At 56.6% G+C, this 57,671-nt stretch carries 38 protein-coding genes and 1 pseudogene (1 of these 39 running past the window's edge); 29 read left to right on the forward strand and 10 right to left on the reverse strand.

The window, feature by feature from the left end:
* Nucleotides 1-160: 160 nt before the first annotated feature.
* From OHL23_RS11070 to OHL23_RS11085, 4 genes and pseudogenes are all read left to right on the forward strand, one after another.
* Nucleotides 161-439 (forward strand): annotated as a pseudogene (locus OHL23_RS11070) (integrase core domain-containing protein); the annotation flags it as partial.
* 144 nt (nt 440-583) lie between these two features.
* Entirely contained in the window at nt 584-1,654 is a 1,071-nt protein-coding gene (locus OHL23_RS11075) for a type III polyketide synthase (RefSeq protein WP_263351945.1), read from the forward strand.
* Nucleotides 1,644-2,390: a methyltransferase domain-containing protein gene (locus OHL23_RS11080; protein WP_263351946.1), complete on the forward strand. Its 747-nt coding sequence runs from the start codon at nt 1,644-1,646 to the stop codon at nt 2,388-2,390. The genes OHL23_RS11075 and OHL23_RS11080 overlap by 11 nt, the downstream gene beginning before the upstream one ends.
* The gene (locus tag OHL23_RS11085; RefSeq protein ID WP_263351947.1) at nt 2,387-3,541 is read left to right on the forward strand and encodes an NAD(P)/FAD-dependent oxidoreductase; all 1,155 of its coding nucleotides are present in this window, start codon (nt 2,387-2,389) and stop codon (nt 3,539-3,541) included. Before OHL23_RS11080 ends, OHL23_RS11085 begins: the two co-directional genes overlap by 4 nt.
* A gap of 180 nt (nt 3,542-3,721) precedes the next feature.
* Here the strand turns inward: OHL23_RS11085 and OHL23_RS11090 are convergent, their stop codons facing one another.
* Nucleotides 3,722-5,503 (reverse strand): DUF4231 domain-containing protein, encoded by a 1,782-nt coding sequence (locus tag OHL23_RS11090; protein WP_263351948.1) that lies wholly within the window; start codon nt 5,501-5,503, stop codon nt 3,722-3,724.
* Nucleotides 5,504-5,611: 108 nt separating this feature from the next.
* On the opposite strand from OHL23_RS11090, the gene OHL23_RS11095 reads away from it, so the two are divergent.
* The 5 genes from OHL23_RS11095 to OHL23_RS11115 all read left to right on the forward strand — a co-directional run bounded on the left by OHL23_RS11095 (nt 5,612) and on the right by OHL23_RS11115 (nt 14,608).
* Entirely contained in the window at nt 5,612-6,148 is a 537-nt protein-coding gene (locus OHL23_RS11095; protein ID WP_263351949.1) for a hypothetical protein, read from the forward strand.
* A 239-nt stretch (nt 6,149-6,387) separates the two neighbouring features.
* Nucleotides 6,388-9,771, forward strand: a complete 3,384-nt coding sequence (locus OHL23_RS11100; protein WP_263351950.1) for a carboxypeptidase regulatory-like domain-containing protein — start codon at nt 6,388-6,390, stop codon at nt 9,769-9,771.
* Nucleotides 9,772-9,887: 116 nt separating this feature from the next.
* The gene (locus tag OHL23_RS11105) at nt 9,888-11,774 is read left to right on the forward strand and encodes an alpha-amylase family glycosyl hydrolase (protein ID WP_263351951.1); all 1,887 of its coding nucleotides are present in this window, start codon (nt 9,888-9,890) and stop codon (nt 11,772-11,774) included.
* Nucleotides 11,775-12,129: 355 nt separating this feature from the next.
* On the forward strand, nt 12,130-13,560 hold the full coding sequence (locus tag OHL23_RS11110; protein WP_263351952.1) for a glutamine synthetase family protein: 1,431 nt from the start codon (nt 12,130-12,132) through the stop codon (nt 13,558-13,560).
* A gap of 184 nt (nt 13,561-13,744) precedes the next feature.
* A complete protein-coding gene (locus OHL23_RS11115; RefSeq protein WP_263351953.1) occupies nt 13,745-14,608 on the forward strand; it encodes an inositol oxygenase in 864 nt (287 codons plus the stop codon).
* A 21-nt stretch (nt 14,609-14,629) separates the two neighbouring features.
* On the opposite strand, the gene OHL23_RS11120 is transcribed toward OHL23_RS11115, so the two are convergent.
* Nucleotides 14,630-14,824, reverse strand: coding sequence for a multicopper oxidase domain-containing protein (locus OHL23_RS11120; protein WP_263351954.1), 195 nt, complete (start codon nt 14,822-14,824; stop codon nt 14,630-14,632).
* Nucleotides 14,825-15,209: 385 nt separating this feature from the next.
* On the opposite strand from OHL23_RS11120, the gene OHL23_RS11125 reads away from it, so the two are divergent.
* The 9 genes from OHL23_RS11125 (at nt 15,210) to OHL23_RS11165 (ending at nt 27,815) form a co-directional block, all read left to right on the forward strand.
* Nucleotides 15,210-17,597 (forward strand): glycoside hydrolase family 31 protein, encoded by a 2,388-nt coding sequence (locus OHL23_RS11125; RefSeq protein WP_263351955.1) that lies wholly within the window; start codon nt 15,210-15,212, stop codon nt 17,595-17,597.
* Between the two features lie 257 nt (nt 17,598-17,854).
* On the forward strand, nt 17,855-18,748 hold the full coding sequence (locus OHL23_RS11130) for a ThuA domain-containing protein (RefSeq protein ID WP_263351956.1): 894 nt from the start codon (nt 17,855-17,857) through the stop codon (nt 18,746-18,748).
* Between the two features lie 54 nt (nt 18,749-18,802).
* Nucleotides 18,803-19,960 carry a Gfo/Idh/MocA family protein gene (locus tag OHL23_RS11135; RefSeq protein ID WP_263351957.1) on the forward strand — a complete coding sequence of 386 codons (1,158 nt, stop codon included), beginning with the start codon at nt 18,803-18,805 and terminating at the stop codon, nt 19,958-19,960.
* Nucleotides 19,961-20,022: 62 nt separating this feature from the next.
* Nucleotides 20,023-20,982, forward strand: coding sequence for a sugar phosphate isomerase/epimerase family protein (locus tag OHL23_RS11140; RefSeq protein WP_263351958.1), 960 nt, complete (start codon nt 20,023-20,025; stop codon nt 20,980-20,982).
* A gap of 69 nt (nt 20,983-21,051) precedes the next feature.
* Nucleotides 21,052-22,473 (forward strand): multicopper oxidase family protein, encoded by a 1,422-nt coding sequence (locus OHL23_RS11145; protein WP_263351959.1) that lies wholly within the window; start codon nt 21,052-21,054, stop codon nt 22,471-22,473.
* 70 nt (nt 22,474-22,543) lie between these two features.
* Nucleotides 22,544-23,665: a c-type cytochrome gene (locus OHL23_RS11150; RefSeq protein WP_263351960.1), complete on the forward strand. Its 1,122-nt coding sequence runs from the start codon at nt 22,544-22,546 to the stop codon at nt 23,663-23,665.
* A 47-nt stretch (nt 23,666-23,712) separates the two neighbouring features.
* Nucleotides 23,713-25,302: an acido-empty-quinoprotein group A gene (locus OHL23_RS11155; RefSeq protein ID WP_263351961.1), complete on the forward strand. Its 1,590-nt coding sequence runs from the start codon at nt 23,713-23,715 to the stop codon at nt 25,300-25,302.
* A 6-nt stretch (nt 25,303-25,308) separates the two neighbouring features.
* Nucleotides 25,309-26,901, forward strand: coding sequence for an acido-empty-quinoprotein group A (locus OHL23_RS11160; RefSeq protein ID WP_263351962.1), 1,593 nt, complete (start codon nt 25,309-25,311; stop codon nt 26,899-26,901).
* A gap of 368 nt (nt 26,902-27,269) precedes the next feature.
* Nucleotides 27,270-27,815, forward strand: coding sequence for an acyloxyacyl hydrolase (locus tag OHL23_RS11165; protein ID WP_263351963.1), 546 nt, complete (start codon nt 27,270-27,272; stop codon nt 27,813-27,815).
* 14 nt (nt 27,816-27,829) lie between these two features.
* Here the strand turns inward: OHL23_RS11165 and OHL23_RS11170 are convergent, their stop codons facing one another.
* The 6 genes from OHL23_RS11170 to OHL23_RS11195 form a co-directional block, all read right to left on the reverse strand.
* The gene (locus tag OHL23_RS11170; RefSeq protein WP_263351964.1) at nt 27,830-28,597 is read right to left on the reverse strand and encodes a sulfite exporter TauE/SafE family protein; all 768 of its coding nucleotides are present in this window, start codon (nt 28,595-28,597) and stop codon (nt 27,830-27,832) included.
* 27 nt (nt 28,598-28,624) lie between these two features.
* Nucleotides 28,625-29,323: a phosphoadenylyl-sulfate reductase gene (locus tag OHL23_RS11175; protein ID WP_263351965.1), complete on the reverse strand. Its 699-nt coding sequence runs from the start codon at nt 29,321-29,323 to the stop codon at nt 28,625-28,627.
* A complete protein-coding gene (cysN, locus tag OHL23_RS11180; RefSeq protein ID WP_263351966.1) occupies nt 29,320-31,047 on the reverse strand; it encodes a sulfate adenylyltransferase subunit CysN in 1,728 nt (575 codons plus the stop codon). Before cysN ends, OHL23_RS11175 begins: the two co-directional genes overlap by 4 nt.
* The gene (cysD, locus tag OHL23_RS11185; protein WP_263351967.1) at nt 31,048-32,004 is read right to left on the reverse strand and encodes a sulfate adenylyltransferase subunit CysD; all 957 of its coding nucleotides are present in this window, start codon (nt 32,002-32,004) and stop codon (nt 31,048-31,050) included.
* 267 nt (nt 32,005-32,271) lie between these two features.
* On the reverse strand, nt 32,272-35,457 hold the full coding sequence (locus OHL23_RS11190; protein ID WP_263351968.1) for a TonB-dependent receptor: 3,186 nt from the start codon (nt 35,455-35,457) through the stop codon (nt 32,272-32,274).
* Nucleotides 35,458-35,971: 514 nt separating this feature from the next.
* Entirely contained in the window at nt 35,972-37,210 is a 1,239-nt protein-coding gene (locus tag OHL23_RS11195; protein ID WP_263351969.1) for a pyridoxal phosphate-dependent aminotransferase, read from the reverse strand.
* Nucleotides 37,211-37,345: 135 nt separating this feature from the next.
* Here OHL23_RS11195 and OHL23_RS11200 point away from each other — a divergent pair, with 135 nt between their 5' ends.
* Entirely contained in the window at nt 37,346-38,002 is a 657-nt protein-coding gene (locus OHL23_RS11200; protein ID WP_263351970.1) for an HAD family hydrolase, read from the forward strand.
* On the opposite strand, the gene OHL23_RS11205 is transcribed toward OHL23_RS11200, so the two are convergent.
* Entirely contained in the window at nt 37,923-39,563 is a 1,641-nt protein-coding gene (locus tag OHL23_RS11205; RefSeq protein ID WP_263353223.1) for a sensor histidine kinase, read from the reverse strand. The genes OHL23_RS11200 and OHL23_RS11205 overlap by 80 nt on opposite strands.
* 223 nt (nt 39,564-39,786) lie before the next feature.
* Here OHL23_RS11205 and OHL23_RS11210 point away from each other — a divergent pair, with 223 nt between their 5' ends.
* Nucleotides 39,787-40,494: a response regulator transcription factor gene (locus tag OHL23_RS11210; protein WP_263351971.1), complete on the forward strand. Its 708-nt coding sequence runs from the start codon at nt 39,787-39,789 to the stop codon at nt 40,492-40,494.
* A 384-nt stretch (nt 40,495-40,878) separates the two neighbouring features.
* Here the strand turns inward: OHL23_RS11210 and OHL23_RS11215 are convergent, their stop codons facing one another.
* Complete coding sequence (locus OHL23_RS11215) at nt 40,879-45,642, reverse strand: Ig-like domain repeat protein (protein ID WP_263351972.1); 4,764 nt, start codon at nt 45,640-45,642, stop codon at nt 40,879-40,881.
* A gap of 753 nt (nt 45,643-46,395) precedes the next feature.
* On the opposite strand from OHL23_RS11215, the gene OHL23_RS11220 reads away from it, so the two are divergent.
* The 9 genes from OHL23_RS11220 to OHL23_RS11260 all read left to right on the forward strand — a co-directional run.
* Nucleotides 46,396-47,013: an RNA polymerase sigma factor gene (locus OHL23_RS11220; RefSeq protein ID WP_263351973.1), complete on the forward strand. Its 618-nt coding sequence runs from the start codon at nt 46,396-46,398 to the stop codon at nt 47,011-47,013.
* On the forward strand, nt 47,010-47,942 hold the full coding sequence (locus OHL23_RS11225; protein ID WP_263351974.1) for a hypothetical protein: 933 nt from the start codon (nt 47,010-47,012) through the stop codon (nt 47,940-47,942). Before OHL23_RS11220 ends, OHL23_RS11225 begins: the two co-directional genes overlap by 4 nt.
* 50 nt (nt 47,943-47,992) lie before the next feature.
* Nucleotides 47,993-50,707 (forward strand): CHAT domain-containing tetratricopeptide repeat protein, encoded by a 2,715-nt coding sequence (locus OHL23_RS11230; RefSeq protein WP_263351975.1) that lies wholly within the window; start codon nt 47,993-47,995, stop codon nt 50,705-50,707.
* 177 nt (nt 50,708-50,884) lie between these two features.
* Nucleotides 50,885-51,457, forward strand: a complete 573-nt coding sequence (locus OHL23_RS11235) for an RNA polymerase sigma factor (protein WP_263351976.1) — start codon at nt 50,885-50,887, stop codon at nt 51,455-51,457.
* Nucleotides 51,454-54,087 (forward strand): FecR domain-containing protein, encoded by a 2,634-nt coding sequence (locus OHL23_RS11240; RefSeq protein ID WP_263351977.1) that lies wholly within the window; start codon nt 51,454-51,456, stop codon nt 54,085-54,087. Before OHL23_RS11235 ends, OHL23_RS11240 begins: the two co-directional genes overlap by 4 nt.
* A gap of 1 nt (nt 54,088) precedes the next feature.
* Nucleotides 54,089-55,030, forward strand: coding sequence for an ABC transporter ATP-binding protein (locus tag OHL23_RS11245; protein ID WP_263351978.1), 942 nt, complete (start codon nt 54,089-54,091; stop codon nt 55,028-55,030).
* Complete coding sequence (locus OHL23_RS11250; RefSeq protein WP_263351979.1) at nt 55,017-55,892, forward strand: hypothetical protein; 876 nt, start codon at nt 55,017-55,019, stop codon at nt 55,890-55,892. The genes OHL23_RS11245 and OHL23_RS11250 overlap by 14 nt, the downstream gene beginning before the upstream one ends.
* Complete coding sequence (locus OHL23_RS11255; RefSeq protein ID WP_263351980.1) at nt 55,889-56,848, forward strand: ABC transporter ATP-binding protein; 960 nt, start codon at nt 55,889-55,891, stop codon at nt 56,846-56,848. Before OHL23_RS11250 ends, OHL23_RS11255 begins: the two co-directional genes overlap by 4 nt.
* Nucleotides 56,848-57,671: the 5' portion of an ABC transporter permease family protein gene (locus OHL23_RS11260; RefSeq protein ID WP_263351981.1), read on the forward strand. It continues 40 nt past the right edge of the window; only the first 824 of its 864 coding nucleotides appear in the window; the start codon lies at nt 56,848-56,850; the stop codon falls past the right edge of the window. The genes OHL23_RS11255 and OHL23_RS11260 overlap by 1 nt, the downstream gene beginning before the upstream one ends.

Below are 57,671 nucleotides of genomic sequence, written 5' to 3' on the forward strand. Positions count from 1 at the left end.
GCGAGGCAAAAGTTGGACCGACCGCCTGCGGCCAATAAGGCAAAGAACCGCGGAGTTCCTCTGAAATTCTATGCGAGCTGAGTCAGCAGGTCCGAGGCAAATTATAGCTCGAATTATGTTCCGAGTCAGTAAACGCCCCACGTGGCAAGGAGGAGTTCTGCCGACCCAGAACGCACACGTAGAAAGCTTCCATGGACGGCCCAGAGAAGAGTGCCTGCGTATAAGTTGGTTCAGAAACCTGTTCGACGCACGCATCAAGATTGCCGCTTGGAAAAGAGAGTACAACGAAGAGCGGCCACACAGCAGCCTCGGCTACAGAACGCCAGCCGAGTTTGTTGAAGCAATCCGCAGCCAGAGCTATGGAAAAGACGCAGGCTTCGCCCGCTTGGAAAACGCCTCCGGCGTTTCCCACTTTGCCATAGCTCCGACGACGGGTTAAATTCATATCAACCAACGTGCGGAGTTTGGGGGCAGGTCAACGGGGCTGGCAATCAGACCTGCCACGATGACAAGACGATGACAACCGGACGTTGCGAATCGTAGACAATTGCATGAGGTAACTTTGCAGGGAAAGTGGCAGAAAATGACAACCGCACACATTAATCGCATCGCAACAGCAGTCCCTCAGCACAATGTCCATCGGGCATTCATTGATTTTGCGGCTAACTTGCTCTCAGAGGGTACGACCAGAAATCTGTTTCGCCGTATGGCGCGCTTGTCGGCAATCGAAGATCGCTACTCATTCGTGAATCCGATCCACGCTGAAGGCGGCTCGTGGGGCGATGCTGAGCAGATCTATGTGCCAGGAGACTTTCCCGGAACAGCGCGTCGCATGGAGTTGTTCGAACGCTTTGCCCCACAGTTGGCACGCAGCGCATTGGACAAGCTTTCACTTACTGAAGCGGAGCGGCGAAGCATAACGCACGTGATCGTGACGTCGTGCACCGGACTCTACGCTCCGGGCCTGGACTTCGAAGTCGTCAACCATCTCGGGCTTTCCCCGTCGGTCGAACGAACGATGATCGGCTTCATGGGATGCTACGCCGCCGTTAACGCAATGAAGCTGGCCCATCACACTGTGCGTTCCGAGCCGGATGCAGCAGTCCTGGTATTGAATCTTGAGCTCTGCACGTTACACTTTCAGGAAACCCATCAGTTGGAACAGATACTGTCCTTTCTGGTCTTTGCGGATGGTTGCGCTGCCTCTCTGATAACCGCGCAGCATAAAGGGCTGGCCATCGACAGCTTTCTCGCCGTTTCTATTCCCCAGACAATCGACCTGATTACCTGGCGAATTGGTGAACTCGGATTCGACATGCATCTTTCCGGCGAGGTGCCCGGGGAAATCTGCCGAGCGTTGAAGCAATCAGGACCTGAAATAACGCGTGGGCAAGATCCGTTGTGCGTCGACTGGTGGGCGGTGCATCCAGGCGGCCGCTCAATTCTCGACTCGGTAGAGAAAGGCCTTTCCCTGGGCGCAGATGCTCTCGCATGTTCACGCGACATTCTGGCGCGATATGGCAACATGTCCTCTGCAAGCGTTATGTTCGTGTTACAGCAGATTATGGAGCGAGCAAAGGCGGGGCAACAAGGCTGTGCCATGTCCTTTGGACCTGGACTCACGGCGGAGACCATGCTCTTCCATGCCGCTTAGCATTCCGGATTTCCGCCATCGCTTGCAGCTTGATGAACTGATGGACGAGCCATGCAGCCGCGAAGAGATTCGCGCCTGCCTTCGGGACATCTCAAGGACAAATCGCTGGACGTTGGCCTACCGGCCCCTGCTGCACTGGCTTGATACTTTCACGAAAGATGTACCGATGCTTGGGGAACCCCTGCGCATCCTTGACATTGGCTGCGGCGATGGAGATGGGCTGCGCAGGATCGACCAATGGGCAAGGCAGCGAGATATCGACGTGGAGTTGACGGGCCTCGACTTGAATCCGGACACGATAGAGATTGCAGCGGAGGCCAGTCCTGCCGCGAGCAGAATTCAATGGATCAATGCCGATGTACTTGCTTACGCGCCACAGGAACCGGTTCACCTGGTCGTCAGTTCCCTCTTTACCCATCATCTTGTCGAAGACGATATTGTTCGATTCATTCAATGGATGGAGCAGCACGCCGGACTCGGATGGTTTATCAACGACCTCTCCCGCGCACCGATTCCGTACCATCTCTTCCGTATCTTCTCAAAGTTGGCGAGACTCCATCCCTTTGTACAACATGACGGACCCGTCTCCATTGCACGGTCTTTCGTGCCGAATGACTGGCAAAGAATGTGCACTGCCGCCGGTCTGCGAAATCATGACTTCGCTGTACAGAGCTTCACGCCGGCGCGTCTTTGTGTCGCAAGACGAAAGCCGCGGCCAGTGAGAAAGTCCAAATGAGCGTTTCCAGCGTCATGGTTGACAACCTTGTCATTGGAGGAGGCCTTGCGGGCACAATGGTGGCGATCCGCCTGGCGGCTGCAGGACGCCAGGTTACTCTCGTTGAGAAAGAGAGTTCCGCGCATCATAAGGTCTGTGGTGAATTTTTGAGCCACGAAGCCATCGAGTATCTGCACCTGGTGGGGGTTAGCCCGTCAGGTCTTGGCGCGGCCACGATCCGTACGCTGCGTCTTTCCTCAAGACGGGAGGTAATAGAAACAGCCCTGCCCTTCCGAGCGCTATCGCTCTCACGGTACGCCCTGGACGCGGCGATGCTCACTTGCGCCGAAAGGCGAGGGTGCACGGTAATGCGTGGGTTATTCGTGGATCAGCTGACAACCGACGACAACCTGTGGTTCGCGAAATTCCGCAACGGTGAATCGTTGTGCGCTCACACGGTGTTTCTGGCGAATGGCAAACACGATCTTCGCGGATGGGATCGTTCACCCACCGGGCAGTCCGACCTCGTCGCCTTCAAATTGCACTGGCAACTGGAGCGTAGCCAGACCGAGGCATTGAGAGAGGCGATTGAGATATTTCTCTTCTCGGGCGGATATGGAGGGCTCTCTCTGGTCGAAAAAGATGTGGCCAATCTGTGCCTGATTGTTCGGCGTGCGGAGTTGCGCAAGATCGGCGGATGGACTGAGCTATTCAAATCTATTCTCGGTGATAACCGGAACTTGCAGGAACGCATGCGAGGCGCAAAAGCCATGTGGGATCGGCCATTGGCCGTCTCCTCGATTCCGTACGGTTATCTTGCCGACCGTCCCTTCGGCCTCTGGTGTGTAGGCGACCAAGCAGCGGTCATCCCATCGTTTACCGGGGATGGCATGTCGATTGCCTTGCACAGTGCAGCTCTTGCCGCGGAGATGTACCTGGCTGGCGACAGCGCCGACCAATACTATCGCAGGCTGCGTGCTCAACTAGGCCGAGGCATGTCGTTCGCAGCGTTGCTCTCGCGATTGATGGTGACAGGTGTGGGTCGCAACCTGGCACCTTTGGGCTTTTCCCTCTTCCCGAATGCGATGCGAAGGATCGCCCTGTCGACCAGGATTCCAAAGCAAGCTTTCCTTGGCGACTCCACTCTTCTCTCCCAGAATGAGTCAAGTTAGTAATGAGCCGGAGTTGAGCAACCGTCTTGGGAGAGCGACAGTGCTGTCTCCAAGTGCAAAACGGCATTGCATGAAATTATGCTGCTCTCAATGCGCTTCAATCTGCCACCGGCAGGCTAAGGACGCAGACGAGAGTATCAGGTGTCCTGAGAACCGATTGTGGGACAGCTAACCGAAAGCTCAGCTACCGCCGTTTCCGCCCGGCTCCTGATCGGGGCTCTGCTCGAGTTTTTGATCGGCGTTTGGATTGGGGTTCTGGCTTGGTTTCTGATCGGATGTCTGGCCGGACTTCTGGTTAGAGTTCTGATCAGACTTCTGATCGGGCTCTTGATCGGATTTCTGGCTGGTGCTCGATTCCTTCTCCGTGAGCTTCTCAAGCGTGGACTGCATCTTCTGGACCCACCCGGCTGTTTCGTGCTCGAGGGTGGTTTCGGTTTGATCCACCAGGAGGTCGATGTTCTTTTGTCTCGTTCTCTCCCAGGGTGAGAGACCTTTCCACCACGATTCGATATTGCGCAGACTCATGAGGGCTGCGTTGTATTGAACAAGTGAAGTCTCGACCTGATCGAGTTCCAGTTTCGATGCGAAGGCCGTCGCGAGGGCGGTGGTGAATGCGACCCAAAGATCCAATTTGATGGCGGCAAGGAATGTGCCTGCGCCGCCGGCGGAGAGTATACAGATCTGGAGGATCATCAATTGGCGATAAAGCCGCCGGGTCGTTTTCACAAAATAGGCGATCTGATCGTCAACCCGGGTGCGAAGATATTCTTCCGCGGTGAGGAAGGTGGTTCGCTGAGGGTCTCCAATCGGTTGCGGTGCGAGATTGGTACGATTGACCTCACTCTGCCCGAGATTTGAGGTGATGTCCCGGATGTTGGAAGCAAGCTGTGTGGACGCTGACTGTGTTTTGCATTGATCTTCGCTGTAAGCGCCCGACCTGGTGCGATATCGGAAGATATGCTGTTTCACCGATTCTGAGGCGGCGCGTAGCAGTATCCACTTGTTTCCATCGCGGAACCGGGCGTTGAACCCAACCAGCAGCGAGATGCTGATCGGGATGACGATCATGACGATGTGCAGCGTTCCTTCGGCGGACTGCGCCCAAGAGTATTTGTGAGGATCGAGGCCATGGATCACAGAGAACAAAATGGCCATCAAGGTTGCGAGCACCGTCAGAAGGAGGATTGCAATCTGGGTCGTCCGAAACCAGGTCTGCTTTTTGACCGCGCCTTTATCGAGTTCGTCATAGCGAGACCATGCGTCAGCAAGAATTTCCCCTGGCTTTTGAATTGGGCCAAGCAGCAGCCGTTTTAAGGTGTCCGTATCGGCGGAGAAATCGATTGCTCGCATCATGCCGCTGTCGACGATCTCACGCACATCCGGATCGGCTATTTCTGCGAGTTTGCCACCAGCATCCACGGAATCCTTGGCAGTGAGCAGCGCATCTCCAAGCACCCCTGTATTCCGCATGACCAACAGCGGCCAGCAATTGCGCGCGCAGCGCAACGCGATTGCCTTGTCGGAATCGCTGCCGCCGATGAGGAGGGCGATAGTTAGCTTCCTGGCTGAAGGCGGCTTTCCCGCCAGGCCTGCCGCGATCAAGAACCGAGCCTTGCCGGGGTTTGCACACTGCGCGGGTAGCCGCATCAGCGCCGCGTGATTCGCGGCTGGCGCGGTAGTTCCCGGCGACAGAATGCCGAGCGTGGCAGGCGCCAGGTCTACCTGATCGATAGCGTCGCCAAGCAGCCCGGCAAGTCCATTGGCCGCGCCATCGTCGACGAAGAGCGCGTTCGAGAGGATCGCGATGGGAATGAGTGCCCGCGCAAAAGCACTTCGCACTTCTGCGGATCTGGTGTCGTCCGCTCTGCCGAAGAGAAGGATGATTACTTCTGCATTATGCTTGAATTTCCCCGCAGTATCGTCCGGGGAGTCGGATGGAGGAATCTCGATCGGATCTGGCATAGATTGGTTCTCAATGGGCGCAAGCGTAGCATGAAACAGATGGAAGTTGAAGAATTTATTGGCGCGATGAGTCAGGATCAGATATCTCAAAACGAGTTGGAGAACGGAATGATACTTGGATTGGCTGGACGTCGGATTGATGCGCGGGAAACATCCGATCCGGTATTTCCTTTCGGAAACGCAGGGAAGGTCGGGGAGCGCCTGGAACGCCTGCTTTCGGAGCAGGGTGTGCGCGTCCTGGTTTGTTCAGCGGCCTGCGGCGCCGACCTCATCGCTCTGCAAGTCGCCGAGACACTGGACATCCGGAGCCGGATCATTCTTCCGTTTGAACCGGGCCAATTCCGCCAGACCTCCGTGATTGACCGGCCGGGAGATTGGGGACCCATCTTCGACCGGATCATCGCAGCGGCCGAGCACCGGAAGGATCTTATCGATTTACAACTTAGCCAGGGCGATGAGGCATATGTTAGAGCGAACCACGCCATTCTCGACGAAATTGTGCGCGTGGCGGAGGCTTCCGGCGATCAAGCCGCAGTTTCCCTGGTTTGGGATCAGAGGTCAAAGGGAAAGGACGACTATACCGAATACCTGGGGGAAGCTGCGAGAGAACTCGGACTCACCGTATTCGAAGTGAGCACGCTGTAAGCCTTACTCATTTACATTCTCACATCGCCTACTGCCACCTACATTCATTGAAGCTCGTCGTGCGGAGACCTCCGCAAGATTCATGAACCCATACCGGAAAAATCAGCATCAAAGGGAGGGATATTCGCGCTAAGTTAAAGCATTATTTGAGTAAACATTAGTAGCGTTGTGGGGTGTGTCCTAGCGAAATTCAGGAATCAATTCAGCGTAAGCCGCAGTCAAAGACGCTGGAGGTTGTTATGAGATTCAGGAATCCCCCGGACACACGAGCGCACATTCTCCCCATAGTCGCCGCCCTTTTCTACCTAGTCTCCGTAATCGCATCCGCACAGACGGATAGCGGCCGTGTCACAGGAACAGTGTCCGATGCCACCGGCGCAATCATTCCTGGAGCCACTATCACGCTGACCGATGTCGATACCGGCGCTATCAGCAAGATGACTTCGAAGGATGATGGAACATTCACCTTTGCTGCCGTGCCCCGTGGCCAGTACAAGGTAGATATCTCAATGGACGGCTTCACGTCGATCAGCCAATCATTTACGCTCGAGGTTTCGCAAGTTCAGGAGATTAATGCGCACCTTCAGCCCGGTGGCGCCACGACTGTTGTGCAGGTGACGGATGCAGCGCCGCTGGTTGATACCTCGACCTCTTCGGTCGGCGAAGATATCCAGGGGAGGCAGGTTACGGAACTGCCGTTGAACGGCCGCAATTTCACTCAGCTTGCGCTGCTCACTCCGGGTGTGACTCGCGGAAACTATGGCAATTCCGCGTCGGGTGTTAACGGAGACGTGGAGACCTTCCGGAACTCAGAATCGGGCGGTGGCTCGCTTTCGACCAATGGATTGCGGCCTCAGGCGAACAACTTCATCCTGGACGGGATCGACAATAACGAGTCGCTGGTCAACACGCTTGATTTCTTCCCGAACATTGAAGGAACAGAAGAGTTCAAAGTGAATACGAGCACCGCACCTGCGGAGTTCGGACGAGCTGGAGGCGCGATCGTCCAGTCGTCCATTAAGTCTGGAGGCAGCCAGTTCCACGGATCGGCCTTTGAATTCGGGCGTTCAAGTCTTTTTGATTCGAACCCGAACCACGGGTTCATTGGTGTTGCTCCAACACCTGTTCTGCCCTTCAAACGCAATACTTTTGGCGGCTCTGTTGGCGGACCGGTGTGGAAGAACCATGTCTTCCTGTTTGGCGACTACCAGGGTGTTCGCGAGAACCAACCTCTCAATGCGGAGTCGGATACGGTACCTACCATGCTGATGCGGCAGGGCAACTTCTCTGAGCTGCTAGGAACTACCGGGATTACGGCCGCACCTCTTTACATCTTCTGTCCCAATCTTTACCCGAATGGCCCGAACGGTACGGCGGTGTACACGAGCGGAGCTATTTACGATCCTCTGACTTGCAACCCCTTTCCTGGGAACATCATTCCGAGCACCCAGCTGAACCCGGCTGCCCTCAACTATCTCAACGCCTATCCGCTGCCTAACACTTCGGGCACGACAAACGGAACGGAGAATAACTACACGACCTCGCGCGTCAACGTTACGCACAACAACACCTTCGACGTGCGTGCGGATGGGAATCTCACAAAGAGTGATCGTGCCTTTGCGCGGTTTGTGTATGACAACAGCAACTTCAGCCGCACTTCCTCGCTGCCGAACCTGCCTGCGGGCTTCGCCTCCGGCGAGAATTATGTGCATGGCCGTGGTTATGCCGTCGGGGAAACACACATCTTTTCGCCGACTGTGATTAACGAGTTTCGTATCGGCTACAACCGTTATACGTTCGCAAACGTACCGGTATTCTCCGGCGTGCCGATCTCGGCTGATCTGGGGATTGTGAACGCCAATCGCAATGCCAATCTCGGCGGCGGGGCGCTGATTGGAGGCAATGGAAACGAGATCGATTACACGGGTGACTACGGGACCTACGCGGTACCGGAAAACACCTATGAGATCAATGACGCTGTAACCATTGCGAGGACAAAGCATACCTTCAAATTTGGCGCGGCTGCGATTCGGCGCGAGGTGGCTTACTTCCGTCCGATCTCCGGCAAGGGATACTTCAATTTCGCTTCGGGCGACTCAACTGGATACGTAGTCTCAGAGATGCTCGCCGGTTTCACTGACTACTACAGCATCGGCGCACAAAGCGGTTTCTATGGAACCCGCAATTATGAGTTTGGTATCTTTGGTGAGGATGACTGGCATGCGACGCAGCGGTTGATGCTCAATCTCGGCTTGCGCTACGACATCATCACGTGGCCGACCGAGGAGTACAACCGCCAGGCAGCGCTCGATCCGGCAACCGGCACGATAGAGCTGGCCGGGGTCAATGGTGTGCCGCGCACCATCATCAACAACAACTACGGCAACTTCGCTCCTCGCATCGGATTTGCATACGACGTATTTGGCACAGGCAAGACGGTGCTGCGCGGAGGCTATGGAATTTACTATTTCCTCGATCGTGGCGGCATCGATAACCAGCTTGGTCAGCAGGTGCCCTTTGGCGGCAGCGTCAACTACACAGCGCAGCAAGGCTACCGCTATACGTTCACGGGCGCGGCAACTCCGAATCAAAACAGCAATGCGAACGCAACGGGACCGCTGCCGTTGCCAGGATTCCCTAACTTCAATCCGAATGATCCACCTGCCGGCATTAACGTGTTTGCTGTAGAGCGGACGGAGAAGCTTCCCAATGTGCAACAGTACGACCTGCAGCTACAGCAGCAGTTTGGAACGAAGACAATTATTACGCTGGGCTACGTGGGCAACAAGACCACGCATCTCGCGACCGGCTACCTTGACAATACCAATCCGCTTGGAACGCCGAGCACGACTCCGAATCCGTATCCGAATATCGGCGAGGTGGTGCTGAACAAGACCGATGGCGTGTCGCACTACAACAGCTTGCAGGCTCAACTCAACTACAAGGCGACTAACACCCTGATCTTCACCAGTTCGTATACGTGGGCGCACAACATCGACGACACGGACGGCTATCTGGACTTCTACGCAGTTAGCCCGATCTACGTCTACAACCACGCGCTGAACAAGGGTAACTCAACCCTCGACCAGCGGAACGTCTTCGTTGCGAGTGCTTTGTATACACTGCCATTCGGGCGTGGCCAGATGTTTGCGAATCACGTGGGCCGCGGGTTGGATATGGTTATAGGAGGGTGGCAACTCAATACGATTGTCTCTGCCGAAACCGGTTCGCCGTTCAGCGTTATCGGCGTCGAGAACTTCGGGTCGTCCTACAGTTTGCGCGCCAATGAGAAGGGTGGAGACCCTGTGACACACAGTGTCCTCAGCCAGCCTTATCTGGTAAAGTCTGACTTCTCAGCGCCAGCGCCCGGTACGGAAGGCAACACGGGCCGCAACGAATATTTTGGCCCTGGGCTCGCGGAGGGCGATATCTCTCTGTTCAAGACGCTGCACTTTACTGAACGCTTTGCAACGGAGCTTCGCGCGGAGGTCTACAACGTGACAAACACGCCGCAGTTTACCAATCCGGATGCAAACATCATCGATGGAACATTCGGTCAGATCACGGGTACACGTGAGTATTCGGAACGGCAGATGCAAATGGCAGTGCGCTTTCTCTTCTAAGCGAACCGCTTTCAACTCCAGGGGCCGTGCGCGAACCAGCGGCGGCGCCTTGGAGATTCACTGAATGGCGGTACATCCTGCCGCGTCACCAACTCTCTGCTTAAAGGATGCTTGTAATGAGTTTTGCGAAGTACGTCAACTCTTTCGCCGTGGCCTTTCTTGCATTCCTGCCTTCAACTCTGTTTGCAAACGATAGTTCTGCTCCCGCGATCGCGAAAATAGACCCGCCGAATTGGTGGGCCGCCATGCCAAAGCCAATGCTTCTTGTTCAGGGAGAGCATCTTTCCGCGGCACACTTCACGCTCAGTGACAGTCACCTGCACATCGATCAGGCGAAGATCTCTGCAAATGGGCACTGGGCGGAGTTGTGGCTCAATGCTTCGCCAGCGAAGGCTGAGACCCTCACTATCGATGCGCGTACGCCGGGCGGAGATACCAGCCGGGAGTATCGCTTTGAGGAGCGGCGGTCTGCGGCGGATGGATTCGCGGGCTTCTCGTCGCGGGACGCGATGTATTTGATCATGACCGATCGTTTCGCTGACGGCGACCTCACCAATGACGGTGGCGAAGGCACACAGCCTGAGAGCAGCGCCGAAGCCGCAACTGAGCGTAGCAGGGTTCGCGGCTGGCATGGAGGGGATCTTCGCGGCATAACGCAACACCTTGACTACATTCAACAACTCGGCTTTACCACGGTTTGGATGACGCCGGTTTATGCCAATCGACATGAGCCCGATAGCTATCACGGTTACGGCGCAACGGATATGTATGCGGTCGATCCTCACTATGGCACGCTCGCGGATTTACAGGCACTGGCCGCTGAACTACATCGGCGCCAGATGAAACTGGTGCTCGACACCGTACCGAACCATGTCGGTCCAAAGAATGTGTGGGTCGACGATGAGCCCGACCCCGATTGGTTGCATGGAACCAAGGCCGATCACCACGAAGCGGTAGGGGAATTCCGTCCGCTTGTTGACCCGCACGCGCCCTGGCGCGATCAGCAATACGTCCTGCAAGGCTGGTTTGCGAACACTCTTCCCGACCTGAATCAGGAGAACCCGGCGACGTCGCAATACCTCATCCAAAACGCGATGTGGTGGATTGAGCAGACCGGCGCGGATGGTCTGCGCATCGATACTTTTCCTTACGTTGGCCGCGCGTTCTGGCATGACTTTCACGCACAAATCCATGGAATCTATCCGAAGCTGACCACCGTCGGCGAGGTTTACAACTGCGACGCAACCATCACCTCCTCCTTTGCCGGAGGTGTCACCCGCAACGGCGTTGATACCGGACTGGATACACCGTTTGACTTTCCAAGCTTTTGCGCGCTTCGGGATGTCTTTTTCAAAGATGAGCCGATGTCTCACCTGACAGATGTATGGCGGCTCGATGCGCTCTTTCCGCACCCCGAGCGGCTGATTCCATTTCTTGGGAACCACGACAATTCACGATTTCTGTCGAACAAGGGCGCGACACCGGAAAATATGCGGCTTGCTTTTACCATCCTGTTGACGATGCGCGGAATGCCGCAGATCTACTCCGGGGACGAGATCGCAATGCAGGGCGGAGACGACCCTGATAACCGGCGCGATTTTCCCGGCGGGTGGCCTGAAGCCACGCAGAGCGCTTTCACGGGCCGAACGCCGGAGCAGGCTGTAATGCATGATTGGGTGCAGAACCTGTTGACGATGCGGGCAAAGTACGCCGCGCTGCAGACTGGCGAGATGCAGGTGCTCGCCGCTGACAAGGACGTGCTGGCCTACACGCGAGTACTCGCGAGAAATGCTGGCGAGAAGAGTGCTCCGGGAGGCAAAGTTCTCGTTGTCGTGAACCGCGCGGCGACGGACTCGACGGTGAACCTCAAACTTGGCGGCACGCTGCTCGAAGGGGCATCGCAATCCCACACGGTCCTTGGAGACGCCAAAGCTCAGTGGGATGGTGAAAACCTGCGTGTGGAAATGGCAGGAACGAGTGCATGGATCGCAGTAATTGACTGAGGACGTATTTTAGTCAGCACAAAGCTCGCTTTATACGAGGTATAGATTTTTCTTCTCCGAAGACCGCAACCTTGATTGTCGGTTCACGAAGACTAGGAGCGGCTTGAGGGGGCGTGTCTCGATCCTGGTGCAGGATCTGGGACCGAACCATGCGAGACCCGGGTCTTTCGCGTAAAATATGCGATTATGGCGGATCGACCCTCGTTTCAATCTTGCTTTCGTCTCGCGTATCTATTCGCCCGCATCGTTGAGTGATCGATTCCCCACCGTAGCGACTTAAAACTTTCCGGGTTCTTGATGCCTGAGGTCCTGGTTTGTGCTGTATCAATTCCCTTTTTCGCAAGGAAGGAGATTCATGTCTACCGAGTATCGTAATTTTCTTGCCCTCTCCTACGAGGAGTTGGAAGAACTCAACCTCAAGGCCAAGAGCGACCGTCTGAACCGGGTTTCCGCAGACGAGATCCGCGAAGCGCGCTTGAAGTACCTGACGGACGAGAAACGCATCAAGGCAGTAACAGTGCTGTTTTCCGATCTTGAGGGCCGGCTGCACCTTTTGGATTACGACAAGAAGTTTCTGGTTGCCAGCTACGACAACCTGACCTTCGATGGCTCCTCGATTCGCGGCTTTACCGCGCAGAAGGAGAGCGATTTGCGTCTGGGAATCGATTGGAGCGCCTTCTATTGGGTTCCGGCCGACGTTTTCGGCAATGGCAAAGTGCTGGTATTCGGGACAGTGATCGACAAGAGCGGCGCGCCGTACGCGGGTGATCTACGCGGAGTTCTCAAGAACTACTCGGACCGGCTGTACAAGGAGAAGGGCTACACCCTCAACGCGGCCAATGAGATCGAGGGCTTCCTCTTCGCCGGGCGCGATGCCGAAAAGAAATACCACCAGACCGGCAAATTCGAATACGTAAACACCGGCGGCTACTATCACTCGCTCCCATTAGACCCGCTGCGTCAGTTCATTGATACCTGCGCGGAAGTGCAACGCGCCATGGGCTTCCAGAATGAGAAGGATCATCCGGAAGTGGCTCCAAGCCAATTCGAGATCAACTATTCCTATGGCGAAGTCGTAGCTGCCGCCGATCAGATCCAGCTTTACAAGCTGCTCACGCGTCAGGTTGCCACGAATATGGGTTACACGGCGAGTTTTCTGCCCAAGCCCGTGGTGGGCGTGAACGGCAGCGGCATGCACACCAATATGTCGATTACCCGGGACAAGACCAACCTGTTCTGGGATCCAGCCGGCCAGGAACAGCTCTCGTCGTTTGGCTGGGAGTACATCGATCGTATTCTGTCGCACGCGCTGGACATCTGTCTGATTCTCAACCCCAGCGTGAACTCCTACCGCCGGCTCGATCCGCACTTTGAAGCTCCCAATCAGATCAAGGCTTCGGCTACGGATCGCGGTTCGATGATTCGAGTGCCGATCGGGAACTCCAAGTCCATGCGAGTTGAAGTGCGCTCGGTCGCTCCGGACGCCAACCCCTACCTGGTGCTCTATTCGTTGTTCAAGACCGGCATCGACGGACAGGTGGCCTCGATCGACAACCTGCGTCAGGCGCACCGCTACCTGCCGGACAACATCTACTCCGCCATCGAAGACTTCTCAAGTGCAACCTGGATTGCGGAGATTCTTGGGGCCGATGTGCAAAACCGCTTTACGGAGCTCAAGAGGGCAGCGGCAGATCGCTCCCCGCGTCAGTTGGGCACCTTCGTCAAGGGGTCCGAGGTCCAATACCATCACGAGGTCTATAACCAGGCGCTGTGGAACGAATTCTGAGAGGCCGCAATTCGCTGCTCTGAGTATCCAAAGCGTTACAAAGAAAAGGGCCCGCTTACGCGAGCCCTTTTTGCTGCCTATTCCTAACGTCAACCCCCTCGCGGTTTTGCTCGGTTCCTGATAAGCTCAGGAGCGTTAGCGTTACCGGAAGTTGGCCGAATCCATTTCCCAAAGGGGTGCATCCATGGCGATTGAATCTTCGACATCGGCGCAGAATGCCTTATTGATTGAGGACAGTTGGGGCGATTTCGTTGCTGGACGCTATCGCGAGGGCAAGAGCGAAGCGGAGTTCCGCAACTATGACGCAAATGTCATCCCCACGGTCGCGGAGTTTTACCGGGAGAACCACAAGTATCAGACCCTGGACTTTGCCGTGGCCAAGGAACGGGAGTATTTTGCTCTCGACAAGGGAAAAAAGAGCATCTGGGAAGCTGCCGAATTCCTCAACACATTGGTGGATGAGAGCGACCCGGACACTGACCTGACCCAGATTGAGCACCTGCTCCAAACATCCGAGGCCATTCGTAAGGATGGTCATCCGCGCTGGATGGTTCTAACCGGCTTTATTCACGATCTGGGCAAGGTGTTGTGTCTCTATGGCGAGCCCCAATGGGCAGTTGTGGGCGATACATTTCCGGTTGGCTGCGCCTACTCCGAGAAGGTTGTGTTCCCCGAATATTTCTCCGCGAATCCGGACTTCTCGGTGCCCGAATATCAAACCAAATTCGGAATTTATGAGCCAAATTGCGGGCTGAGCAATGTCCACATGTCGTGGGGTCACGACGCTTACATCGGCCATGTCGTAAAGGACTATCTGCCGGAAGAGGCGCTGTACATGCTCCGCTATCATTCCTTCTACGCGTGGCATCAGCAGGGGGCTTACGGGCATCTTCTGTCCAAGCATGATGAAGAGATGCTGCCCTGGGTGCTGAAGTTCAATCCCTACGACCTCTATTCGAAGGGCGCGGCTAAGCCGAATCTCAAGGAATTGAAACCTTATTACGATGACTTGATCGCAGAGTTTTTCCCGGACAAGATCGACTGGTAGGCCTCTGGCAGGGGTTGCCTACTATTGCGAACCGCTGGCTGCAGCCCCTCCGGCCACGGTAGAAGTCTCAGCGGGAAGCACCTGAATCGAACCCATCATTCCTTTGTCTTCGTGGTCGAGGATATGGTAGTGATAGACGAAGGTTCCGACGATGTTGGGATGGCGGAAGTCCATCCGTAATCGCAATGGACGAAGATAGTTCGACTTAGAATACAAGATAGATGCCAACTCACAAGTACTGGTGTGTGACCCGTCCTTAGAAAAGCCAGGTGATACCCGGTCGCATTAAGAAAATGGAGATGCGTACTTCGCATTGTCATTGAGGGATAGACGCGCGACAAAAATTCTCATGGCAGGTAATTCCTGCCGCTTGGATCACTCTTGCGAATTTACGAGTGTTTTCTGAATCGACAACCGTGCGGCACACATTCCGGAGTGAAGATCCAACCTTAAAAGTTCAGTGTTAGACGGCCGCCTCTGGGCGGCAGCCTTCGTGCCAAGAGTTCGTCTCGGGGCGTACACTTCAGATGCAAACGATTTCAATTCTGGGAAGAATTTTAAAATGATGAAAAAGTCTTGTAGGGCGGCTGGAATAGCGTCGATGTGGATCTCTGCATTGATTCTTATCCCAAACGCATCGGCACAACAACAGAGAGTTGTGATCCCCCGTGGCGAAAGCACGATCGTTCTCGAGCCATATGCTCCGAACGTGATTCGCGTAACGTTGAGTTTGGACAAAGACCAGGCCACGGCGGCGCCAGGTTACGGGATTCAAGCCACTCCGGACGCGAAAGAGTGGACCGTCGACGATTCCGACCTGGCCAGAGTCTATCGTTCCTCGCGGATGGTAGTGAGCCTACCGACCGAAGCGAAGACCCGTATCCCTGCGCCAGCGTCAGGTGGCCCCGAAGCGGAGACTAACGTCCAGAAGACAGCAGCGTCCATCGGGAAGTATTTCAATGGCTCCGCGCCGGGAGCCAACATTCGGTTTTCAACACCGGATGGAAAATTGCTTCTGGAGTTGAAGGGCTGGCAGATGTCCGTTCCGAATTACAAGGACGGCAACGCAGATATCCTCCATGATCGCCGGCCTTCGGATGAACCGTTCTTTCAGGTAGGTGCGACCTTTGCTTCGCCGGATGACGAACACTATTATGGCCTGGGTCAGAATCAAGAGGGCTATCTCGATCACCGGGGCCATACCGTGGAGTGTTGGAATAACTACACCGCAACAGGCGGACCAACCTGGTGTATTCCTTTCGTAGTTACAAACAAAGGATATGGTTTACTCTGGGACAATCCCTCGCAGACAACAATCGAGCCGGGCTTCAACGAGCAAACTAAGTGGACCTCGCAGGTTGGTAACCGAGTCTCTTTCTTTGTAATCGCGGGGAAGAACACAGACGAGATCTACTCAGGCTATCGCCTTTTGACTGGTGCCACACCACTGCTACCTAAGGCTGCCTACGGTTACATCCAATGCAAGCAACGCTATATTACACAGGACGAATTGTTGAACGTCGCAAAGGGTTACCGCGACAGACATCTGCCTGCCGACGTGCTCGTCGTGGATTGGTTCTATTACACCAAGATGGGCCAAATGGACCTTGACCCGAAGAACTGGCCTGATCCCAAGGCCATGAATGACGAACTGCACAAGATGGGCTTTCAGACCATGATCAGTGTGTGGCCGCGCTTTGTGCCCGATGATCGTTTCTATGACGTGATCAAGAAGAATGGCTGGTTCGAACACCTGGCAGATGGCACGCCAACGAATGGCCTGCCGTACGACCGCGCCGGTTCGGATATTGACACGACCAATCCTGAGGCTGCGCGATGGTACTGGGATACGATTCGCGACAACATTCTAAGCAAAGGCTTCGATTCCCTATGGGCCGACGAGACGGAGCCCGATCTGCCTCCCAATGGAAGTTACTATCACATAGGGCCGGGTACAAGGTATTACAACGTCTATCCGCTCTTCCACACTGGGGCTTTATACGACGGTTTCCGCCGTGATACGAATCACCGCGCGTTGATTCTTTCGCGCGACGCTTATCTTGGCGTCCAGAGCAAGGGCACCATCGTCTGGTCGTCGGATATCTATGGCACATGGGACACTCTAAAGCGGCAGATACCGACAGGCCTCGACGCTGCGGCCTCCGGACTTGCTTACTGGAGCAACGACACGGGCGGCTGGCAATATCTGCCGCGCGAACATCATCCGGCGCACCCGCCGCTGCTTGATCCTTCGGATGCTCGTGACAATGTTGGCGGTTACGACGATTATCCGGAACTCTACACGCGCTGGTTTGAGTACGCGACCTTTCTGCCAATCATGCGGACCCACGGCAGCCGAAACTTCAACGAGGTATGGAGCTACGGGAAACAAGCGGAGCCGATCCTCGAAAAATATCTCAAGCTTCGCTACGAGCTGATGCCCTATATTTACTCTCTCGGCTACGACACGTATAAGTCCGGCGCGCCTTATATGCGGGCTTTGTTCATGGATTTTCCGAACGACGCGAAAGCTGCAAATCTGACGGACGAATACATGTTCGGGCCGGCGTTCCTTGTGGCTCCGGTAACCGATCAAGGCGAAACCAGCCGCGAAGTCTACTTGCCCGCCGGCACAGACTGGTACAACTACTGGACTAATGAGCGATTCCACGGTGGCCAAACCATTTCTGTCAACGCTCCAATCGATTCCCTGCCCCTGTTTGTAAAGGCTGGCTCAATTCTTCCGTTAGGCGTGCCCGTGCTGAGTACCAATGAGCCACAGGCGCTGGCCAAAATCCGCGTTTACCCGGGCGCAGATGGCAGCTTCTCGCTGTATCAGGATGATGGCAAAACCTACGCCTACGAAAAGGGCGAGAACAAGATCACTCGCTTGCACTGGGACGATGCATCCGGCAAGCTCGCTCACGAGGGAGCACCGGCATGGTCGGGACCGGATGCCTCGCTTCTGGAGGTGATCGGTCAAAAGTAAGGGAAATTGAAGCGTACAAGGCTGCCCTAACGGACGCAGTTTCATGAACCAGTTAGCCGGTGTTGCGCGTTTGGCGGGCAGCCGAGTACACTTCTCAGCGAGCAATATTCCAGTTGAAAATGAGAATGGAAAGCTTTCCATTCTCGCTAATGTAGCTCGTTAGAACCGCCGGACGATTAAGAGCGCGGCTAGAGTCTGACCGCGAGGCAAACCGCTTCCCGGAAAAATTGATGCTTTTGAGCCTGTAAGGAGATCACTTGCGTACTCCTCGGAACTGTTTTTGTCTCTCACTTGCTTTGGTTGGATTTGCGAGCCTGGCACTAGTCTTCCTCAGCAATTCCGCGCAAGGTCAGGCTGCCGGAAATGAATCGTTGCCAGCGGCCCCACACGCCAAACCGACCCATCTCAAGCATGTGCTGGTCGTCGGCCAGACCAAGGGCTTTGAGCATGACTCCATCTCTGCAGCTATGGCTGCGATCTACAACATGGGTCAGCAAAGCGGCCTATGGGATACTGAGATGCGTACGGACACCGAGTTGCTCACCAAGAAGGATCTAGGCAGGAACGCAAAGAACCTGAACTACTTTGACCTGCTGATCTTTGCCAGCACCACGGGCGAACTCGATATGGACGCAACGCAGAAGCAGGACATGCTGTCGTTCATTCATGACGACGGCAAGGGTTTTGTGGGGATTCACGCGGCGCTGGACACCAACTATACCTGGCCGGAATATGGCGAGATGATTGGCGGCTGGTTCGACCAGCATCCGTGGATGACTTTCCAGGCGCCAATTATCAACGAAGATCCAGACTTCCCTGCAGTACGGCACTTTCCCAAGGCTTTTGTGAAGTTTGACGAGATCTACCAGCCGAAAGCGTGGTCTCGTGACAAGGTCAACGTGCTGCTCAGTCTTGATCCAAGCAAACTGGACTATTCGAACAATCCCCGGATCCACCGCATGGATCATGACTTTCCAGTCGCGTGGAGCAAGATGTACGGCAAGGGCAGGGTATTCTATTCCACGCTCGGACATACGGAAGAGTCCTGGGAGGATCCGGATATTCGCAAGATGTACTTTGAAGCGATCCGTTGGGCTTTGGGAATGACAGAAGGCAGCACGGAATCTCATGCTCGGCCAGCGGTTAAGTAGATTCAAGCGAGTTTCTCAGGAAGGTATACACAAAGCTCTATGAAGAGAATTGGCATGGGCTTGATCGGCCCCGGGTTTGTTGCAGCGCACCACGTTGACGCCGTACGGCGACTGGGTGATGTGGATGTGGTCGCTATTGCCGGCTCGTCCCAGCAATCCGCTGACAGGAAGGCGCGCGAATACAAGGTCGAGCGCGCCTACGGCGACTATCATGCGCTGATCGCCGATCCGGATGTCCAGGTGATCCACAACACGACGCCCAATTATCTGCATCTTCCGGTAACTCTCGCTGCTCTTGCCGCCGGCAAGCACGTGATCTCCGACAAGCCGTTGGCCGTGAATCCCGCAGAGGGCCGCACCTTGCGCGATGCGGCCATGGCGGCAAAGGTCGCTCATGTTGTCACCTTCAACTATCGTGGCAATCCGCTAGTACAACAGGCGCGGGGCATGATTGCGCGGGGTGAAAGCGGCGCAGTTAGCTTTGTGCATGGGCATTACCTGCAGGATTGGATGTCCGACCCCAATGTGTACTCGTGGCGATCTGACCCATCTAAAGGCGGTACCAGTTCGGCGCTTGGAGATATCGGCTCTCACTGGTGCGACCTGGCGGAGCATGTCTCTGGACTGAAGATCACCTCCGTTCTGGCAGATATCACGACGGTAATCCCGGTCCGTTACTCGGCTGGAGGTTCCGCGGAGGCGTTCTCGACCAAGACCACGGGAGAGCGGGAGCCTGTGACTGTGGAGGCTGAAGACCTGGCCAGCGTCCTGTTGCGCTTCGAGAACGGCTCAAAGGGCTGCTTTTCCGTAGGTCAGGTACTACCCGGTCACAAGAACGACCTAGTGCTCGAGGTGAACGGGTTGACCACTTCTCTGAAATGGAAGCAGGAACAGCAGAATGAACTATGGATTGGGCACAGTAAACAGCCGAACGCTGTGATGGCGAAGGACCCGTCTCTTGTTTCGCCGGATGCATTGCGCTATGTGCATCTACCTGGCGGGCACCAGGAGTCCTGGGCGGATGCCTTCTGCAATCTGATTCGTGATGCGTATGCGTGGATTGCCGAAGGCGGAGCACCGGAGGTCAAGCCGACAATGTTGCCTACATTCAACGATGGGTATCGCTCCACATGTCTGGTGGACGCTATGTTGCGAAGCCACGCCGCTGGCGGTGTCTGGCAGCAGGTGGAGTTTGCAGCGGCAGGCGAATAAGGTACATGGTAGCGCGAAATGCCGTTGTTCGCGCCTGAACGGTAACAAGGAGAAGCTGGGAAATGAGATTGGGAGTGTTTACGCCCCTGCTGTCGAAGCTGCCTCTCGGAGACGTGCTGGCGAAGCTGAAGGCAGTTGACATCACGACGGTGGAACTTGGGACAGGCAATTATCCCGGTGGCGCACACTGCGATCTTGCGATGCTGGAGGATGATGGCGCGCTTGAAAAATTCAAGGAAGCGCTTGCAGTACATGGAACGAGCATCAGCGCGCTGAGTTGCCACGGAAATCCCTTGCATCCGGACCCTGCACAGGCGTTTCAATTTCAGGAAGTCAATCGTAAGACAATTCTGCTGGCGGAGAAGCTGGGCGTAAAGACCGTCGTCGATTTCTCCGGATGCCCCGGAGATTCTCCAGATGCAAAGGCGCCCAACTGGGTGACTTGCCCGTGGCCACCCGAGTATCTCGATGTGCTGGCCTGGCAATGGGACAAGGTTGTGGAGCCATATTGGGTTGAGCGCGCAAAATTCGCCGCCGATCACGGTGTTCGAATCGCGATTGAGATGCATCCCGGATTCGTTGTGTATAGTCCGGAAACGCTGCTCCGTCTGCGCGCGATTGCAGGCCGGTCTATTGGCTGCAACTACGATCCGAGCCATATGTTCTGGCAGAACATTGATCCGATTGCCGCGATTCGAGTGCTGGGTGATGCGATCTTTCATGTTCACGCCAAGGATACGCAGTTCTATCCGACGAACCTGCCGCGTACTGGCGTGCTCGACACCAAACCGTACACCGACGAACGGAATCGTGGATGGATATTCAGGACCTGCGGGTACGGGCACGGCGCTGAGTGGTGGAAGGAGTTTGTATCTACGCTCCGCATGTTTGGCTACGACGACGTTCTCTCGATTGAACATGAAGACAGCCTGCTCTCTTCGGAAGAGGGACTGTCGAAAGCAGCAAAATTTCTGAATGAAATCATCTTGAAGGAAACACCTGGCGCTGCGTGGTGGGTCTAAGTCACGAATGGGCTCAGCCGATTGGAATGAGCGTAAAACTCAGAAGCGGAGCATTTATAGAATGGCGGAATGGCAAAGATGAATCGTAGAAGCTTTCTCGCGTCGGCGAGTGCGTTGCTCGCAAGTCAATCCCTTCGCGGACTGTCTCCAATGCAGGCGAACCAGACTGGCGCGAAGCCGGTGGGCAAGGCCGACCACTCTCTGCGCATCGAACCGTGCACGCTAGAGATTGGCAAGGGCGTGACGATCAAGACAACTTCCTACAACGGTCAGGTACCGGGCCCGTTGTTGCGCTTGCGTCAGGGCGTCCCTGTAACGATTGATGTGACGAACTCCAGTTCCCTTCCTGAGATCGCGCACTGGCACGGGCTCACCACTGACCCGATCAACGACGGCGCGATGGAAGAGGGTTCGCCGATGATTCCGGTCGGCGGGACGCTTCGTTACACCCTTACTCCGAATCCCGCCGGGACTCGCTGGTATCACACGCACGCTGGAGCCTTTGACAATCTGGCGGCGGGCACTTACTCCGGACAGTTTGGCTTTCTGCTGGTCGATGGCAAGGAGCAGCCGGCGCACTACGACCAGGAGGTCAATCTCGCCATTCATCATTGGGAGCCCTCGTTCGTCCCCATGGTCGAGACGATGCGCAGCGAATCCGCAAATATGCCGCTTACGTCCGGGTCGGACGTAGGCTATCGGTACGCGACAATGAACGCGCACATGCTGGGCCACGGAGAGCCGCTGCGAGTGAAGCAGGGCCAGCGCGTGTTGCTGCGCCTGCTCAACGCAAGCGCGACTGAAAACGTTCTATTGGCGCTGCCAGGCCATCAGTTCAAGGTAATTGCTATGGATGGCAATCCAGTTCCTAATCCCAAAAGCGTCGAAGTGCTGTCGCTTGCCGTCGCGGAGCGAGTAGACGCAGTCGTCGAGATGAATGCGCCAGGGATCTGGGTGCTCGGTTCTACTCTCGAAAAGTCGCGCCAGATGGGATTAGGCATAGTGGTCGAATACGCAGGGAAAACTGGCGCCCCGATATGGAAAGACCCGACCCCTGTGGAATGGGACTACTCGCAGTTTGCCGGCGGAGAGTCTGCGCAGCCAGCTCCAGCGCCTGAGGATACATTTACGCTCACCTTTCGCGATATTGGCGCCAAGAAGGGTTCCAACTTCGATGTGTGGACGATCAACAACAAGTCGTGGCCGGAGATTGAGCCGCTCTCAGTGCAGGCGGGCAAGCGCTATCGGATGATTCTTCGCAATGGCAGCGGCGATCAGCATCCTATCCACATGCATCGGCATAGTTTCGAAGTGGTTCGTATCGGGGACAAGTCGATGAGCGGGCTGATGAAAGACGTCATCAACATCATGCCGCTGGATACGGTTGCGGTGGACTTTGTTGCGAACAATCCTGGTGACACGCTGATGCATTGCCATCAGCAGTTGCACATGGATTACGGATTTATGTGGTTGCTTAAATACTCGAGTTAGTGCACTCGGGACGATTCTTTATCGTGCGCAACAGTGGAGCGGGTTCCCTCGAATGAGAGTGTTATTACGCATGAAGAGTTTCAGATATCTTGCAATCTTGGCGACTGCCACGGGACTGGTCGCGTTTCAGGCAGCCAAGTCACCTGTCCATGCTGCATTCAGTGCTTCTCCGGGCCGCATGAATGCGAGCAGCCAGGTGGCCCAGCCTGCTGCGGCGAATCCGACCGCTGATAACATCGGTGCGGCTTCATACGCAAAGCACTGTGCGATTTGTCACGGAGATCACCGCGAAGGCATTCTGCCCGCGTTTCCACCGCTGGTGGGCATCAAACACCAGATGACAGACCAGCAGATTACGACTCTGATTCACTCCGGCAAAGGCCGTATGCCCGGACTGCCGGGGGTGCAGAACGAAGAGTTGGCCGCATTGCTGCAGTATCTGGCGAGCAGTACAGAGATCACCCCTGCCGTGACTGCCGGAGCAGGAGCAAATCGCAAAGGCATCCAACTTACCGGCGAGGCTGCGGCAGGCGGTGCGCTTTTCCTGCAGAACTGCGCCTTCTGTCACGGACGCGATGCGATGGGCGGCGAGACTGGGCCAGATCTCACCCAGTCAAAGCTGGTCTTGGAGGACAAAGACGGCTCCCAGATATCGGGGGTTGTGCGAGAGGGACGGATTGAAAAGAAAATGCCGGCCTTCCAGTTCTCCAGTCCGGAACTTGTAAGCCTTGTGGCTTTCATTCGGGCGCGAGTCACTGCCGCAGCATCAATGAAAGGCGGCCGGCGCGGCGTGGCTGTCTCCGACCTGCAAACCGGCAACGTTGAAGCGGGCAAGAAATACTTCAACGGGGCTGGAGGCTGCGCAAAATGCCACTCGCCGACCGGCGATCTGGCTGGCGTGGCAAGGCGCCACGAGGGGCTTCAGCTTGAAGAACGAATGCTGTATCCAAGAGACGCGAAGAGCACAGTGGTCGTGACACTCCCTTCGGGAGAAAAGATCGCCGGTACTCTCGCCTATCAAGATGAGTTCACCGTCGGTCTTCGCGATAAGGACGGAAGTTATCGATCATGGCCGACTGAACGCGTCAAATACAAGGTCGATTCGCCGGTAGATGCGCACGTGGAGCAATTTCCCAAGTACACTGACGACGATATTCACAACCTGATGGCGTACCTGCAGACTCTTCGATGATACGTCCGATTCTGCACACCAAATCAGGTGGATTGGCTCACTGGAATATGAAATTGGTCCACTCGCCGGGTCTTGCAGCCATTGCGGTTCTCGCACTGCTGGCGGGATCATGTCCGCTGGTGGCGCAGTATCTAGAACCGGCGCAGTTGCTGCATCCTTCGCCGGAGAGCTGGCCGCTCTATCATGGTGACTATTCCGGCATGAGGCACAGTCATCTCACCCAGATCACGCCGCAAAATGTTGGCAGACTCGGCATGGCGTGGGCCTTCCAGACCAATCAGTCTGCGGAGATCAAGTCCTCTCCACTGCTGGTCGACGGAATCTTGTACTTCACGGTGCCCGACAACATCTGGGCCGTGGATGCGCGATCTGGACATGTGATCTGGCACTACAATCACCCAACTACTGAGGGCCTGCACATCGGGCATCGCGGTGTCGCGATATACAAAGGCTGGCTCTACTTTGTTACGCCAGATGCTCACCTGATTTCGCTGAACGCGAAGGACGGCAGTGTGCGCTGGACGAAAGAGATTGCGGACGTGACCAAGGGCTACTGGACGACACTGGCCCCGTTGATCGTCAAGAATCATGTGATCGTTGGCGTCTCCGGCGACTTCGATAACCTGACCGGCTATCTTCGCTCTTACGATCCTGAGACTGGCGAAACGCAATGGCAGTGGAACAGCACTCCGCCCGTGGGAACTCCGAACAGCACGACCGGGGGCATGACCTGGATGACCGGTACCTATGACCCCGAGTTGAATCTGATCTTCTGGGGTACGGGAAATCCAACGCCGGTGTTGAGTGGGGCGACACGGCCAGGGGACGATCATTGGACTTGCAGCATCGTTGCGCTCAACCCGGATAGCGGACAACTGGCGTGGGGTTATCAGGTTTCGCCGCATGACACGCACGACTGGGACGCGGTGGAAACTCCCGTGCTTGTTGATGCAGATTTTCATGGACAGCCACGCAAGATGCTGATGCAGACCTCGCGCAACGGCTACTTCTTTGTGCTGGATCGCACGAACGGCAAGAGTCTGTTGACGACTCCGTACGGTCCGACAAATTGGGCTCTCGGAATCGATAAAGATGGAAAGCCGATTCCAAATCCCGACAAGGAACCCAAACCAGATGGACGTCTGATTGCTCCGGACGAGGGCGGACTGACCAACTATCGGTCTCCCAGTTTCGACTCGAAGACCGGGTTGTTCATTGTGGACGCCCATCCGAGTTGGAGCATCTATTTTGCCAAGCCTGCGGACGGAGAGTACGGTTGGGCTGGTGCGGACTATGGAGTCTGGGGCAAAGGCGTCATTGATGCCATCGACTATCAGACGGGCAAGATTCGCTGGAGTCATGAGGTTGGACGAGGCGGATCTGGAGCGGGCGTATTGACCACCGATTCCGGACTCACTATCACTGGGGATGCGGAAGGCAATGTTCTGATATTGGCGACCAGCGACGGCAAAACGCTGTGGCACGCCGGCACTGGTGCCTCGATTCAGAGTTCCCCGATTGCCTACGAACTGGATGGCCGCGAGTATCTGATGACCAGCAGCGGAGGGGTGTTGTTCGCATGGGCACTACCACAAGGACCGTCTGTCGCCGATCGCTCTGAAATTCACACTCACTAGGATCTTATGAAGTCGCTGAAACTTACATCGAATCTCGCCACACTCGCGATCCTTGCACTCGTCTCCTTTTCGCGCCCCTCTCTGTCGCAGAATCTGGAGTCCTCTCAAATCGCGCATCCATCTCCTGATAGCTGGCCGCTGTATCACGGAGATTACTCCGGAAAGCGACACAGCAGCCTGACTCAGGTCACGCGCGAAAACGTCGGCGATCTCACTCTGGCGTGGGCGTTTCAAACCAACCAGGGTGCGCAGATCAAGTCTTCGCCGCTGCTCGTGGATGGAATTCTGTACTTTACAGTTCCCGACAACATATGGGCGGTCGACGCCCGGTCGGGGCACATGCTCTGGCATTTCAACCACCCGACCACAGAAGGCGATCACATCGGCCATCGCGGCGTGGCGATGTATAAGGGCTGGCTCTACTTCGCCACTCCCGATGCTCATTTGATTTCGCTGAATGCAAAAGACGGGACGGTACGTTGGGACAAGATCATCGCGGACGTCAAAAAGGGCTACTGGTCCACAACGGCTCCGCTGGTGGTACGAAACCACGTGATTGCCGGGGTTGGCGGCGATCTGGACAATCTGCCGGGATATCTGCGTTCCTTCGATCCCGATACTGGGGAGGTGCAATGGGATTGGTACGCGACGACTCCAACTGGAACTCCGCAGGGCACAACCGGCGGCACGACCTGGATGACTGGCACCTATGATCCCGAACTGAACCTGGTCTACTGGGGCACGGGAAATCCCACACCTGTATTGAACGGCAAAACTCGGCCAGGGGATGACACCTGGACATGCAGCATCGTTGCATTGGACCCTGAGACCGGCAAGCTGGTGTGGGGCTTCTCCGCCTCGCCACATGACACACATGACTGGGACGCAGTCGAAACACCAGTGCTGGTAGATGCAGACTTTCATGGGCAGCCGCGAAAGATGTTGATGCAAAGCTCTCGCAACGGCTACTTTTTTGTACTGGACCGCACCAATGGCAAGAGCCTGCTAACCGCTCCCTTCGGACCAACGAATTGGGCACTTGGGATCGACAAGGAGGGACGTCCGATTCCGAATCCGGACAAGGAGCCCAAGCCGGATGGCCGTCTGATCGCACCAGACGAAGGGGGCATGACGAACTATCGCTCCCCCAGCTTCGATCCCAAGACCGGTCTGTTTATCGTTGACGCGCATCCCAGCTGGAGTATCTATTTTGCTAAGCCTGCCGATGGAGATTATGGCTGGGCGGGTGCTGATTACGGCGTTTGGGGCAAGGGTGTTATCGAGGCCATCGACTATCAAACCGGCAAAATCCGCTGGAGCCATGAGGTAGGCAAGGGCGGCTCAGGCGCGGGCGTGTTGACCACGGACTCGGGACTCGCCTTTACGGGAGATTCGACAGGAAATATTCTGGCGCTGAGCACTGCCGACGGCAAGACCCTGTGGCACGCGGGCACCGGCGCGCCAATGCAAACCTCTCCCATTACTTACGAATTGGATGGACGCCAGTATCTCGTAACTGGGAGCGGCAGCGTAATGTTTGCCTGGGCTTTGCCACAAAGCCTTGTCAAGGCCGAACGTGCTGAAGTTCGGGCGCGCTAAGACTCACAGCCCGCCGATGTTTTCGGCGGGCGAAAATCCGGGTTTTCTAAAACATCGACATCCCATTAAAATGGTTACAAACCATTGTTGGAAATGAGCTTCCCGCTATATCGTTTGCGTATGGTTTTCGGAACCTTTCGATCAACTTCCAGCTGCCGGGAGACCATTTGCCAAACCACCGATTTCCTGTCTTCGCGACGAGCTTTATTCAAAGTCATCGTTACTTCGCCACAAAATTCAGCCGCTTTTGCTCTGTCCTCATGATCGGGCTTTGCCTGTATTTCTCAGTCGCGGGCCGCTCGCAGGAAACGAGAACGCCTTCAGAATCGACTCTGCCGGTCAATGCTACGGGACAGGAGAGGCAGCCAGTGGAGAGTGAACTCATTTTCGAAGGTCTGGCTTCCTATGGCAACTACAGGATCTTTGCCGCCGGAACGGGCAGTAAACTCTATACGGGCGGCGTGGAGTACGACCGCCACTCCTGGGGTTCCTTCCTTGGCGCACGGGTGGACTACGTTGCGGAGATTCTGCCCCTGGTGCTTCTGGATACACCGACAAAATCCTATCCCTGGGGCTATCCCGAAACCACCGCCCGCCACATCGTGCCCGGACTTGGAATTTCACCAATAGGTTTCCGCATGATGTGGCGTCCACAAAAAGCCATACGGCCATACATTACTGCCAAAGGCGGAATGATTGGATTCACTGAAAAAGTTCTCGCGACAAATGCTTCATACGAAAGCTTCAGCCTGCAATCCGGTTTCGGTGTGCAGGTCATGATGAAGAAGCGAATCGGACTGCGCCTGGGCCTCTGGGGCGACTATCATTTTTCGAATGCTTTTGTGGTGCCTGTAAATCCCGGAATCGACGTCATGAACGCAAATCTTGGACTGAGCTACCATTTCGGAGGCTAGACTTCGAAAGTCCGTCAGCGAGCCGCGGCCCAGACCTGATAGCTGTTAAAGAGGAACTGCCCTCCAAGAACAAGCAACCAAATCCAGAGTGCGAAGCGCAGAGGCCGGCGCGGAATTCTGTTCGTCAGCATAGTACCGGTAACCGCTCCGAATACGCCGCCAGCGATGAGATGCAGGAGAAGTTCCGGGTTTGACGCCTGCGAAAACCAATGCGCCCCGCTGCCGACCAGCGAAACGACGAAACCGAACGCAATATCCGTACCGACGACCTCTGCCGGAGCCAACGGAGTAAGGCTGAGCAGCGCAGCGCTGCCCAGTGCACCGGCGCCTGCCGATGAAAATCCAACTTCAGCACCGACCGGAAGCATCAGCCATGGCAACAAGCGGCTGCGATCCTTCGCACTCGAATTCTGCTGCATGGGCCTGAAAGAATAAACAAGCTGCCAGCTTGCGGTGCTCACAAGGATTGCACCGAGTAGCGCATTCAGCAGGTTCTGCGAGCCGGCGTTGACAAGATGTTTGAGGAACAGTGAACCGATGAGAACTCCTGGTGCTCCGCCCAGAAGCATGAAGCCGAGAGTGCGCCAGGAAACGTTACGGCGAACGATCTGCGCGGGAACCAGAATCAGTTTGACAGCCGTCGAAAACATCAGTCCGATTCCGACCGCAACTGGCGCGGGTACTCCCAGAAACAGCACGAGGACAGGCACGGTGACAGTACCGGCACCGACTCCCGTCAGCGCGATGAAGAGTGCTATAACGAATCCGATGAAGTACTGCATACGGTTGCCTCAATCCCGGGTGCTTCGTTAGTTGGCTGGCGCCGCTTCAATGTGGATGCCGCATTCAACTTTTTGACCGGCCCAGCGTCCGGAACGCGGATCGTTGGGATCGAGCGGAATCGTAGTACATGGCTCACAGCCGATTGACGAATAGCCGCGTTCATAGAGCGAGAGCAACGGGATACTCAGTTGCTCGCAGGCGTACCAGACATCGCGCGTCGTCCATTCTGCGAGGGGCGCAAGCTTTCGCACCTGCTTGCCGCCCGGCAAGGTGAACATCGCAGATTCTTCCAGCGCGGCGCGGCTTCTAGCCTGCTCGCGGCGCAAACCAGTCAGCCATACGTTGTATTCGGCGACTGCTTTGAAGAGCGGCTCGACCTTGCGCAATTTGCAGCATTGGTCCGGGGCTGAGCGATAGAGCAGACCATGCTCCAGTTCCTGCTCGGCGACGGTTTTCTCAGGCAGCAGATTGATGAGATTCAGACCCCAATCTGCTGCGATTTTGTCTCGGTACGAATAGGTTTCTGCGAAATGATAGCCGGTATCGAGGAAGAGGATTGGAATCTGCGGATCGAATTCGATAGCCAACTTCGTGAGCAACACATCTTCTGCCTGGAAGCTGCATGTCAGGCAGACATCTTGAGCACCCGTAATTGCTTGTGCGAGAGTTGCGCGTACTTTATCAACCTTGGCGCTTGCCAGCGCTTGTATCTCCGAGGTGCTCATTGGATGATTGCCCTTTCAGAACGAGGAAGAATGCCGACCCGCGAAAGCAGTTGATGGACGGCGGAAACCACGGAAGCTGTATCGCTCGCGACGACGGTTAGCTGTTCGCCATCAGCGCGTGCGGTAAGCGTGCCGGTTTCAGTGGAAGTGACGACGAGTGCAATCAAACCAGACTGAACGCTGGACTGCAGGACGAGTTCCAGCAGCTCGGGATGGTTTTCAATCGCTGGATTAGCTCTTTCGATGCGGAAGGTGATCTTGCCCGTTGCGAAGAGAGAGCGTTCAATCGCATCGATCAACTCGATGGGTCCATCCAACTCAACGACTCCACCGTAGTGGCCCCAGCGAGCGGCTCTTTCCTGCGCAGAGACGCGACCCGATAGTCGGGCAGCGGCCGTTGCGGCGCTCACATCTTCGGCGGATGCAACAGTGACCATGCCGGCCGCAACTGTGCTGTTCGTTTCCGGATCAATCAGGATGAAGGCGCCCGTTGAACGATTCTCACCGTACGGGTCGAGCGCTATGGGCCGCAGCAATTGAATCGAGACAACACCGATTGCATTCATCTCCAGCGTCTCGGAGGATTCCTGTGAGAGCGAAGTGATGTTGGTTCGGTGTTCAACCGACGACACAACGGCCGGGACTGTTTGGCTGGTGTGCTTGAGCAGATAGCGGCGACCTCGCTCAAGCGGCCGTTGATCCATCCACACAAGCGCCCCCTTCAGAGACTTGACTACCGTCGCGGGAGACTCGGCAGAGACAATCAGATCGCCGCGGCTGATGTCGAGTTCGTGGTTGAGCACGAGTGTTACGGAGAGCGGCGCATGCGCCTCGGTCAGGTCGCCATCCCAGGTGACAATACGCTCGACTTCCGCGCTGCGGCCCGAGGGAAGCACGGTGATCTTGTCGCCGGGACGAACGGTCCCCGACGCAATCTGACCGGCGAAGCCGCGAAAAGTGTGGTCCGGGCGAAGCACGCGCTGCACTGGTAAACGGAAGGGAGCACTTTGAGTGCCGAGTGACGATGGAAGTGACTCCAACAGCTCCAGCAGCGACGGCCCATCGTACCAGCTCATGGCATCGGAACGATGAACGATGTTATCTCCCGCCAGCGCACTCACTGGAACGAAGACCGGCTCGACGGGATTGCCCGTATCTGCTGCGATCTGGTCCAGCAGAATACTGAAATCGCGTTCAATTGCCCGGAAGGCACCCTCGTCATAGCCGATAAGATCCATCTTGTTGACTGCAACAAGTATGTGGCGCACACGCAACAGGGATGCGATGTAAGCATGCCTACGTGACTGCACCAGCACGCCTTTGCTTGCGTCGATGAGAACAACGGCAGCATCAGCAGTTGATGCACCGGTCGCCATGTTGCGCGTGTACTGCTCATGGCCTGGCGTGTCCGCAATGATGAACTTGCGCCGCGCCGTCGAGAAGTAACGATAGGCAACATCGATGGTGATTCCCTGCTCGCGCTCGGCGCGCAAGCCGTCCGTGAGTAACGCGAAATCGATCTGTCCTGGTGCAGTGGTTCCCTTGCCCTGAATCGACCGGACCTGATCGTCGTAGACCGACTGGGTGTCATACAGAAGCCGTCCGATCAGCGTGGACTTTCCATCGTCGACGCTGCCTGCGGTCGAGAAGCGGAAGAGGTCCTTCGTGCGTTCTTCGGCGAGAAATTCGTCTACAGAAAAAGCTGAAGCCGCGAGAGCAGTCATTTAGAAATAACCCTCCCGCTTCTTGATTTCCATCGACCCTTCCTGATCGTGATCGATGGCTCGGTTCGCACGTTCCGAGGAGCGAAACGAGAGCAGTTCGGCGATGATGGCAGGAATCGTATCTGCATCCGAACGAATCGCGCCGGTGCATGGACTGCACCCAAGCGAACGCAGGCGCGACTTGACCATACGCGGCTGCTCGCCGGGCCACGCGACAAACTCCTGCTCGATCGGCAGCAGCGCATCGCCGCGTACATACATCGGCCGCTCCTTGGCGAAGTAGAGATCGACGACGGGAATCTTTTCCTCATGGATGTACTGCCACACATCCATCTCGGTCCAATTGGAGAGCGGAAAGACACGGATGCTTTCGCCGGGATGAATGCGCGCGTTGTAGAGATTCCAAAGCTCTGGCCGCTGATTTTTCGGGTCCCACTGCCCTGCGCTATCTCGGAAGGAATAAATCCGCTCCTTGGCGCGGGATTTCTCCTCGTCGCGGCGAGCGCCACCAAAGGCCGCATCAAATTTGTAATGACGGAGCGCATCGAGCAGAGCCTGCGTCTTCAGCAGCCCGCAGCAGCGCTTAGTGTCCAATGCAATCGGGTTGGTGCCCGCGGCGATTGCCGATTCATTGCGCCAGACAAGCAACTCCGCACCTATGGAGCGAGCCATCTCGTCGCGGAAGGTCAGCATTTCCGCGAACTTGAAGCCGGTATCGATATGCAGGAGTGGGAATGGAATAGGAGCGGGGTAAAAAGCCTTCTGCGCCAGGCGCAACATAACCGATGAGTCTTTGCCGATTGAGTAAAGCATCACCGGCCGCTCAAATTCCGAGGCAACCTCACGCAGAATGTGGATACTTTCCGCTTCAAGCAGCCGCAGATGGCTCAGGGGCGGGGGGGCGGACGTTTTCCCTGCTTCCAATTGCAAATCGACTTCGTTTTCGACAACCGGCATGCAAACCTCGATACTTCCTGGTGTGCTGAACGCCGGAACCACAGAGAGACATACCCGGCTGAACAGCTACGGGTGTGGCCTCTGGATCACTCGATATCTTGTACTGGGAAATCGGAGACTAGAACGGGCACCCGTCGAAGATGTTCGACAGGCGACAACAAGAGCGGCTTTGGGAAGCGCGAACCATGTGTGGATTGATGGTAGCAAAGTTTTGGCGCGGACACAAACCGGTCCGCGCCAAGACAGTGCTCGCAACTTCTTGCGAACCTAGAAAAGAAACTTCAAGGCAAATTGAAGCTGGCGTGAAGTGGTCGCCGTCGCGGTCATTACACCCGCTGTCGGCGAAAGCGCCGCAGCCGTGCCCGGCTTCGCCGGCGTGGGGCCGGTGCTGAAGACCACGGGGTTTGGCGTGGTGAAGTTGGTGTGGTTGAGAATATTGAAATACTCCGCACGAAATTGGGTTCGCAGCCGTTCATGAATCGTGGTGGTCTTCGCAAAGGATAGATCCACATCGGTCAGGCCAGGACCAGTCAGTCCGTCGCGACTGGCATTGCCAAAGGCGCCAGGATAAGGCGCGACGAAGGCATTTGGGTTGAACCATTCATTCGCAGTCCTTGGATAGAGCGAACCGCTGAAGTTAGGATTCAGTTGCGGGCGAGCCGGATTGCGGGTGTCTCCGTTGCCAGTTGGGTTGTAGCCAAGCTGGGGCGAGAACGGAAAACCGCTTTGCAGCGTGGCGATGCCGCTCACGTTCCATCCTCCGATCAAGTCCTGCGCAATCGGAGCGGCATTGGCCAGCACGGCGTGACCGCGACCCACAGGCAACTCCCAGGTGCCGTTGATGGCCGCTGCCTGGCTGATGTTGGTTGCGGCCAGGCCGTGGTCCAGCTTGGGATTCCCGGGAAACGAAACGAACGCCGGGGTGTTGGACGAGACGCTGGTGTTCCATGCCGAGCCGTCGTCGAGGTTCCGCGAATACGTATAGACGCCGCGCAATTGCAGTCCTCCACCAAACTGACGCTTCACATCGATCTCCAGCGCGTTGTAATTGCTGATGCCTTGCGAAACCCAGGAGGTCGAGTTGGCCAGCTTCGGATTGGCGAGTGTAGTCGATGGATAGTAGACAGTTCCCGCCGGAAGGGATGCAGGGCACGAAGCTGCCGGGCAGACGACCGAATCGGGTGTGTTCTGGTCTTCGGAAAGGATCTGGTGATAGCCATGCGAACCGACATAGCCGACCGTGATGGTGGTGAGCGGCGCTATCTCCTGCTCCAGCTTCAATGTCCACGCCAGCACAGTAGGCGTCTGAATATTCGGCTGCACGTTGCTCGGGGACACCAGTCCACCGGGCGCAGAGGCAAGCGACAGCGCCTGCAGCTTGCTTACTGTGGTGTTGCTATAAGAGAGCGTGGTATTGTACGGCGCTGTCTGGTCGAGCCGGTAATCGAGAGTATCGAGCAGTGCGCGATGCACTCCAAAGCTGCTCTTGATCACCGTCTTGCTTTTCCCAAAAGGATCATACGCGAAACCGACTCGCGGCTCGGGCAGGAACTTGGCGCGATTGTCGCTAAGCGCTGAACCGCCGACCGTGGGAGTCGTGTTGATTACGCCGTCGGTGAATCCGTAGTTGGAGGCGCGGTTTTGGGCTTCGTTCCAGCCATTTGAGGATTCAAAGCGGAAGCCGGCTCGCACCTCAAGCTTCGGAGTAGCCTTCCAGGCGTCTTCGATAAAGCCCGCAGCAAAAAGAGAACGCCAGCCCAACTCGGTGGGCGACGGGACGATGGTGTACTTCGAGACGGTCCCTGCTTCGAAGGTACTGAGCGTCGAGAACGAAGCCTGTCCGTATTGATCCTGCGCCAGGAAGTCATTGGATTGTAGCCGCTGCAGCCACACGCCGGCCTCGATCTGGTGAGTTCGATGCGTCCAGTAAATGTGATCATCGACCGTGAAAAGATTGCGCGCGGTCAGGTTGTTGCTGCCCGTGTTCGCACCCGCCAGCGTGATCTGCGAAGCGCCATTCGATGCAGTGCTGCCCGATATGACGACCGCGCCCACTGGGCCGTTGCCGACCCAGCCCGGCACTCCACCCGCAACAATGCTCTGAAAGGAGAAGTCTGCCCGTGAGTAACCGATGCGGAGCGTATTCAGCAGGCTCGGCGAGAAGACGTGCTGCTCCTGCGCGCTCACCACCTGTTCGCGCAGGCGTTCATAGATCGATGAGTACGGATTCGCCGAAGGCGTTGTTGCGTCGCTGTCATCCACGGTGTAGACACCGAAGAGCAAGTCCTTTTGCGAAAGGTTGTCATCGATGCGTGTCGTACCGAAGTCTTCCCGAACATGCTGCGGCGGATTGGAAAAAGCCTCGGCAATTCCACCGCCCAGCTCCTTCGTTCCGACGGGCCACAAAGCCAGCAGCGGCTGAACGCTGGCGACCGTTGCCGCACGGGCTGCCGCATCGGGAACAAAGGTGACATCGCTCAGACCGAGGTGCTGGCGATAGCCTTCATAGTTCGCGAATCCGAAGAGCTTGTCGCGACGCAGCGGACCACCGAAGGCAGCTCCAAAGTCGTTGCGCTGAAACTCCGGAATCTGCGCCTGATCGAAGTAATTGCGCGCATCGAGAGCGCTGTTGCGCAAAAACTCGTACACCGAGCCATGAACCTGATTGCTGCCCGACCCGGTGATGATGGAGATTTGCGCGCCGGTACGTTTGCCGTAGTTGGCCCCGTAAGTATCCGTGACCACATTGAACTCGCGCACAGCCTCAACGCCGAGTAATTGGCCGCTCGTGCCGCCGGGCGTCACGTTGATCAGAGACGCGCCTGTGTATTCAATGCCGTTCAGCAGGAAGAGATTATCCTGTGGGCGGCGTCCGGAGATGGAATACATATTGCCAACTGAAGAATTCGATGTGCCAACGCCGCCGGAACGTTGCGTCGTATAGCTCACCGACGCCGGATTGAGTTGAAGAAGCTGATCGAAGCTGCGGCCATTCAGCGGCAACTCCTTGACCTGGCGCTCATCGACCAACCCCTGCGTCTGCAGCGTGGATGTGTCGATGGCGGCGGGTGTATCGACTACCGTCACCACTTGCTCCACGTTACCTACCGAGAGCGCAAGATGTAGTTGAATGCTCTGCCCGACCGTGAGAGCGATGCCGGTACGCTTGAGGGGAGCAAAACCCTCCCGATTGACCGTGATGCTATACGTCCCGACCGGAATCGAAGGCGCGGAGAATGCGCCGCCCTGGGCCGTAATGAGTTGGCGGACGCCACCTGTCTCCTCGTTGCGTATCTGCACCGTGGCTCCGACTACGGAAGCATCCTTTGGGTCGACCACGTCGCCCGCGATGGTTCCACCAACCAGTTGCGCATGCAGGAACGTCGGTAAGACCAATACGGCGAAAGCAAAGAACAGGATTCGTGCTTTGGAAGCGGATTGCAATGCGTTCATGACTGAACTCCAAAAAGGGATTGCTATGAATTTTGAAAACGAAGTAAGGAAATAGAGATGCTGTGAGGAAGCAGGGCAGGCTCAGGCGCGACAACACGGCGCCGCGCCTGAGCTAAGACAACAAGCCCGCGCGAGAGACGGCCGCGTATGTGATGAAGTGACCAATGCTGACAGGTCCTGACTGGCTGGATTAGTGCTGGATTGAAGGAATTTCTCTACCGTTGGAATTCCCGGTAGCAGGTAATTGCGAAACTAGCGCGGACAACAACAGACCCGGTGCGCCTGGGTGGCACAACAACAGATCGTTGGTTGGCTGGATGCAATCACAATGCAATCGAGATTAGCACGCAATTGGCGGGCGTGCAAAATGTCACTTCGATTAGGAAGGATCCTCCCTATGGAATCAGCGAGTGAAGCTGCTGAAAGGGTTTCGATGGAAAACGCGAGCAATTATTTTCATATTTATCTAATACATACGATCACATTGCTCATCTATCTCTTTCAGGATCGGGCCTCAGCGGTAACCCACTTGATTCCTCTGTAAATAGTTGATCATTAAGGAAATACCCACGGAAAACTCCGCTGCCGCTCCAAGCAGGCTCACCACCAGCCAGCCTGATTCGCCCATGCCAAAAAAGTAACCTGGATGTACCCAGACTCCTAAATCCAGCAGTTCCCTCACGGTCTGCTCGTCCCGCTGGATCGCTGGAATCCTCAAAACTGCGTACCATCCGCCCTCGATCTGGAGGTGGTTCACCAGAACGCCGCCTTCAGCCTTCCCGGCGTTCGTCTTGCTTCCTTGTTCCCCCAGGATCTGATCAAGCGCGGCGAGATTCCTGCGCACTCGGAGCCGAATCTGTTCCTGAATCCCACCTCGCGAATCCAGCCAGAGCGGCAGCGCACTCTGTACGGGAGCATTCATCGACAAATACGTGTCCGCCAGGACTTCCAGACGCTTCAACGCTGCCCGTGAGCCGGGTCCAACTGCCACAAGCCACGCAGCCTTCATCTGGGGTAAACCGCATATCTTGCTGATTCCGCTGACGATAAATACTGGAATCTCCAGATCGCGCGCGGCAAAGGTCGCTGTATCTTCAGCTTCCGATTGCCCGGCGATTTCAAGTCCGTAGTCGAGAAATACCTCATCCACGATCAGCGCCAGGCCATGCTCGCGGCAGATAGATGCCAGTTCCCTTGCCTCATCCAATTTGGTGAAGTGGCCCGTTGGATTATTCGGATGCACCAGCACAACCGCGCGAGTCACAGAAGTCGAGGATCTGATCTGGCGGCGAAGTCCTTCCAGGTCGAGTTGCCAACCGTGGTCATAGACCAGCGGAACCGGAGCCAGCATGATGGCCTCTGCCACCGCCAGGAAATCGAAGAGCGGATAGCTCGGCTGTGGGACCAGAACCGTATCGTCAGGATCGCAAAGCAGTTTGAACAAATAGCTGTAAGCCTCGCTTGTGCTGGTAGTTAGTATGACTTGATCCGGCTCGATGGAGGCTCCACGTTGCAGGTAATATCGGCAAACCGCCTCTCTGGCGCGGAGGCTTCCCCGAGGATCGGGATCGTAGTCGAACGCTGCAACATCGGCTAGCGGAGACAAGAGATCGGCTGGATATTCGAATCCGCAACGTGTCGGATTCGACGCGGTCAAATCGTAGACCGGGAGTCCAGCGGCAAGCCGCTCACGATGGGCCCGCGCCAGATCGCTTTCTTCCGTGTCCCACTCGGTGCGCTTTGAAAGCTTCATGAAAACGATTGATTCCTCAATTCTTATTCGAAATTCCTGCCCATTGCAGCAGACGATTCAAGCAAAATAGCTAAAGGCGACCGTTCACACCTCACCATACACGGTCCATAAACCGACGAAGGACGGGAGAACAAATTGGCTTTGCGCGCAGTCGTATTTGATTATGGAATGGTGCTCAGCGGGCCCCCGCATCTGCCAGCCTATGAAGAACTTAAGCGTATCACCGGCCTCTCTCGGGATGCGTTCGAAGGGCTGTACTGGACCGACCGCCATGCTTACGATCGAGGCGACCTCAGCGGCCTCGAGTTCTGGCAGAAATTCGTGTTGGACGCGGGCCTCGGACTCTCCGACGCAGAAATCGTGCAACTCAATGACTGGGATGCCCGGATGTGGACGACCGTCAATCCGGAGATGCTTCATTGGCACAAGCAACTAAAAGACAAAGGTTTGCAGACGGGAATCCTTTCCAACATGGGTGACTCCGTTCTCGAGAGCATTCAACGGAGCTTCGACTGGATCGGAGATTTCGACGTGCCTGTATGGAGCTATCAGCACCGCATGGCCAAGCCCGAGCCCGCGATTTACCATCTTCTGCTGGAGCGGCTAGGCACGCCGGCCGAGGAAACGCTCTTCCTGGACGACAAGATCGAAAATATCGAAGCCGCACGGAGCTTAGGGATTCGCGCACTTCAGTTCTCTACCGTGGATCAACTCAGACAGGATCTGATTTCCTCCGGAATGGATGCATGGCTGCCGTTGCCAGAGTTGCGACCGAATGCGCCGCTTCCTTAGTTGCTGCGGGGACGGTCGTTCCCTGACCTTGGTCGCTGGGTGAGGTCTCCGCTTCGGCGACCGCGCCTGCGTTTGGCGATTTTTCGACCAGCGGTATCCAAATTCGAAATGTAGTCCCACGGCCGGGTGTGCTTTCCACATCGATAGCGCCGCCGTGAGCAGTCATGAGAGCCCTGGTGATCGAGAGTCCCATGCCCGAACCCTTGGCCGTTGTTACGCTCTGTTTACCGCGATAGAACTTGTCGAAGATGAGCGGAAGATCGTGCGGGTCAATTCCGGGGCCATCATCTTCGACCAGAAATTCGACCTTTCCGAGAGAACGGCGGCTGCGCAGTACAATACGGCTGTTCGGAGGCGTATATCTGGCAGCGTTTTCAAGCAGATGGCGCAGCACGCGGCCAATCACATGGGGATCAAACCAGACCGGATTGTCCGGTTGCTGGACGATGATGGTAACGCGATGCGTGGCAAGTTGATCGTGCGACTCCTCCACGGCCTGCTCAAGGAATGTGCCCGTGTGAAGCGGTTCAGGGCGGACGCGAATGCCATCCGCCTCAATTTCTGCCACTTCCATCGCCTCGCCGATCAGCGAATCGAGTCGGGAGCTCTCTTCATCGACGATGGTGGCAAGTTCGTATCGCGTTGCCTCATCCAAACCGTGACCGTCAAGCAATGTGGTCGCGGCGGCGCGGATAGCGGTAAGCGGCGTGCGCAATTCGTGCGTCAGCGAATCGATCAATGCGGTCCGCAACCGGTCTGCCGCTCGGGCGGCTTCGAGCCGGGCCGAGGCTTCAATAGCGTGAGCACGCGTGATGGCGATGGCTACCTGGGCGGCCACGGATGTGGCGACTTCGCGTGATAGAGTTGCTGGTTTCCAGGCCAGTGTTCCCACGCTGTTCATGCCGAAGACGAGGTTCATCGGCGTGTATCCCTGAGGAAGCTCGAATTTGGGCTCCGATGCCGCCGAGACCTCTTGGAGCGCCTGACGCATTGTTTCTGGCGAAAATGTCTCCGACTTTCCGCGAACGGAAATGCTGGGGACTGAGGAATAAAGCTGGTCCTCGTCGCGCACATAAAGCAGAACTGCGTTCAGTGCGAAATTGTGCTCGACAAGGCGCGGAATCTCGCGGATCAGGCCCGCTGCGTCTTCATGCAGCATCATCTCCTGACTCAGAGAGTAGAGGCGCTCCACGTCTTCGCGGCGTCGCTCGGCTTGACGAGTTTGGCGACGCGCGCGCTCAGCCACGCGGCCCACGACCACACAAGCGACGACGAACGCAACCATTGCCAGCCATGATTGAAAGCCGGAGAGACCGATTGAATGCAACGGCTCGAGAAAATAGTAGTCAAATAGGAACGAAGCGATAACTGCCAGGTAGATCGAAATCGCGCGGCCAGCGAGAGTGGCGGACCAGACTACCAAGACCAAGTAAATGATGCCCGCCGTGCCTGAATCGGCACGCAGCAGCACGAGAACCGCAGTGACAAAAGCCGTGATCGCGGAAGCCAGTATCCATCGCAGGATCTCGTGCAACCAACCGAATACCGGAATGAATTCCATCCAATTCAAATGATATTCCGTTTTTGCGCTGACTGATGGGTTTTGGCGCTCAGCGAGGGCCGCAGGGCTGGCTGGTCGACAAAAACGGCAGTTCCTGAGACGCAGCCAGCCCGATGCTGTATCGTTCATGATGTGCAGTCAAAAGTCGGCCGAAGCGGGATGGTCACTGGCTCTAAAACGGCCACGATAGGTCCGAAGAGTTCACACAGGAACAAAAAGCACCATGCAAGAACGGATTTTGGTAATTGACGATGAAGCGCAGATCACACGCGTGCTGAGAGCTGCGTTGACAGCGCAGGGGTATCAGGTACGCACGGCGAACGATCCCGAAGAGGGTCTGCAAGTCTACCGGGAGTGGGCTCCGGATCTGGTGATTACGGATCTGATGATGCCGACATTGACCGGGGTGGATGTCTGCCGGGCAATTCGGCTGATCGCCTCGACGCCCGTACTTGTCCTGTCGGTTCGCGATCATGAACGGTCCAAGGTGGAGGCGCTGGATGCCGGCGCCGACGACTACGTAACAAAGCCATTCAATATTCAGGAATTGCTGGCTCGCGTTCGAGCCCACCTTCGCCGCGCGCCAGAACGCGCGACGCACGCTATCGAAGCTGGAGATTTCGTGGTGGACGCTTCCGCGCACTCGGTTGCGGTGATGGGTAAGCTTATTCACTTGACACCGAAGGAATTCGACCTTTTGCTTTACCTGGCTCGCAACGCCGGTAAAGTCATGACCCATCGTGCTCTGTTGACGGCTGTTTGGGGCGCTCAATCCGCGCACCAGCCCGAGTATCTGCGCGTCTTTGTCGGGCAATTGCGCAAAAAGCTGGAAGCCGAAACAGGAAAGCAGTACATCCAGACCGAGCCGTGGATTGGCTACCGCTTCATGGCCGAGGGATGGAGTGAGACAGCGGGCGCCGAAGTGGAATAGCCGTGGTTTACGGCAAACTCCGTGTGCCTGGACCCTGATTGATCTGGTCTTTGATGGGGGAATGCCGTCCCAAATCAATTTGCATCCCTACCCCCGGGGGGTACCGCTTTTATACGTATATCTGTTTCATTATGAATCAGTTAAGGGAAAGTTTGGGTGCTCAAAAGTGCGCTTTTTGGGCGTTTTTGAGGCGTTTTTGTTCCGTTTCTTTCTCTCCCGGGAGCGGTGGAATCAACCTTCCATAGCCGCTCTCCTTTCATTGTGCGCTTGTCGAGGGTAATTCTGCGCAACTCCGACAGCGAGTGAGCACAAAACAATTTGACTCTCGGTATCAAACGAAAAAGCGGGCTCTCTCATGCAGAGAAAGCTCGCTTCTTTCTCTGGCTAATTCACAGTCAATGTGACCGATGTCATGGGCGCAACTGACCCTGCAGTTCCGGTCACGGTCACTGTGTACGTGCCAGGGGTGGTGCCGGAGTTTCCTCCGCCACCACCACCTCCTCCACTGCCGCCTCCGCCGCAGCCGATTGCGGCGATGGAAACAAAGAATGCGAGCAGACCGAGCATGGACAGCCAACTGCGCCGCCGCGCGGGGATGCCGAAGAAGAAGACCATAGCGAGAGCTGCACCGCCCACCGATGGCCAGAACAGTTTCATCGGTCTATTGAGGGCCGTGGTGGCTGCGGTTGTGGTTATCGTCAGCACATCGGTTTGCGCTGTTGTGCCGCTGATCGTAACCGACGGCGACGCGAAGCTACACGTTGCGGGATCGCTTGCCGCCACAGGAGTTACGGTGCAAGTCAATGTAACCGCGCCCGTAAACCCGCCTGCCGGCGTTACCGTAATTGTTGAGGTGTTGCCGGTAGTTGCACCGGGGCTCACGGTGATGTTGCCGCTATTCGTGAGCGCGTAGCTCGGCGGGATTGAAGAAACATTCGCGGTGACCGTTGTGGTCTGCGAGATTGCGCCTGCATTGCCAGTGCCGGTCACTGTGACCGTATAGGCTCCAGTAGTCGTGGTGGACGTAGTGGTCACCGTCAGCGTGGCGGTTTGCGCCGTAGTGCCGCTGATCGTAACCGAGGACGGAATGCTGCAGGTCGCGGGGCTCGTAGCACCTGACGGGCCGCTGACGGCGCAGGCCAGGCTAACGGCTCCGGTAAATCCACCAGAGGGCGTCACGGTGATCGTCGACGTATTGCCGGTCGTTGCGCCGGCCACAATCGGCAAACTGGTGGGGTTGGACGTGAGTGCGAAGCTCGGCGTGGGTGCTACCGAGCCGCCTACAACCAATTCAAGGCCCAGGGTATGCACATATTTCCCAGTGGAGTCGACCCCAGTGAGCAGCACGTTGAAGGTACCGCTGCCCAAGGCGGTTGCTGAGGTTAAACTGAGATTGACGGTCTGGCTACCGCCGGCCGTGAGGGTGACCGAAGCCGGAATATTGACTCCGATTGCGGAATTCGTAGTTGCGGTGATTGCAACCGGGCCGGTGAAGCCGTTCACCGAAGCAATATTAATTGGAACTGTCCCGCTATCGCCTGGTGCGGTAACGGCGATGATCGTGCTCTGCGGCACCAGTGAGAAGTCGGAGAGCGGATTCGAGATCGGGGCAGTCAGCACAAAGGCAGATGGGTTGTAGTTGGTGTCTCCAAAGTACTGGAGTGTAATCGAGTTGGTCCCCTGGAAGAGGGCTTTGCTGCTCAGATTGATCGTGAAGGTTGAGGTATCTCCGCTGCCTGGCACTATATTGACTCCGGTAGCATAATACCCGGACGAATAGACATAGACGCTTCCCGTCGGGGCCGCTTTGCCGCTTTGACCAGTCACAGAGCCGGTAATCGTCACAGTGGTGGTTGGAGAGATGCTTCCGGACAAAGTCGCGGTGATTGCGGAGGTGAGCCCGCCATCCCCTTTGGTAGTCTCGATCGCGATAGGAATGCTATTCGAAACTGATTTGTAGTTTCCGTCTCCGTTATAAGTCACGGAGATGTTGTAGTTTCCGGAGACAGAGCCTGCCGGAACGGTAAATGTGGCCACGCCCTCCGTCGCATTTGTGCTCGGGTCCACTGCGGAACTTAGCGTCGCGGTCCCTGAGAAGCCTGATAGCGAACTGCTCAACGTCACCGTACCGGTAGGCGGCGCCACCGCAGACGACCGGCCGGTATTGACCTGGGCAAGGTTTTCTACTTGCACAGTCAGCACTGTTGGCTGGCTCGGACCGTTCACCCAGGCACCGTTGGAGGAATCAACGATCGAAGCGTTTAGCTGAATCTGGGGACTATCCTTGACTACCGTAAAGGAGATTGCCGCTGCTGTCGATGCTTTGTAGCTTTGATCGCCGGCATAACTGGCCGTTACAGAATGTGAGCCGACGGAGAATGGCGCATTGTATTCCGCATCACCATCCGCATTGATCAGCGCTGTGTTCAGAGCCGTTCCATTGTCCTGAAAGGTAACCGTCCCAGTAGGCTCGCTAAAAACGGGGCAAGTGGTCGTACAGCTTTCGAATGCCGCGAGCTGTGAGTTCGGAGCCACCTGCGCGCTGAGATTCAGTTGCGTGCCGTAATCGACCGAGTTCCCCGGCGTTGAACTGGAAGTATATGTGCCCGATGGCGAGAAGATGTTGAAGTCAATTCCGCTGGCTTCCGGACTCACTGTAATTGAAACCGGCGTCGACGTGCTCATGCCGTTTGTGCCATCGCCGCTATACGAGCCCCAGATGGTGTAGGACCCGCCTGGCAGCGTGCTATTGGTGCCGCTGAAAGCTCCGCTGCCGTTCAGGGCGAAGACGCTCGCGCTGCCGTTCAAAAGCCCCGTCAGACCCTGCCCCTGTTGCGTCTCCTCCGTGCTGCTGGTTATCAGCGCCACGCTCCCGGTCGGTGTCCCACTGGCCAGCGTGACAGTACCGCTGATCGTGATTGGAGTCCCATGGGTGAAGCTTGTTTCGGAGGGCGTCAGTGTGGTCGTTGTGGAGGCAAAAGTAACCTTGTTCCAATCGTTGACCAGCGTGGCGGCATCGATCGTTCCCAGGCCGCTGGCCAGATCGTATCCCGCTGTGGCGTTGTACTCGGGAGTCGTGCCGGTGCCGATCTCGCCTTCCGTTGCCGGACCAAGATTGGGATCCGTCACGGTGATGGGATTTGTCACGGAAATGCAGTCTGTTGAACCCGTGGCACATGGCACGGAGTTGGTGCCGTTGGTCACGTCATGGAAGGCCGCCGGGAACTGCGCTGCCAGCGGATAGAGCACAAAGTTCGCCTGGCCCTGACGTCCATATTTCTGGTCGACCAGCGCCATCACACCGGCAAAGGCCGGTGTCGATGCGGAAGTGCCGCCAACTCCACTGATCTGCACTGCGCCGCCACTCGGAACTGGTTGGCAATCGCCGTCCGCGACGCAGATCGGATAGAAGCTGCCATTGTACCCGTTGGCAGCGAAGAGCGAAAGATCGGGTAGATCGCGCACCTTGTCATTGGGGACGCCAGTGCCGGCCTGCCATGAAGGTTTCGGATACCCGCCGGTGCATGTGCCCCAGCCGCCATTGACCCCAGAACCGCTACCCGAGGAGCAGCTACTGGCGCCACCGGAGCCACCCGCGATACTGGTCGCAGCGTTGCCACTGTCGGTGTAATAGCTAAAGAGGTCCAGGCCGTACTGGCTGTTGTTCCATGGCTGCTCGGGGATGACGCCCTTAATGGATACCGCAGGCGTGTTGTTTGGGGCCGTGTTCCAGTAGGTGGCAAGCTGGCTGTCGATAGCGGTTTGGCCCTGATTATAAGAGCTGTAATAGAAATCCGTTCCGCCTACGGCAACGTTGTATGGCGTGGATGCCCAACCGTTGACGGCCTGGCCATCAATCGCAAAGTACTGAGAATTGTCGTTGTCGCATCCTGCCGAGCCGGCATCCCCAGACGAAACCAATACGGTGATGCCCTGTGCTGCAGCCTGCTCCCACAGGTTGTTGATGAACTGGTTGAAACTGCCCTGAAACATCTCGCAGCCGCCGAAACTCAAGCTGATGATGGGCGCGATGTTGCTGTAAACGGCGTGCTCGGCGGCCAGGACGAGGCCGCTTTCAAGCGCCGTGTCGGCGGCGATGACCAGATCGATGGTGGCATCAGGCGCCACTGCTCCCGACCACTCGACATCGAGGTACGCTTCCACGGAGTTGCCGTTCGGACCGTCGGGGTTGTTAATTCCGTCTACGCCCGGATCATTGCCGTCGATGATCACCTGCGGCGGGTTGACCGGAAGGTTGAAAAGGTTGCGGAACTCATTCACCAGGTCGATGTTGACGTTGGAATCGTTGACGATGGCAATGCTCTGACCGGTACCGTTGGTCCCGGCGGCATAGAGGGGACTCAGATCATACTGAACGGCATAGTCCTGGGGAGCTAGTACATAGGCGTTATCGATTGCAGGACTGCCGGGGCCCCGGGTCCACTGGGGCTTGGCCTTGTCGGTCTTGGGATCATAGGAAGCCTTGCCGAGTAATTGGGCGTACGACTTGGTGCGAAAGTTATTTAACGCGACAAACCCACCGATCACGGGCGCAAGCGCATCCGGGATCTGTGGATCGCCGGCATTCGCATAATGTGTTTCACCATTTACCTCATACTTATGGATCTGGGTATGGAAAGCGCTGCCCATTTGGGCCACGTTACCGGAAAACTCGATGGTCTGTTTTCCAGGATTCACCTTGGTGACGTTGAAGCCATGCCCGGTCAGCCAGGTCTCAACTGTTGTTATGTCCTGATCGGAGGGGCCGAACTGCTTACCGAACTGATCTGGTGTCAGCCATTTGTGGTAACTTGCGCTACCAGGCGTATGCAGTTGACCAATGAACTGCCGCAGGGCCGTTTCCTGATTGGCGCTGCGAGAGAGGATCAGATGCATACGGTCAAGCTGCAGGCTCGCGGGAGCGGCTCCGCGGTCGTTCCTGGCATTGGCCAAGGGGTGCACGGTACCCTTGAGCTTGACGAGCCGGCTCTCGTCGATTCGCTCAACAATACGCGGTGTTGCGAGCGAGGCTGGTTGAGCGACATCCTGAGCGGCGAGTGCTTGACCGCTCGAAAACCCAAAGTAAATCGCGCAGGCTATGGCAACGAGTATCGAGAATTTGCAACTGGGGAGTTTGCAGAGGGGCATAAGCGGCACGTCACCTTTCAGCAGATTCGAACGAAGCGATTGATCCGGCGATGCCGGATGCCGGTTTTTGGTGTGTCCTTGGATTAACAGACCAGCGTTACATCCGGCAAGCATGATTTGTTTGAAAGAAACTCAACCGGCAGGCTTATGGCGTTGCTGACGTCGATTTTGCCTTCCAATTGTGGCTCCGCCGAGGACCGGCTGGGTGAAACTGGCGGTGGAAGCGGCAAGAAGCACAGAAAAAGCAAAGGTCATCCGTGGCACAAGACGAGTTCTGCGTGCGTGATTCAATCTGGGAACCATGGACAGCCGACAGCCTCCTGAAGTGAAACAAGAGTTCGGGCTTGCTCATTCGATTGACAGCAATACCCGGCTTGAAATGGAATAGCTGGATAATTACCACACGGCGGCGGCGATAGTTGAATCGTGCGAAGACTCGATTGTTAGCGGAAGCACCTTGAATTTTCCATGATCTGCGTCGACCGCTTTGGAATCATCCAATTTGGAGCTACAGCCTCTGGTCTGCAAAACCTGAGTTGCGTTGCTTCTCTATTGTTGGGACTTGGTCCCGTTCCCGAAGACCGGCCAGCATTTCCGCAGGAAGCAAACCGGGGGTATTCTGTCGCTGTATAGCGTCACAGCAGATCTTTAGATTTCATGACGTGAGCGAGAATACGCCGCGCAGGCGCTTTCTGGAAAGCACCCATCTACGACGCGACGTGACAAGGTCATTTACAGGATGGCGATAACACGATGAGCGGATATTCCGCGTCAGAAGCAACGGAATACCAGGACAGAGCGCTGGTCGCTGCGATTGCCGCCGGGCATATTGCGTCGGAAAGCGCATTTGTCTTGCGCTATATGCCTAAGGTGCGCACGCTGTTGATCGTCCGGTCACGTAACCCTGAGCTGGCGATGGATCTTCAGCAGGATGTGATGATCGAGGCGTTGTGCGCCCTGCGCAAGGGGCAGTTGCGGGACGCGGAGCGGCTGCCCGCCTTCGTGGCGGGAATCGCCCGCAATGTACTCAACAACCACTTTCGCAGCCAAAGCAGGAAGCCGATGCAGGAAGAGCTTCCGGAGGAAATTGCCGACACATCCAGAGGAAATCCTCTGGATTCGGAGACGTCCGAAGAGCGGCGGCAGGTGGCACATCAGGCGATTGCAACCTTGAATGATCTTGACCGCTCGATCCTGCAGATGACGCTGGTTGAGGATTTGAAGCCTGGAGTCATTGCCGAGAGACTGGGATTGAGTCCGGATGTCGTGCGCCAGCGGAAGTTGCGCGCTACCCGCCGGGTCATGGAATTTGTGCGCCGACAGTCACAAACTCCGCACGTCGACCACAGACAGACAGGAGAACGCAGATGACCCAATGCAGCGGTGGTCCGGCTGAGGAAATGGGGATGCTGTACCTCACCGGCGAACTTAGCGAATCGGACGCGGAGAGCTTTGAAAACCACTACTTTTCCTGCGACCTGTGCCATGGACAAGTGCTGGCCCTGCAGGCCATTCGAGAATCTCTGGCTCGAGAGCCGGTGCAGATTGCGACACCCGAGCAGGAATCCAGGCCGGTCGCGCCGGCTCGGACGCTGGGTGCGCGCCTCCTTGCGTTTCCGGTTCCTCTGGCGGTTTTGGGTTCGATAGCCGCTTCCCTGGTCGTTGTAGCTGCACTGATCGGCGTTCAGCGTGCTCAGCACGTAGTTCCCAAGGCAACCGTTGGAGCAGCTGCGATTGCACCGTCTCACGCTGCCCCCGCTTCTTCGAAAGACGAACAAACCAATCCGGTCGATGACGCAATCGCGGCCAACAAGAGCGGTAAGCTCGCGGCCCCGCCACAGAACTCCGAGATAGCGGCACTGGCGGACTTGCGTTTGCCGGAATACCAGCAGCCGCAGTTACGCGGTGAGGAACCGCCCATTGCGGATCACGAAGAGTTCTTGACCGGAATGCAGGCCTATTCGAAGGGAGATTGCGCAGACGCGCTCTCTAACCTCGCAAGAGTACCGGTCGGGGCAGCGGATGGAGTGGCGGCCAGACTCTATACCGGACTATGCCAATTCAAGGAGCGAACGCTGGGCGACGCACAAACGAGCTTCTCTGCCGTTATCGCCGCCGGCGACACGCCGCAACTGGAGACGGCTCAATATTTTCTCGCACAGACGCGGATGCTGGACGGAGATTCCGTTGGAGCCAGGAAATCGCTCAACCAGACCATCGCACTGCACGGTGACTACGAAGAAAGGGCGCAAAAACAGGAATTAGCGCTTGACCGCGACAGCACACAGCGCTCCCGATGAGGGACAAGAAACTCCTTGAAAATCCCGACGATAGCTGCTACGAACGACCTATGTTACAAGATACAGATCGAAATACGATTTCCGGATTCATCTTATTTCTCGCGATTCTTGTCTTGCTTCCCTGCTGCTGCGCCCAGACTGCGGCGCCCACATCCGGCGGAGCGGCAAAGCTGAGTTCTACGTCCGCCACTGACGTTGCGCCTGTCAAACCTGCGGGGATGGACGCAATCGAGAAGGCTCGGACTGATCTCAAAGCAGCGGAAGCTGCGCATCCAGGCAACACCGTGGAGATTTGCGACGCGCTGGAAAATCTGATCGGGCTTCAACTCGATGCGCGTCTGGTGACCGACGAAACCATGGCACTTGTTCAGCGCGAAGTCGCGATTTCCGAGGCCGGTCCTGGCACGCACAGCGCTCAATATGCTGCCGCTATCGGAGAACTGGCTGAGGTGCTGGTGGTTTTCGACCGGCCCGGCGAAGCCAGACCTTATGCGGAAAAATCTTTGGATCTGAGCGCGCAGATCTTTCCCGATACCTCGGACTACGCCGATGCAGCCGAGACTCTCGGAAGCGTATGCGACGCACTGGGAGACTTTGCGTGTTCCCTGCGTGCGTATCGGACAGCGGTGGCGACAAATCGCAAGGTCAAGAGCGAAGACCCATTTGAACTGGTCGGCTCGCTTTCCAATCTGGCAAGCGCATATGACAAGATTGGCGATCATCCGAGCGCAATTGCGGCGCTGGAGGAGGCTCTGGCGTACGCCTATCAAAAGGCTCCCAACGATCCGCACCTGAGCATCATTGAGAACAATCTCGGGTCATCGTATTCGCAAAACGGCCAATTTGAAAAAGCCATTCCGCATCTCTTCAAATCTATAGACCTATCGAGCAAGCTTTACGGTGACGATGCTCCTCTCGTGATTAATACAGAGAGCAATCTAGCTGCGCTGTACGGACGAAGCGGTAAGTTCGACCTTTCATGGAGTTACTACGACAAGGTTCTAACACACGCAAAGCCGTCCGGAATGGACGCTGCGCAAATCCATTCCACCTACGCACGCTCGCTTGCCTCGGGAGGCAGCCTGGTACTGGCAATGCAGCAGGGGCTGATCGCATCGAGGCTGAGCAGGGAGAGTTTTGTTCTGGTCGCGCGCACCCTTCCCGAGCGTCAGGCGCTGACCTTCGAGAAGCTGCGAGCCAAAGGCCTAGACTTGACGATATCGGTGACGGCGAAGCACCCGGCAATGTTTACCCCTGAGGTTTACCAGGAAATCATCCGCTCTCGCGCCTTGGTTGCCGATGAGATGGCCCGCCGTCAGAAGAACCTCAACCAGAGCTATGACCCGGAGTTGACGCGACTGTTGAAAGATCTCGATGAGGCGCGGGCGGCATTGCTGAAACTGGAACAAAGCACCAGGAGCAAGGAAGCCACACCGGAAACTATCGCTCAGGCCACCGACAAGATGGAGCGCGCTGAGGCAGCGATTGCGCAGAAAAGCGCAGCCTTTCGCAGCGAGGAACGGGTGGCGGCCGTCGATCTGGAGGATGTGCGGCGCAACACTCCAAAGGATTCGGTGCTGGTGTCGTACGTGCGCTTTGGGCGATCCAAAGTCGAGGCGGTGGATCCGTTGGGCGGCAAGACCACCGCCTACGCGGCTGTTATCTTTCATCCCGACTCCGGTAGATTGCGCATCTTTGACCTGGGAGATGCAAGCGAAATCGACCCCCTGATCGAAACGGCCCGTAAGACCGTGGATGCCGAAATTCAGTCCGGGAATCTCGGCGGAAAACGCAACGAACGGGCTTTTCGCGAGGCGGCAGAAGCATTGCGAGTCAAGGTGTGGGACCCGATTCGGCCGGAGTTTGGCAGCGCAAGGCTATTGCTTGTAGTTCCGGACGGCGAATTGAATCTGATTCCCTTCGCTGCATTTCCCGACGGAGACGGCTACTGGCTGGATCATGGCGCAGTGATTCACACGCTTTCAAGCGAACGCGATCTGATCCCGGAAGAGGTGCGTTCAACAAAGTCCGGACTCGTCGCGATCGGCGATCCGGCGTTCAATATGGCAGGTGATTCCGATGGACAGCAACTTGCTGCCGAGACGACCCGCAGCGCGGCGCTTTCCTGCGAACAGTTCAAGCAAGCGCAGTTTCATCCGTTGCCAGAGTCAGCGGCAGAAGTGCGAGATATCTCCGCACAATGGCAGGCAGCGAACCAAACCGGTGTTGCTGCCCAGTTGCTTGGAGTTGATGCTACCCGCGAAGGTTTTCTCCGCGAATCTGTGCGAGGAAAGGTGTTGCACGTGGCTACGCATGCCTTTCTTCTCTCGCAGTCCTGCGGAGACGGCAACCCGCTGTTGCACTCGGGGCTTGTCTTCGCCGGGGCAAACGCGAAGCGGGAGAGTTCCATTCTCACCGCGCAGGAGATCGCCTCAATGGACCTGAGCGGCGTGAGTTGGGCGGTGCTGTCGGCGTGCAACACAGGCGCTGGCGAGGTGCATGACGGGGAGGGTGTGCTCGGATTGCAACGCGCATTCCGCGTAGCTGGGGCCCGAAGCGTCATCATGACCTTGTGGCCAGTCGACGATGATATGAGCCGCCGCTTCATGCATGAGCTTTACGCGCAGCGTTTCGGCCGCGCCGCTACGACCGCCGACTCCATCTGGAACGCATCTCAAAAACTTCTGGCGGACCGGAGGGCGCAAGGCCTCAGTACACATCCATGGTACTGGGCTGGATTTGTCGGCTCGGGGTCCTGGCAGTGATTGAGAAATAGAAAGAGTGCCCGATTCCAATGCCAAGCACCGAAGTAGATCGGTTTTTTACTTCCGCAGTGCAGCACGTTCTCTTCCCTTTTTCCTGATTTGTTGAACATCGAACGCTCATCTTCCGTAACTAATTCGGAACTGGATTAATAATCGTCCAGTTGAAGCGTCATCTCTATGAACAGTGAAAAAGGTGAGCCAGTGGCCGTCGGCAGCGCAATCATGCCGTTCACAGAAAACCGGGAGCAGCTCTCGCACTTGTTTCGAGAGCACTATCGGCGCGTTCTCACTGCTGCCTATCGCATCACGGGCAGCATGGCCGATGCGGAGGATGTTGCACAGGCTGTCTTCCTGCGTATGGCGGACGTCAATGGTCCGCCGGTTGCGAACGCGCGCAGCTACCTGTACCGCGCCGCTATCAACGGAGCGCTCGACCTGCTGCGGCGGCGCAAGACTGCTCTTACAGAGCCGCTGGAGGGCGCAGCGGGAATAGCTTCCATTGGGAAGGGCAGCTCTCCGGAAGCCGAGGCCTCCGACAGGGAGTTGGGCGGCTGGCTAAGGGTCGCGATTGGCGAATTGGCTCCGCGAGCGGCCGAAATGTTCACTTTGCGGTACCTGGAAGAGTTGGGCAATCGCGAGATCGCGGTGTTGATGGGGACTTCGCAGGCGGTTGTCGCTGTAACGCTCCATCATGCGCGATCGAGATTGAAGAAACGGCTCCAGGAGTTGCATCAGGAGAGACGACGATGAAACGACACGATGAGACGCTGCTGAGAACTGCTGTACAGGCGCTTCAGGCCGATGAACCCGATGCTGCTCAAGTAGTGGCTTCCGCGAGGCGAGTGGCCAGCCGCATAGGTTTGAATGCGATGGTGGACTCCGTTGACGACTTAGGGGTCGCGGCCATTGGGAACTGCGAGGACGTGCGGCAGCTTCTTAAGTCCTACCGGGCCGGAACGCTCTCCAACACGCGCGCGCTCATGATTGAGGCTCACTTGCGTGACTGTGGTTCCTGCTTTCGACACGCTAAAAGCGAATCCGGAGCCGCGGCGGTTGACTGGTCTGCGCCTAAAGCAGCCCGCGCAATCGTCTGGCGTCCGCGGGTCTTTGGCTGGGCGCTGGCTCCCGTTTGTGCTGTCCTGGTTTGCTCGTTCTTCGTTTACAAGGCGTATTGGCAGGTTCCGCCTGGTGTTCGAGCGGAGGTGCTATCGATCGATGGCTCTGCCTATCGCATTTCCGATGCAGGTGATCGTCAACTCTCTCCCGGCGACAAGCTGACAGAAGGCGAGCATCTGCGTACCAGTGGCGGAGCTCACGCGGTTCTTCGGCTCTCGGATGGATCAACGGTCGAAGTCAACGAGCGCAGTGTTCTGAAAATGGGCGCGAGAGGGCATAATATGACCGTCTCGCTCGATAACGGAGCAGTCATCGTGCAGGCTGCCAAACGCGACTCTGGCCACTTATATGTGAAGACTCCCGATTGCCGCGTCGCGGTCACGGGCACAGTCTTCTCTGTCGACTCTGGAATCAAAGGCTCACGCGTAGCGGTGCTGCAGGGGTCTGTTCAGATGATGCATGCCGGCGTGGACACGCTCATGCATGCCGGCGATCAAAAGGCTACCTACGATACAGTGAGCCTCGCGCCAGGCACGGATCAGATTGCGCAGCAGATCGCATGGAGCCACGATCTCGATAAGTACCTCCCATTGTTGGCGCAGTTTTCTTCACTCCAGCGGCGGCTCGAAGCAATTCCCTATCCACAGCTTCGGTATACCAGCGATCTGCTGGAACGGGTTCCCGCCGACACCCTGTTGTATATCAGCATCCCAAACCTGGGCGACTACTTGAACGAGGCAAACAAGGTCTTCCAGGATCAATTGAAGCAGAGCCCAGCACTGCAGCAATGGTGGGATCGCGGACACGCCGCCAACGCTGCGGACCCAACTGCGGATTTGGACTCATTGGTCGACAAGCTTCATCAGATGAGTCAGTATCTGGGCGATGAAGTTGTCGTCGTCGGAGTCAAACAAACCGACAAACCTGGATTTGCCATCGTTGCCGATGTGCGAAAGAGCGGCCTTGATGATTTTCTGAGAACGCAGCCGCCGTTTTCAGGTTCGACTCGGGGGCTCGTTGTCTTCGACGAAAAGGCACTGGATGCGGCTCCCGTGGCATCGAAGGCACAGCCCGGTGGATTTGCCGTGATTCGACAGCATGAGGCAGTCTTCTCCAACAGCGTCGCGACGTTGAAGCAGATCAACGCGCAATTGAATGCAGGAGCCAGCGGCTTTGCGGCGGGGCAATTCGGGCAACAGATCGCGGCAGCTTATAGCCGCGGCGCCGGAGTGATTCTCGCAGCGGATCTTCATCAGATGATAGCCAACCGGCCCAATCTGATTCGCGCCCAACATACGAATCAGGTAGCAATCGAAAATAGCGGAATGGAGGACGTGCAGTATCTGATTGCCGAGCATCGCGAATCCAACGGTGTGCCTGAAAATCATCTGAATCTGCAATTCTCCGGAACACGGCAACGCGTCGCTTCATGGCTCGCAACACCCGCCCCAATGGGTTCTCTCAACTTTGTGACACCCAATGCAGCTATTGTTGCGGCACTGCTTTCGAAAGACCCCAAGACCGTCGCCGATGACATCCTCGCCATGGCCATGCCAGACGAGGCGCAGAAGGAGAAGCTGGAGGAAGCGGAGGCCAAGCTGCAGATCAATTTCCGCGATGACCTGGCGGCCAATCTCGGAGGTGAATTTCTAGTGTCGCTTGACGGCCCGGTACTGCCAACACCTTCATGGAAGGCAGTGATCGAAGTCCGCGACTCGGAACGGCTGGAGAGTACGCTAGAGCGACTGGCACAGTCGGTAAGCAATCTGAGCCATGACAAAGGAGCACACTCCATCGCTATCGAATCGAGCGAGGCCGGCGGTCAGCGCTTCTATGCCCTCCGCGATCTGACCCTGGGTCGTACTGTCGCACAATATACCTTTGCAGACGGCTATATGATCGTAGCGCCTAATCGCGCTCTATTGATCGAGGCGTTGCAAACACAGGCGAGCGGCCAAACCCTTGCTCACTCGGATGCATTCAAGGCCGTGCTTCCGAAGGACCAGAATGAGAACTATTCTGCAATTGTCTACCAGAATCTGGGGCCAGTGATGACACCGCTGCTCTCTCAAGTCAGTGGAGAAACAGCGGTTGCAGTCAGGCAACTGGCGGCTGATGCCAGACCTACCGCGATCTGCGCCTGGGGCAGAGACAGCCGGATCGAAGCAGCCAGCGATAGTCATCTTTTTGGCTTTGACTTTTTGACACTCGGAACTTTGATGCATTCCGGGAACAACCACACCGCAGTAAGCGTAAGAGAGTGACATGGGCATCATTGATCTCGATGGATTAGAGGTCCGATTGGGGACTCGCACCGTGCTGAATGGACTCACGGGAGAGTTGCAGGGGCATGCCATCGGACTGCTTGGCCCCAACGGCGCTGGCAAATCTACGCTGATCAACACGCTGTTGGGTTTTCATCGGCCCTCCAAGGGAACTGCCCGGGTCCTGGGGCTCGATGCGCATCGGGACCGGGCGCAGATCCGCGGCGCGATAGGGTACATGCCTGAGAACGATTCCTTCATCGGAAACATGACCGGCGTTCGATTTGTCCGCTACATGGCCGAGCTCGCGGGCCTGCCCTCAGGCGCGGCGCTCGAGCGCGCTCACGAGGCTCTCTTCTATGTGGGCCTTGGCGAGGTGCGGTACCGCAAGGTCAACTCCTACTCACTGGGAATGAAACAGCTCATCAAGCTGGCCCAGGCGTTGGCGCACGGTCCTAAGTTGCTCATCCTTGACGAACCCACGAACGGTCTCGATCCCATCGCCCGCCAGCGCATGATTCAACTGCTCAAGGATATCCGCAAAGAAGGAAGCGTTCGACTGCTCATCTCTTCGCATCTACTGAGGGATATTGATGAAACCTGCGACGAAGTACTCATTCTCAAGAACGGGCGCATCGCCGCCCTCTGTAATATCGAAGCCGAGCGTCGCTCCAATCGCAGCTTCATGGAACTCGAAACTGTGGGAGCGACCGAACAATTCTCGGTTAGCATTCGAGGGCTTGGCTGTGAATGCGCGTGCTTTCCGGGCGGCAGGATCAAGCTTGTGATCCCGGATGGAATCGAGGTGCGAGATCTCTACGTTATTGCATCCGAACAGGGAGTTCAGATCCGTCGCATGAACCAGCGGCGCGACTCCCTCGAGGACATTTTTCTAAGAGCGATGGACAACGAAGCGGGGCGGCCAACACATGTCAGTGTATAAAAACAACTATCGCGCCTATACCGGTCCAGTGACTCCATTGTGGATGCGAGTGTACGTGCTCGCGCGCTATGGCTTCGCGGAGGCGTGGTCCTCAAAGATCACGGTCGCGCTCTTCACACTCTCGCTCTTGCCCTTCATCGTATTTCTGGTAGGGATCTACCTTGCGAACAATCCAATCGCTCAACTTCTCATACTCAAGAACTCATCCCGCGTGCTGACGGTCGACGCCAGCTTCTTTCTCACCACACTCCAGATCCAATCATGGATCGCGTTGGTCTTGACTGCCTGGGTCGCGCCCCGGTTGATCTCCTTCGACCTTGCCGATAACGCGCTGCCCATTCTGCTGAGTCATCCCATCTCGCGCCCCGGCTATGTATTCGGTAAATTCATGGCGATGTTCACCTCTCTCTCTGCCGTGACCTGGGTTCCGTGTCTGATGCTCTTTGCGTACCAGTGTTACTCTTCGCCGCAACCGTGGACGGCAGCAAATCTTCACATTGCGGGCGGAGTTTTTGTCGGCGCGGTAATCTGGATTGCATTTCTTTCCATCCTCGGACTGGCTCTTTCGTCCTGGGTAAAGTGGCGGATTTTTGCTACGGGCATTATCTTCGCCGCAATCTTTGTGCCGGCTGGCGTGGGAGCCATCGTAAGCGCGGTATTGCGCACTCAGTGGGGTTTGCTGCTCAACGTCCCCGTTACGATGTCGGTCCTCTGGCAGCGGCTCCTCGGCGCGCCCGAGTCTATGCGAAGCGCCTCTTCGCTGCCGACGGCAGCTATCGTGACGGTGCTTGTCCTGGCTTGCCTGCTCTGCGTGGCCATGCTGAACGCACGGATCCGCGCTCGTGAGGTGGTCAGAGGATGAATGAGATGGCTGGCATCAACGATCGGATCATTTTCGAGGATGTATCCAAGTTCTACGGCGAAGTTCTCGGCGTAAACAGAATCACGCTGAGCATTCCTCCAGGGATCACGACTCTCGTCGGACCCAACGGATCGGGAAAGACAACGCTCATGAACCTCATGACAGGATTGGTTCAACCATCGAGCGGACACATATCGGTATTGGGACTTTCTCCGGGCAATGCGACGGAGTTCTTTCGCAACGTGGGCTATTGTACTCAGTTCGATACCTTCCCCCGCGGTCTTGCCGGATGGGAGTTTGTTAACGACAGCCTGCTGCTCCACGGTATGAGCGAGGCTGACGCCTTCCGCCTGACGATGGAGGCCCTCGAACGTGTTCACCTTGGCGATGCAGCGGGCCGGCAGATTGCGGGCTACAGCAAGGGCATGCGTCAGAAGATCCGGCTCGCCCAATCCATTGCGCACCATCCCAGAGTTCTCGTTCTCGACGAGCCTCTCAACGGATTGGACCCCATGGCCCGCGCCGAATCCATCGCGCTCTTCGAAGAACTTGGCCGGCAAGGGATGCATCTTTTGATCTCAAGCCATATTCTCGATGAGGTCGACCGCATCTCGGATCGAGTCGTTCTGATCACCGGCGGATACCTGATCGCGCAAGGCAACATTCATCAGGTCCGCAAGGAAGTACGCGACAAACCCATGCAGGTTCTTATCCGCTGCAACCAACCTGAACTGCTCGCATCGAGGATGTTTGCCGTCAATCATTGCGTTGAAGCCCGGGTGCATGCCGATGGTAAAGGCGTCTTTCTTCGCACCGGAGATATCGACCAGTTCTACTCCATGCTCAACGGCATCGCGGCAGAGGGACTGATCAAGATCGACGCCGTCGCGCCGGCCGACGACGACGCCAATGCCATCTATCAATACCTGATCGGCTCAGATGGGAGCGCCTCCTGATGCCAAAAACCATGGCCAATCTTCGCAAGGATTTCCTGCAACAACCCTGGGGCTTGTGGTGGATACAGGCGCAGCGCCTGACGAGCATTGAAGTGAGAAGAAATCTCTTCTCGTGGAGAGCAAGCTGGATTTACTTTCTCGCTTTTGTTCCGACGCTCATCATCCTGATCCACGTACTGATCGACCGGCATTCTCAATTCTCAATGAGCGAAGACACCGTAATACTGGCAGGCATCGTTCAGTTCTATTACATCCGACTGGGAGTCTTCTTCGGCTGCCTCGGCATCTTTTCGCGATTGATTCGCGGGGAGATGATCGAGCGCAGCCTGCACTTCTACCTTCTGTCTCCAGTGCGGCGTGAGGTCTTACTTTTAGCTAAATTCGCAGCCGGATCGATCAGCGCATTGCTCCTATTTGGCTCTGCCATCCTTGCCGATTTCGTTCTGACGTACACCGCCTTTGGAACAGCCGGACATGATTACATCTTCAATGGCCCGGGCCTTGGCCAGTTACAGGCCTATCTCGCTATCATCGCCCTCGCCTGCCTTGGATACGGCGCAGTCTTCCTTCTCCTGAGCATGATGTTTAGAAACCCAACTCCGGCTGCGATGCTTGTGCTGGGTTGGGAAGCGATTAACCCCGTTCTGCCTTCTCTGCTGCAGAAGCTCAGTGTCGCTTCCTACCTTCGCCACTTAATGCCGGTCAACGTCGCCGCGGAAGGTATCTTCGCACTCCTGACGGTTGAGACCGAACCCGTATCCGCCTGGGCTGCGGCGATGGGGTTGCTCATGTTGATCGCGGTTGTGCTGATCTACTCCTGCTA

Origin of the sequence: Acidicapsa acidisoli, assembly GCF_025685625.1 — a bacterium.
Classification (GTDB): Bacteria; Acidobacteriota; Terriglobia; order Terriglobales; family Acidobacteriaceae; genus Acidicapsa; species Acidicapsa acidisoli.

What these genes read in the sequence shown, in the direction of transcription:
- OHL23_RS11175 (WP_263351965.1), bottom strand. Translation starts at nt 29,323, where the DNA reads ATGAGCACCTCGGAGATACAAGCGCTGGCAAGCGCCAAGGTTGATAAA.
- OHL23_RS11220 (WP_263351973.1), top strand. Translation starts at nt 46,396, where the DNA reads ATGAGCGGATATTCCGCGTCAGAAGCAACGGAATACCAGGACAGAGCG.
- OHL23_RS11245 (WP_263351978.1), top strand. Translation starts at nt 54,089, where the DNA reads ATGGGCATCATTGATCTCGATGGATTAGAGGTCCGATTGGGGACTCGC.
- cysD (WP_263351967.1), bottom strand. Translation starts at nt 32,004, where the DNA reads ATGCCGGTTGTCGAAAACGAAGTCGATTTGCAATTGGAAGCAGGGAAA.
- OHL23_RS11210 (WP_263351971.1), top strand. Translation starts at nt 39,787, where the DNA reads ATGCAAGAACGGATTTTGGTAATTGACGATGAAGCGCAGATCACACGC.
- OHL23_RS11255 (WP_263351980.1), top strand. Translation starts at nt 55,889, where the DNA reads ATGAATGAGATGGCTGGCATCAACGATCGGATCATTTTCGAGGATGTA.
- OHL23_RS11100 (WP_263351950.1), top strand. Translation starts at nt 6,388, where the DNA reads ATGAGATTCAGGAATCCCCCGGACACACGAGCGCACATTCTCCCCATA.
- OHL23_RS11115 (WP_263351953.1), top strand. Translation starts at nt 13,745, where the DNA reads ATGGCGATTGAATCTTCGACATCGGCGCAGAATGCCTTATTGATTGAG.
- OHL23_RS11155 (WP_263351961.1), top strand. Translation starts at nt 23,713, where the DNA reads ATGAAATTGGTCCACTCGCCGGGTCTTGCAGCCATTGCGGTTCTCGCA.
- OHL23_RS11205 (WP_263353223.1), bottom strand. Translation starts at nt 39,563, where the DNA reads ATGGAATTCATTCCGGTATTCGGTTGGTTGCACGAGATCCTGCGATGG.
- OHL23_RS11085 (WP_263351947.1), top strand. Translation starts at nt 2,387, where the DNA reads ATGAGCGTTTCCAGCGTCATGGTTGACAACCTTGTCATTGGAGGAGGC.
- OHL23_RS11095 (WP_263351949.1), top strand. Translation starts at nt 5,612, where the DNA reads ATGATACTTGGATTGGCTGGACGTCGGATTGATGCGCGGGAAACATCC.
- OHL23_RS11190 (WP_263351968.1), bottom strand. Translation starts at nt 35,457, where the DNA reads ATGAACGCATTGCAATCCGCTTCCAAAGCACGAATCCTGTTCTTTGCT.
- OHL23_RS11140 (WP_263351958.1), top strand. Translation starts at nt 20,023, where the DNA reads ATGAGATTGGGAGTGTTTACGCCCCTGCTGTCGAAGCTGCCTCTCGGA.
- cysN (WP_263351966.1), bottom strand. Translation starts at nt 31,047, where the DNA reads ATGACTGCTCTCGCGGCTTCAGCTTTTTCTGTAGACGAATTTCTCGCC.
- OHL23_RS11090 (WP_263351948.1), bottom strand. Translation starts at nt 5,503, where the DNA reads ATGCCAGATCCGATCGAGATTCCTCCATCCGACTCCCCGGACGATACT.
- OHL23_RS11160 (WP_263351962.1), top strand. Translation starts at nt 25,309, where the DNA reads ATGAAGTCGCTGAAACTTACATCGAATCTCGCCACACTCGCGATCCTT.
- OHL23_RS11125 (WP_263351955.1), top strand. Translation starts at nt 15,210, where the DNA reads ATGTGGATCTCTGCATTGATTCTTATCCCAAACGCATCGGCACAACAA.
- OHL23_RS11240 (WP_263351977.1), top strand. Translation starts at nt 51,454, where the DNA reads ATGAAACGACACGATGAGACGCTGCTGAGAACTGCTGTACAGGCGCTT.
- OHL23_RS11215 (WP_263351972.1), bottom strand. Translation starts at nt 45,642, where the DNA reads ATGCCCCTCTGCAAACTCCCCAGTTGCAAATTCTCGATACTCGTTGCC.
- OHL23_RS11250 (WP_263351979.1), top strand. Translation starts at nt 55,017, where the DNA reads ATGTCAGTGTATAAAAACAACTATCGCGCCTATACCGGTCCAGTGACT.
- OHL23_RS11135 (WP_263351957.1), top strand. Translation starts at nt 18,803, where the DNA reads ATGGGCTTGATCGGCCCCGGGTTTGTTGCAGCGCACCACGTTGACGCC.
- OHL23_RS11230 (WP_263351975.1), top strand. Translation starts at nt 47,993, where the DNA reads ATGTTACAAGATACAGATCGAAATACGATTTCCGGATTCATCTTATTT.
- OHL23_RS11235 (WP_263351976.1), top strand. Translation starts at nt 50,885, where the DNA reads ATGAACAGTGAAAAAGGTGAGCCAGTGGCCGTCGGCAGCGCAATCATG.
- OHL23_RS11195 (WP_263351969.1), bottom strand. Translation starts at nt 37,210, where the DNA reads ATGAAGCTTTCAAAGCGCACCGAGTGGGACACGGAAGAAAGCGATCTG.
- OHL23_RS11150 (WP_263351960.1), top strand. Translation starts at nt 22,544, where the DNA reads ATGAAGAGTTTCAGATATCTTGCAATCTTGGCGACTGCCACGGGACTG.
- OHL23_RS11225 (WP_263351974.1), top strand. Translation starts at nt 47,010, where the DNA reads ATGACCCAATGCAGCGGTGGTCCGGCTGAGGAAATGGGGATGCTGTAC.
- OHL23_RS11075 (WP_263351945.1), top strand. Translation starts at nt 584, where the DNA reads ATGACAACCGCACACATTAATCGCATCGCAACAGCAGTCCCTCAGCAC.
- OHL23_RS11145 (WP_263351959.1), top strand. Translation starts at nt 21,052, where the DNA reads ATGGCAAAGATGAATCGTAGAAGCTTTCTCGCGTCGGCGAGTGCGTTG.
- OHL23_RS11110 (WP_263351952.1), top strand. Translation starts at nt 12,130, where the DNA reads ATGTCTACCGAGTATCGTAATTTTCTTGCCCTCTCCTACGAGGAGTTG.
- OHL23_RS11080 (WP_263351946.1), top strand. Translation starts at nt 1,644, where the DNA reads ATGCCGCTTAGCATTCCGGATTTCCGCCATCGCTTGCAGCTTGATGAA.
- OHL23_RS11170 (WP_263351964.1), bottom strand. Translation starts at nt 28,597, where the DNA reads ATGCAGTACTTCATCGGATTCGTTATAGCACTCTTCATCGCGCTGACG.
- OHL23_RS11105 (WP_263351951.1), top strand. Translation starts at nt 9,888, where the DNA reads ATGAGTTTTGCGAAGTACGTCAACTCTTTCGCCGTGGCCTTTCTTGCA.